This window comes from Frateuria sp., from assembly GCF_035695185.1.
In the GTDB taxonomy this organism is placed as follows: Bacteria; Pseudomonadota; Gammaproteobacteria; order Xanthomonadales; family Rhodanobacteraceae; genus Frateuria_A.
In genome coordinates, this window is record NZ_DASSES010000112.1 from 1 (window position 1) to 57671 (window position 57671).

Sequence of the window (57671 nt, forward strand, 5' to 3'; positions counted from 1 at the left end):
CCGCGATCGTTACTGATGTCCACGGTCACCGTGGTCGACAGGCCCACGCGCAGCGGGTGCTTGTCCAGCTCCCTGTTGTCCAGCGCGATGCGCACGGGCACGCGCTGCACCACCTTGATCCAGTTGCCGGTGGCGTTCTGCGCCGGCAGCAGCGAGAAAGCACTGCCGGTCCCCGCCCCCAGGCCGACCACCTTGCCGTGGTATTCGACGTCACCGCCATAGATGTCCGCCTCGACGGTGGCGGGCTGGCCGATACGGATGTGTTGCAGCTGGCCCTCCTTGAAGTTGGCGTCGATCCAGAGGTCGTGCAGCGGTACCACGGTCATCAGCTGCTGGCCGGGCGCGATGCTGTTGCCGAGCTGCACGCTGCGTTGGGCCACATAGCCGGCCACCGGCGCGAGGATGGCGTTGCGCTGGGCGGCGATCCAGGCAGCGCGGAAGTTGGCTCGTGCCTGCAGCACGGCCGGGTTCCCGGCGACGTCCGTGCCCTCGATGGCGGCATGGGCCGCCGCGGCCTGCGCCTTGGCCGCCTCCAGTCCGGCGCGTGCCTGCGCCACGCCATCGCGCAGGTGCTGCACGATCTCCGGCGACTCGGCATGCGCGGCCAGCAGCGGCAGATGGCGCCTGAGATCGGCCTCGAGCTTGTCCAGTTCCAGCTTGCGCGCGGTGACCTGGGCATCGGCGCCGCTGGCGGAGCTGGTCTGCTGGCGCACGCCACGCACCGCCTGCGCCAGCGCACTGCGCGCCTGCGCCAGGCGCACCTGGGCGTCGGTCGGGTCGAGCTTGACCAGCACCTGGCCGGCCTCCACGCGCTGGGTGTCGTCGGCCATGATCGCGACGACGGTACCCGGCACCTGCGCGGAAATGGTTACCTGATTGCCACCCACGTAGGCGTTGTCGGTCTTCTCGCGATGAGAGAACACGAACAGCCACAGCAGCAGCCAGATGAGCGCGATCAGGATGAACACCGCGGCTACGATCAACAGCGCGCGGCGACGCTTGGCCGGGTTCTTGGCGGCCAGGCCGCTGTCGTTGTCGGCTCGCTTGTCGGCTTCAGTGGGGCTCATGCTGGGCTCCGGGAGCAGGGGAGGTGGATGAGGTTTCGGAACGGGAGTCGTTGCGGTAGCCGCCGCCAAGCGCCTTGATCAGCGCCAGGTCCGTGGCCAGCGCCTGCGCGTGAAGCTGGGTGGCAGCATCGCGCTGTTGCAGAAGCTCGAGCTCGGCGGCAAGGCTTTCGCGGGCGTCGCGCACGCCCCGGCGCAGGCGTGCCTGTGCATGGGCAAGCAGGCGCTGGTCGGCGGCGAGCCGGGCGCGTTGTTGTTCACGTTGTGCGGCCAGCTGCTCGGCGCCAAGCGCCTGGGTCGCGACGTCGCGAGCCGCCGCCAGCACCGTGCTGCGGTATTGCGCCACGGCACTGTCCAGCTGTGCGCGGCTGAGGCCGTAATTGGCTTCCAGGGCGCCGCCTTCGAAGATCGGCAGGTGCAGCGCCGGAGTCACCGCGAAGACCCGGCTGCCAGACGTCAGCAGCTTGCCCATGTCGATGCTGGAAAGCCCTGCCAGGGCGGTGAGGCTCAGGTCCGGAAAGAACTGCGCACGCGCCACGTCGGTCTGCTTGAGCGCTGCCTCGACCTGCCAGCGGCTGGCGGCGATGTCCGGGCGACGGGCGACCAGGTCCAGGCTGGCGTTTTGCGGGAGGCCGGACGCGACAGTGGGTAGCGGGCGCGTCTCGAGTTCGGGCAGCCCGGCGGGCGCCACGCCGAGCAACGAGGCCAGGACGACGCGGCGGATCTTGGCCGAGCCCTCGATGGCGGTGCGCATCTGCTCGAGCTGCGCCAGTTGCGCCTGCGCCTGCTCGGCAGTGTCCGCCAGGTCCACACCCTGGTGCACGCGTAGCTGCGCGATGTGCAGCAATTGCCTGGCGGCGGCCAGCGCGTGGTCGGCCAGCGCCAGTCGGGCCCGATCGGCCTGCCAGCCGAAATAGGTACTGGCGACCGCGTACTGGAGCGCCAGGGCGGCCGCGCTGCGCCGGGCCTCGGCGGCGTGGGCCTGGTCCAGTGCCGCCTCGACCGTCGCCCGCTTCTTCCCCCACCAGTCGAAGTCGTACTTCAGCTGCACGCCGAGATCGGCCTGGCTGTACCAGGTGAAGCCGAGGAACCGGGAAGGTATCAGGCCGTGCTCGCTCATGCGCTGGCGTGAGTACTGGACGTTGCCGTCGACCGTCAGCCCCATCTGCGCGGCGGCCAGGCGGGCGGACTGCTCGGCGCTCTGCACGCGGCTTCGGGCCAACGCCAGGTCCGGCGCCTCGCGCAAAGCGCGGTCCATCAGTGCGTCCAGTTGCGGATCGTCGTAGGCACGCCACCACTCTGTGTCGGGCCAGCCGGCGCGCGTGCCGACTGCCACCCCGGCGAGCGGGACATCGTCGCTAAGTCGCGGGGACGAAAGCTTGGCTGGCGCCGAGGCGCAAGCGACCAGCGCAAGCGCGGTTGCCGCGGCCAGCGTGGTGCGGAGGCGGAGCAGGGCAGGTTTCATGGAGCATCCTTCGGGGAGGCCTCGTCCAGATGGTCGAGATTGTCGGCGAGCTTGCGCAGCAGACGGCTGAAACTGCGCTTCTCGGCGTCGCTGAAGCCGGTGAATGCCGCACTCACGCGGGGAAACAGCGGTGGCAACAGCTTCTGTACGAAGCGCCGGCCGGACGGGGTGATGCGGATGACCACGCGGCGGCGGTCCTCTTCGCTGGCTCCCCGGGTAATCAGTCCGCGCTTGACCAGTGCATTGGCGATGCGGGTCATGTTGGTGGCGCCCTGCGAGGTGTACTCGCACAGCTCGCCCGGGGTGGAGCTCCCGTCCGGCCGGCTGTACAGGATCATCAGCGTGAGGAAGTCGCTGTGGTTGATGCTGTTCGGCTTGAGCGCCTGCTCGATGGTCTCGTCGAAGCTGCGCCCGACCATCAGCAGCAGCCGGGTGAGGCGGGCTTCGGCCTCGGGCATGTCGGGGAGGATCTGGCCGACACGCCCGATCCCCTCGTCCATCATCGTGATGCAATCGCCCAGGCGTGCCATTTCACCGGCTCATATTTCACCAGTGAACTAAAATAGCGCGGCCGCATCGAGCGGACAAGTGCCAAGGGCCGGGTGAGGGGCGCACCTGGGTGACACCCGCTCGATCACGGATGGCGGGTGCCGCAGATTCCGTCTTTATGTCCGCTCAGAGACCCGGAGGCCGAACAGGCGGCAGGCATTTGCCGTGGTGGCCCTGGCGATGAGGTCGGGGGACTCGTCGCGAAGTTCGGCGATGGCCTGCAGCGTCTCGAGCATGCGTACCGGCTCGTTGCGTGTCCCCTGGTGACCGGCATTGGGCTGGTCGGGCGCATCGGTTTCCAGCAGCAGGAAGTCGATCGGCATGTCGGCGACCAGCCGGCGCAGCCGCCTGGCACGGGGGTAGGTGACCGGCCCGCCGATGCCGAGCATGAAACCCATCTCATAGAGCTGGGCGGCCTGCTGCGCGCTCCCGGCGAAACTGTGCACGACGCCACGCAAGCCGGGGAAGCGGCGCAGAGCCAGCACGACTTCCTCGACTGCGCGGCGGGCGTGCACGATTACCGGCAATTCGAAGTCCTGCGCCATGGCCAGTTGTGCTTCGAAATAGTATTGCTGCAGGTCACGGTCGAGTGCTTCGACGTAGAAGTCCAGTCCGATCTCGCCCAGGGCTACCGCGCTCCCGTCGCCGAGGCGGGTGCGCAGGAGTTGCAGGTGATCGGGCCGGTGCTGCGCGAGGAACAGCGGGTGCAGGCCGTAAGCCGGATAGAGCCCGGCATGGCGTTGGCACAGCGCATGGATGCGCGGCCAACTTGCCGCGTCGATGCCGGGCACGACCATCAGCCGCACGCCGGCCTCGGCGGCGCATGCGAGCACGCTCGCGCGGTCGCCATCGAAGCTCGCATCATCGATGTGTACGTGGCTGTCGACCAGCCAGGGGGGCGGCAGGGAGGCAGGCGGATGTGAGTGCTTCGTCACGCGTTAGTCATCTGGATTGCGCATACGGAGGAATGTCTAGGCCGGATTCAGTATGGCGAAGGTTCAATGGTTGTGCAGGTGAATGGTGGCCGCATGGCGCGCCCGCCGCGCCGCATGAAACGAAGGAGAGGCAAGTCATGAAAAGGTTGATGGTCAACGCGCTTCAGGTGGGAATCGCGGCAGCGCTCGCGATGGGCATTTCGGCTTGCAACCGCAACGCCAGCGCCGACGCCGGCGTGGCCAACGCCACGTCCACCGCCACGGCCGCGGACAATGGCGCCAAGTACGCGCGTGTGGTCAGCGTCGATCCGGTACGCAAGACGGTGAACAACCCGCGTCAGGTATGCCACGACGAGGTGGTTTCCCACAGTGAGGCACCGAAGGACCAGCACCAGATCGCCGGCACGGCGATCGGCGCGGTCGCGGGTGGTCTGCTCGGCCATCAGGTCGGCGGCGGCAAGGGCAAGACCCTGGCTACCGTGGCCGGTGCCGTTGCAGGTGGCTACGCCGGCAAGAAGATCCAGCAGAACCGGCAGCATCCCAACGTCACCACCACGACCGAGCGCAAGTGCGAAACGGTCAATGACACCAGCACCAAGGTGGTCGGTTACAACGTCCGCTACGAATACAACGGGGTCACCCGTACCGTGCGGATGGACCACGACCCGGGTGACCGGGTCCAGGTGCAGGAAGGCGTTGTCGCTGTTTCGGACGCGCACTGACAAGCTGACACAACCTATGCGGTCCATGGACGGACCGGGCGCGATGATTGAATCCCCCCACACCGAGGAGTCGCGCCATGATGTTCGATCGCAATCGCAACTTCGTGCTGGCCGCCGCACTGGCAGGCAGTCTCGTCCTCGGTGGCTGCGCCACGGGCCCGTACGACAACGGTGGCTACAACAACCGCGGCTCCCAGACCTCCGGCTACGGAAGCTCGCGCTGTGAAAACTGTGGCGTGGTGCAGGACGTGCAACAGGTCCCCATCGAGGGTGACAATCACGCCACCCTCGGTGCCGTGATCGGCGCCGTCGCCGGAGGCGTGCTGGGCCATCAGGTCGGCGGAGGCAAGGGGAAGCAGGCTGCCACGGTGGCCGGTGCGGTTGCCGGCGGCGTCGTTGGCCATGAAGTCGGCAAGCGCTCGGGTAGCGGACAGCAGCTGGCCTGGCGGGTGACGCTGCGGCTGGACAATGGTCAGTACGCCACCGTGACCCAGAAGGAGGATCCCGGCCTGCGGGTCGGCGACTACGCACAGATCCGCGGTGACCACGTTTACGCGATGTAGCCGTCCAGGCGTATAGATGTCCAAAAAAAAGGCCCTCTTCGGAGGGCCTTCTGCTGCCGGAAAGGACGTGTTCAGTTGACTGCGTAGAACCGGTGCTCGCCGATGGTGGTGCTGGTGTGGTTGAGCGACCAGGCGGGGGCGATCGCGACGGTGGCGAAATGGTCCGCGTGTGGCACGAGCAGCTGGCGCTGAGCAAGCGGCAGGGCCCAGTTGTCCATCGAGTAGCCGGCGATCTTCCAGGCCTTGGTGAAGGCCTTGAAGTTCGCGATGTCATAGGAGCCGGGCGTCGCCGTGATGGCGAACTGGTGTGGCGCGGCCACCACCTTGCAGACGGTATCGCCCCAGCGGCCGCGTTCGCGGCGGCGCAACGCGACTTCCGCGACAGCGAGCTGCCCGATCGTCGATTCGCTGCGCGCCTCCAGATACACGGTCGTCGCCAGGCAGGCCTGGTCGGCGATCGGCTGGGGCAGTACGGACGTCAGCCACAACAGCATGGAAAGTTTCATTGTCTGCCTCCAGCGTGCTGTACGCGCGGGATGAAACCTCCATCTCGTGCGCCGTTGCGGTGGACGGGCGGGCAGGCCGTTACCACCTGGATTGATCGTCGCGACCGAAACGAGAGTCGTGACGCTTTGCCACGGGAGTGTGGCGTTCTACCGGCTGGTCGAGCCGGCGTCATCAGTTGCGCGCGCACTGCGAATCGCGACCGGTACGGTCTGCTGGATTGCGGCTGCAGCTTGAATTGTTCCGCGTGGGAAGCGGTCGTTCCATCCGGCGGTGGCCTGCCGGGTCGCGCCGATCCGGACCCCTCCGGTTCGTCGCGTGCAGATGCCCGTGGGAGTGGGCACCACTCGAAGTTCGGCGGGAGGGTAGTGGCGGTCACGCCCGCTGGCAAGTGCCGGACCGGCGAGGTCTGGTTTCAGTTCACCTTGGACCGCCTCCGCCCTGCTGAGCTGGCAGCCGTGGATCGTGGCGCTTTGTGTCGGTCTGTCGCGACGGGATTCCCTGCTCGATCGCGGATCGACACGCCATGTGAAACCCGGACGCGTGAATGATCGGTGCATGGGCCTGCCGCTCCCGCATTCCGAGCGCCAGGTCGTGGGAAGTCCCCGCGGCTGCCCGCCTGGCGCCGGGCAGCCATCGTTCACTGCGATTGAACTGCTCACGTGATGCGCTACCGACCCGTCACGCAGGGCACTTCCGATGGCCGCACGATTGAAACCCCTGGACCAGCAGGTCATGGTCATCACCGGCGCCTCCAGCGGGATCGGGCTTTGCACGGCGCTTCTTGCCGCAGAGAAGGGCGCCAGGCTGGTGTTGGCTGCACGAAGCGGCGAAACGCTCGAGGCAATCGCGGCACAGATCGGCGAAGCGGGCGGCGAGGCCCTTGCCGTCCCCACCGACGTGGGCGAGCGCGGCCAGCTGCAGGCGCTTGCCGCTGCAGCGGTCAAGCGCTTCGGGCGGATCGACACATGGGTGAACGATGCGGGCGTGGCGATCTATGGCAGGCTCGACGAAGTCAGCGAGTCGGACAGCCGCCGGCTGTTCGACACCAACTTCTGGGGCGTGGTCAACGGCTCGCTGGTCGCCTTGCCGCACCTGCGTGAGAGCGGCGGTGCCCTGATCAACATCGGTAGCGAGGTGTCCGACGCGGTGATCCCGTTCCAGGGCATGTACTCGGCATCCAAACATGCGGTGAAAGGCTTCACCGACGCCTTGCGTGTCGAGGTGGAGGAGTTGGACGGGGCCCCGGTCTCGATCACGCTGATCCAGCCGACGGCGGTCGATACGCCCTACCCGCAGCATGCACGCAATTACATGTCGGAGGAACCGAAGCTTCCATCGCCGATGATCGATCCTCACCGAGTGGCTGAAGCGATTCTCGAGGCGGCGACCGAAGGTGGTCGCGACGTTACGGTGGGCGCGATGGCCAAACTGGACACCGCGGTGTCCAAATTGCTGCCCTCGCTGGGTGACAAAATGGCGGCCATGCAGGCGCATCGGCAGCAACGCGACGTGCCGGCAAGAGCACCGGAAGGAGCCTTGTTCCGAGCCGGCGGTGGCGGCCAGGTGTACGGTCGCGAAGCGCACTAGCCGATCTGCGACGGACGGCCCGGCCTCGCGCGGGCACGCTCAGCCGGTGGCGTCGTGGAAGATGACCCCGAGCGTGAAGCGGTATCCGCTACGCAGCCGGCTGACGCCGTGACGCAGGTTCACGCGATAGCTCCCGCGCACGCCCTGTACGGGGCGCTGGTGCACGGCGAAGATCACGGCATCGCCCTGCGACAGCGATACCACCTCGGCCCGAGACTGCATGCGCGGCCGCTGTTCGGTCAACACGAATTCGCCCCCGGTGAAGTCACTGCCGGGCGCAGACAGGAGTACCGCGACCTGTAGTGGGAAGACGTGCTCGCCATACAGGTCCTGGTGCAGGCAGTTGTAGTCGCCGGCCTGATAGCGCAGCAGCAAGGGGGTCGGCCGGTCCTGGCCGGCCGCATGGCAGCGCGCGAGAAAGTGCGCGTGTTCCGGCGGGTAGCGCACGTCGATTCCCATTGCCTCGTTCCATCGGTTGGCCAGCGGCACCAGTCGAGGGTAGATGGCGGTACGCAACGCCGCGACGGCTGCCGGCAAGGGATCGCGGAAATACTGGTATTCGCCCTTTCCAAAGCCGTGCCGAGCCATCACCACCCGGCTGCGGAAGAGTTCGCGCCGCGGATAGAGCGCAGCCAACCCGCGGCATGTCTCAGGCGGCAGCAGGGCAGGCAATTCGGCGTGGCCCGCCGTATCGAGTGTGGCATGGATGGAGGGCCAGTCGACCCGCCGCAGCGCGGTGGTCAGGGGGTCGGATACACGGGTCATGCGATCAGGATCGCTCGCGGCGGATGGGTGCGCCCTCCGGATCTTGCGCTTCGTCTTCCTCGGCCTGGTCGCCGCGCACCTGGGCATGGCTGATGAGGGCGAAGATGCAGCTGCCGCCGACGATGTTGCCGGCCAGGGTCGGCAGCGCGAAGCGTGTGACGAAACCACCGAAGCCCAGGCCGTCGTCGAAGACCAGATAGAGCGTTTCCACCGACCCGACGATGATGTGCGTAAAGCCGCCCAGCGCGATCAGGTAGGTGGTCAGTACGATCACCGTGATCCTGGCATGCTCAGCGGCCGGCACCAGCCACACCATGGTGGCGATCAGCCAGCCCGCCACGATGCCCTTGGTGAACATCTGCAGGGGCGAGTTGCCCATCACCTCGGTGCCGACGCTCAGCAGAGCGGTCTGCGTGGCCTCGTCGAACAACCGCATGTGCAGGATGCCGTAGGCGAACAGCGCGGTACCGATCAGGTTGCCTGCAAGCACCACCGACCACAATCGCAGCAGCGAGCCGAGCTTGCGCAGGGTCGGATGGGTCATCAGGGGCAACACCGCGGTCATGGTGTTTTCGGTGAACAGCTGCTGGCGCGCCAGGATCACCACCAGGAAGCCGAACGGGTAGCCCAGGCTCTCGATCAGGAAGGCGCCGGGCACGCCTTCCAGGTGACGATGGAGCAAACCCCGGGCGAGCATCGAGAAACCCATCGACAGCCCGGCGGCGAGGGCCGAAAGGCTCAGCGCGACCAGCCCGCGGCTGAGCTCTTCCTCGCCCTCCAGGCGGATGGTCTCGTGCAGCACGGCCACCCGGGGCGGGCGCTTCTGCTCGACGTCACCCTGTTCCTTGCGCGAGAGCGAGAAGCCGTCCCTGGCATCGACCTCGTTGGGATCCGCACCGGCGGCACGCTGGGGTCCGGTTGGTTGGGGCATGCAGGGATCCTCCGACGGATCAGGCACGCTACGACGGCCACCGTATGCGCCGTGTCGCCTCAGGCGGGCACGTCGACGAGCACCAGTTCGGTGTCTTCCAGCGCGGTCACCCGCACTTCTGGCTCGTCCCGGATCGCCGCGCCATCGCGGGCCTGGAGGCGCACCCCGTTGACCTCGACGATGCCCTTGGCAGGTACCAGGTAAGCGTAGCGGCCGGCGGCCAGTGGATACTCCGCCTGTTCGCCTGCGCGCAGGGTGGCTCCCAGCACGCGGGCATGCGCCCGCAGCGGCAGGGCGTCGGCGTCCCCGGGCATGCCACTGGCCAGCGCCACGAAGCGGCCGGCCCGCTCGCCGGTGGGGAACGGCCGGGCCCCCCAGTCCGGCGCGCCACCGGGCCGGTCCGGAATGATCCAGATCTGGAAGATCCGGGTCGTTTCCGCCTCGAGGTTGTACTCGGCATGGGTTATCCCCGTGCCGGCGCTCATCACCTGCACATCGCCGGCGACGGTGCGGCCCTCGTTGCCGAGGCTGTCGCGGTGGCTGATCGCGCCTTCGCGCACGTAGGTGATGATTTCCATGTCCGCATGCGGATGCGGCGGGAAGCCGCTGCGCGGGGCGATGGTGTCGTCGTTCCAGACGCGCAACGCACCCCAGCCCATGCGGCCGGGGTCGTGATAGCCGGCGAAGGAAAAGTGGTGCCTGGCGTCGAGCCAGCCATGGTTGGCTCCGCCCAGAGTCTCAAAAGCCCTGCGTTCGATCATCTTGCCCTCCTGCCGCGCGTGGGTGCCGGCCAGGCACGAAAGGTAAGGCTGCCCCTCCCGCCGCAAAACCGGCGTGGATGGAACGGATCGTTCGCCGTGGCCACCCATTGACCGGGGCGCGGATGCATGGGTTAGGCTAGCGCCGGGGACATCCGGGAGAGCGCGAATGCGCTGGCGAATCATGCTCGCTTGGCTGCTGGCCGGCTGCGCCGGTCCGTCCTGCGCGGGACAGTTGGTGGTACGGGTGAACGATGCCGGCGGGCGGGCCGTGGGCGATGCTGTCGTCACCCTCGCGCCGGCAATGGCGCAAGCTGCGGCGGCCCCCACGCCGGTGACCCGTTACGTCGACCAGCGCGACGAAACCTTCATCCCCTACGTCCAGGTCGTCCGCCCCGGTGACCGTGTGGTCTTCCGCAACAGTGACGGCACCCGCCACCATGTCTACTCCTTCTCCGAGGCCGGGGCGTTCGAGTTCCTGCTGCGCCCGGGCGAGAGCTCGCCGCCGGTGACGCTGCGCAAGCCGGGACTGGTCGCGGTGGGCTGCAACATCCACGACCACATGATTGCCTACCTGCTGGTCACGCCGGGGCAGGCGCAGGTGACCCCCGCACAGGGCCGGGTCGTGTTCGATGACCTGCCGCCTGGCAACTACACGGTAAGCGTATGGCACCCCCAGCTGCGGCCGGGGCTGGCGCAGCCGAGCGAGGTGACGACGGTCGGCGCCGGAGCCGACGTGCAGCATGCCGGTTTTACCCTGTCGCTGATTCCCGACCCACGCGGGTTTGCCGACCGCGAGCACCTGGATTACTGACCCGATGCGCGCCGTCGTCGGCTTCCGGCTCCGTCTCGCGTTGTTTTTCGTCGCCACGCTGGTGACCGTGCAGCTGCTCACGGCCGCGCTGGTCTACGGCGTCACCCGTCACGCGCTGGTCAGCGAGGGCGAGCGACAGCTGGCGGTCAACGCACAGGCCTTCGTGGCGCAGATGGGCGACCTGTCGGCGCGCGTGGCCGGCAACGTCGAGGTGATGGCGCTGGATTACGCCCTGCGTTCGGCCATCGCCGAGCGCGATCACGGCACCGTGCTTTCCGTCCTGCGCAACCACGGTCGCCGCGTCGGGGCCTCGCGCATGCAACTGGTCGGCCTCGACGGGGTGGTGGAAGTCGACACCGCCGACGTCCATGCCAGCGGCCGGCGCTTCGCCTTCCCGGAGCTCGCCGAACGCGCGTTCGACCGGCGCGCGGCGGCCGTCGTGGCGCTGCAGAAAAAGGCGTATTGGGTCGTCGTGGTGCCGATCTACGCGCCGCAACCGGTCGGGCTGGTGGTCGTCTACGTCCCGCTCGACGATGCCTTGCTCGCCCACCTGCGCGAGCTGTCGGCATTGCCCGGCGACATCGAGCTGGCGGTGCGTCCGCCCGCCTCGGATTGGATCGCCGCCGCGCAGGGACTCCGGCACACCGGGCTGGTCGCCAGCCTGGCCGGCCGGCAGCTGCCGACCCATCCGGCCTTGCGCCGCATCCACGGCCGCGAGTTCCTGGTGCTGGCGCAACCGCTCAGCCTGGCGCGCAGCAGCTCGCCGGTCATGGCGGTACTGGGCTACTCGCTGGGCGATGCCTTGCGGCCGTTCCGCGCGGTGGTGATCGCCTGGGCGATCCTGCTCGGGCTGGGCCTGGTGGTGGGGCTGGTCGGTGCGTGGCTCACCGCGCGGAGCGTCTCGCGCCCGGTGGAGTCGCTGGCCGGCGCGGCCCGCCGCATCGAGGCGGGGGACTACCGCGCGTTGCCCAGCCTGCAACGCCGTGACGAACTGGGCCAGCTGGCGGCCGCGTTCGGCACCATGGCCGAAGCGGTGCGCCAGCGCGAGGAGCGCATACGCCAGCAGGCCCTGCACGACCAGGTGACCGACCTGCCCAATCGCGTGGCCGCGGAGGCCGCGATCGACCGCGCGCGGGATGCCGGCACGACCCACGGTGCGCTGCTGATGGTGGGCCTCACGCGCGTGCCGGACATCATCAAGACGATGGGGCACGGCCTGTATGACCGGCTGATGCGCGAGGTCGGTGCCCGGCTCGGGCGGGTTGCCGCCAAGGCCTACCTGGCGCGCGCCACCGACACCCAGTTCGTCGCCTGGCTGCCCGGCGCGGACCGCACGGAGGCCGTCGCCGCCGGCTTGCGCATCCTCGATGCGCTGGGCGCCCCGTACGTGGAGGCGGACGTCAGCATCGATACGCTCCCGGCGGTCGGCGTCGCCATGTATCCCGAGGACGGCGCGCTGGCCTCGGTGCTGTTGCGCCACGGTGAGGTGGCGCAGTTCGCGGCGAGCGGCTCGACCCGCCCGCTGGCGTTCTACGATGCGGCGACCGACCCGCACCGCACCGAACGGCTCTCGCTGATGGGCGAGTTGCGCGAGGCACTCGACCACGACCGGCTGCAGCTGTACTACCAGCCCAAGCTGGCGCTGGACAACCTGCGCGTCGATGGCGTCGAGGCGCTGGTGCGCTGGCATCACCCTCGCCGCGGGACGGTGCCGCCCCAGGACTTCATCGGCATGGCCGAGGACACCGGCAACATCCAGCGCCTGACCCGCTGGGCGCTGGCCGCCGGCATCGCCCAGGCCAGTCGCTGGCATGCGCGCGGGCTGGCCCTGAGCGTGGCGGTCAACCTGTCGGCGCGCGACCTGGAGGAACCCGAGCTGCCGTTGCGCATCGGCCGGTTGCTGTCCATCCATGGCCTGCCGCCCGAAAACCTCACGGTGGAGATCACCGAGCGTGCCGTGATCGGCCAGCCGGAAATGGCCATCCGGGTGTTGCGTGGCATTGCCGACCTGGGCGTGGGCATCGCGGTCGACGACTTCGGCGTGGGCCAGTCCGCCTTCGCCTACCTGCGCCATCTGCCGGTGAGCGAGCTGAAGATCGACCAGACCTTCATCCGCCATCTCGCGCGCGACGCCAACGACCAGACGATCGTGCGCTCGATCGTCGAACTGGGCCATCGACTCGGCTACCAGGTCACCGCCGAAGGCGTGGAAGACCCGGGCGCGCTGGAGCAGCTGACCGCCATCGGTTGCGACCACGCCCAGGGCTTCTTCATCGCCAGGCCGTTGCCGGCGGGGGAACTGGCCGATTTCTCGTTCGAACGCGCCGGCGTCGCATGAGCCGCTACCCGCGACGTCGCCGCCTGGTGTGGGCCTGCCTGGCCGTGTTGCCGTGGGCCAGCCACGGGCAGGATCTCGGCCTGCACGGCTATGTCGATGGCCGCCTGGTCGCGGCACCGGGCGAACGCGCCTGGGTCCAGGGCGGGCTCGGCAAGACCCGCTACGGGGATGGGGGAACGAAACTGCGGTTCGGAGGCGCGGCCCTGGTCGGCACCGCGCAGCTCACGCCCTCGCTGTTCGCCCTGGCGGAACTGCAACTGCAGCACAGCGACCGCGCCGGCATCGACGTATTGGAGGCCTACCTGCGCTGGCGCCCGGTATCGACCACGCACTGGCGCGGCTCGGTGCAGGCCGGCGCGTTCTTTCCGCCGGTCTCGCTGGAGAACGACGCCATCGGCTGGACCAGCCCGTGGACGCTCACGCCCTCGGCGATCAACAGCTGGGTGGGTGAGGAACTTCGCGCCACTGGCGCGGAGGCGCGCATCGAGCGCCGCGGCGAGGTGAACCACTGGGAGCTGCGCGGCGCCGTGTTCCAGCGCAACGACCCGGCCGGCAATCTGCTGGCGATCCGCGGCTGGTCGCTCAGCGACCTGACCTACGGCATCGGCAGCCGTCTGCGTGAACCGGACGCCTACGTGCGTGACGACGGCGAAGAACCGCCGAGGCGATACGACCCGTTCCGCCGCATCGGCCATCAATGGGGCAACTATGGCCAGCTCACGTGGCGTGCGCGGGGGTGGGGCCGGCTCAGCCTGATGCATTACGACAACCACGCCGATCCCCAGGCCTGGCAGCCCTACGAGGGCGGCGAGCGCCTGTACGCCTGGCGCACCCGCTTCTGGAGCCTGGGCGCCACCGCCGATACCGGGCCGGTGACCTGGCTGGCGCAGGCGATGGACGGCGACACGGTGATCGAACCGGTACCGAACCTGGTTTTCACCACCCGTTACCGGGCCGCGTACCTGCTGGCCGGCTGGAATCGCGGCGCGTGGCGGCCGGCCCTGCGAGTGGATCACTTCAGCACGCGCGAACTGCCCGCGACCCCAGGGCTGCACGAGGGCGAACACGGCAACGCCGTCACCGCAGCCCTCGACTGGCGTCCCCGCGACTGGCTGCGCCTGACCCTCGAGATGCTGCACATCGACAGCACGCGCACCGTCCGCGCCGATTACGGACTGCCGCCGCACACCCGCGGCACCCAGGTGCAGTTGAGCGCGCGCCTGTTCTACTGAACGGCCGATCGATCGCCACCGCGGCACCCGCCGCGTATCCGACCGCCGCGGCGCTTTGCTATCCTTCGCCGTTCCCGCCAGCGCCCGTCCGGGCGCCACAACCACGGCCATACGTTTCATGATCGAGACCAATCCGATCCTTGCGCAGATCGCGGACCTCACGGACCGCGTCGAGTCGCTTAGGGGGTATCTTTGACTACGCCACCAAGCGCGAGCGCCTGGAGGAAGTAAGCCGCGAACTGGAAAGTCCCACCGTCTGGGACGATCCGCCCCGCGCACAGGAACTGGGCCGCGAACGCGCCCGCCTGGACACCATCGTGACGGGCATCGACGAGCTCACCGCAGGCCTTTCGGACGCGAAGGAGCTGCTGGACATGGCCGCTGCCGATGGCGACGAGGACACCGTCCGTTCGGTCGCCACCGATGTGGAGAAGCTCGAGGCCCGCGTGGGCAAGCTCGAGTTCCAGCGCATGTTCTCCGGCAAGATGGATGCGAACAATGCCTTCGTCGACATCCAGGCCGGCGCCGGCGGCACCGAGGCGCAGGACTGGGCCGAAATGCTGCTGCGCATGTACCTGCGCTGGGTCGAATCGCGCGGCTGGAAGGTGGAGCTGATGGAAGTCTCCGGCGGTGAAGTGGCGGGCATCAAGTCCGCCACCTTCCGCGTCGAGGGCGACTATGCCTACGGCTGGCTGAAGACCGAGATCGGCGTGCACCGCCTGGTGCGCAAGAGCCCGTTCGACTCGGACAACCGCCGCCACACCAGCTTCACCTCGGTGTTCGTGTCGCCGGAAGTCGACGACGACATCGACATCGAGATCAATCCCGCGGACCTCAAGACCGACGTCTACCGCTCCTCCGGCGCCGGCGGCCAGCACGTCAACAAGACCGAATCGGCGGTGCGTATCACCCACGTACCGACCGGCGTGGTGGTGGCCTGCCAGACCGAACGCTCGCAGCACGCCAACCGCGACCGTGCCATGAAGATGCTGGCCGCGAAGCTCTACGAGCTGGAGGTGCAGAAACGCAACGCCGAGAAGGATGCGCTGGAAGCGACCAAGTCCGACATCGGCTGGGGCAGCCAGATTCGCAACTACGTGCTTGACCAGAGCCGCATCAAGGACCTGCGCACGGGCGTGGAGCGCTCCGACACGCAAAAGGTGCTCGACGGCGATCTGGACGAATTCATCGAGGCGAGCCTGAAGTCCGGCCTGGACGCCGGCGCCAAGCGCATCGACGCGTAATTCCCCACCCCGGTCCCTTCGCAGGATGGGCCGGGGTGGGCACGCCTCGCCGTCACTGTCCGGTCGAAGGCGTGGAGAGGTCCGGCCGGTACAGGTAGATGGTGTACGTGCTCTTCTCGATCCCGCGATCGAACTTGTCCATGGTCTCTTTCGCGCTCTCCTTGGAGCCCAGCGAGCGGGCAAGCACGCTCATCAGGCTGGGGTTGGGCTCGGCCATGTCCGCGTAGCTTTTCATCGGTTCCACGATGAGCAGTCCGCCGCGCCCCCCGATCGGCGTGTCGATCTCGTAAGGGTAGGGCCACCTGGCAGCCTCGACCGCCGCATGGACCTTGGCGATCGCGTCCTCCACGCCCTCGCGGCCTTCCGGTTTGGTCTGGAAATCGTAAACGCCGAAGTATTTGTAGTCCCTGCTCTGGATCCAGTGGCTGTGTTCGGCATCGGCCTTGTTGAAGTAGTGTTCGACCCGCTTCACGTAGCGGCCGGCCTCGCGGTCGAACTCGGCCGCGCCGTGTTCCCGCTCCCACGTCTCGTCGGCGTCGATCTGCTGCCAGGTGTGTTGTTCCGAACGGATGACGTAGAAGCCCAGGTCCTCGCCGACCACCGGCTGGTAGATCGACCAGGCGAAACCTTCGCCGTTCTGCTTGCGCCACGCGGCGTGCGTCTTGAGTGCGGTTTCGAAGGGCCGGGCCTGACCGTCCTTCGGCCAGATGATCCAGACCGATGCAATGTTTCCAGCGGAGGCGGCGGTCGCCGGGGCAGCGGCGCGGGCTCCGCCGGCGGACAGTATCGAACCGAACGCCAGCATGGCTGCCAGCGCCCATTTTGGATGGGTGGGAAACATGAGGTGCTCCTTGCTCGTCGTTCCCCTGCAGCCGCGCCGATAGCACGACTGGCGTGAAGGCGGGGCATGCCAGAATTGAACGCGTACCGGCGAGGCGCGGACGCTGCCGCCCCTTTTGTGCCGCGGCGGCCGTCGCATACACTGCATGGCCGGCATCGGAAGGCTCGGCCTGCGGGCAAGGCGTCCGGCAGCCGAGGCGTGGGACACCGTGGCAAGGGCACTGGCCGGACGCCGGTGCGCGGAGCGGCCATGTCCCTCCCGTCCGACCCCGGGCGTCACGTGCCTGGCGGCCCGGAGTGCCCGGGCGAGCCAGTCTTGCGCTGTCCGCATCCAGAAATCGTCAAACATTCCGGTCGAAGTCACCGGTTGCAGCTCACGGAAACCCAAGCATGACCGACAACCCTGCGCCCGCTACTGCCAACGACACCACGGCGCCTGACGAGAACAAGCTCATCGCCGAACGCCGCGAGAAGCTCAAGGAGCTGCGCGGGCAGGGCATCGCCTTTCCGAACGACTTCAAGGTCGACGCCTTCGCGGGCGACCTGCGCAGCGCGTTTGCCGACCAGGATGCCGAGACCGTCGACGCGGCTGCGCGCCGCGTGAAGGTCGCCGGCCGCATCGTGCTCAAGCGCGTGCAGGGCAAGGTCAGCTTCGTGCAGATGCAGGACTTCACCGGCCGCATCCAGTTGTTCATCCACCAGGGCACGGTGGGCGAGGCGACCTACGAGGCGTTCAAGGGCTGGGACGTGGGCGACATCGTCGGTGCCGAAGGCCAGCTCATGCGCACCAAGACCGGCGAGCTGTCGGTGAAGGTGGACAGCCTGCGCCTGCTGACCAAGAGCCTGCGGCCGCTGCCGGACAAGTTCCACGGCCTGGCCGACGTCGAACAGCGCTACCGTCAGCGCTACGTCGACCTGATCGTGACCGAGGAAGCGCGCCGCACTTTCGCGCTGCGCTCGAAGATCATCGGCTTCATGCGCAAGTGGCTGGAGGCCGAGCCGCGCCGCTTCATGGAAGTGGAAACGCCGATGATGCACATCATCCCCGGCGGCGCCACGGCCAAGCCCTTCGTCACCCACCACAACGCGCTGGGACTGGACCTGTACCTGCGCGTGGCGCCGGAGCTGTACCTCAAGCGCCTGGTCGTGGGTGGCTTCGACCGCGTCTACGAGATCAACCGCAACTTCCGCAACGAGGGCGTGTCGACCCGGCACAACCCCGAATTCACCATGCTGGAGCTGTACCAGGCCTACGCCACCTACCACGAGATCATGGACCTCACCGAGGCCGTGATCCGCGAGACGGCGCAGAACGTGCTGGGCACCACCGAGCTCACCTGGGAAGGTGCGCAGGTCGATGTGGGGCCCGCGTTCCGCCGCTGGCGGATGGAAGATGCCGTGCTGGAGCACAACCCCGGAATCCGTCGCGACGAGCTGCGCGACCGCGCGGCCATGGCGGCCCATGCCGGGCGCCTGGGTATCCAGGTCAAGCCGGGCTACGGCTGGGGCAAGCTGTTGCTGGAGATCTTCGAAAAGACCGTCGAGCACACGCTGATCCAGCCGACCTTCATCACCGACCATCCGGTGGAGGTTTCACCGCTGGCGCGCGAGAGTGATACGGACCCGGGCATCACCGACCGCTTCGAGCTCTTCATCAACGGCAAGGAGATCGCCAACGGCTTCTCCGAGCTCAACGATCCGGAAGACCAGGCGGCGCGCTTCAAAGCGCAGGTCGAAGCCAAGGAGTCGGGCGACGACGAAGCCATGCACTTCGACGCGGACTACATCCGCGCGCTGGAAGTGGGGCTTCCGCCGACCGGTGGCCTGGGCATCGGCATCGACCGCCTGGTCATGCTGATGACCGGTTCCGCTTCGATCCGCGACGTATTGCTGTTCCCGTACATGCGCCCGGAAGCCTGAGAGCGGGATCCCGGGCAGGGTGGGCTTCACCCCATCCTGCCCGGACGACCCGGCGGGATCATCGGCGGCGGCTGCGCACGCGCCGCCGCAGCAGAGCCATCTGCAGCAGGTTCACCCCGCTCGAGCCGGCCCAGTACAGGCCCAGCCCGGCGGCCAGGTGCCAGACCAGCAGGAACGAGATCACCACCGGCAGCCAGTGCAGCAAGGTACGTGTCTGCTCCGACATCGCCGGGTTCAGCAGCAGCGCCGCGAAGCTCAGCAGTCCGACGACCAGCGCGAGCCACGCGTCCGGCCGGCCCAGCTTCGGTATCCACAGGAACGAACCGGCGCCCGCGATGCCCTGGCGGATCGCGGCATAAATCCCAGCCGCCAGAGGCGCCTGTACCAGCGCCAGCAGCATGCCGCTGCCCAGTCCACCGGCCAAGCCATGCTCGCGGTACAGCACCTGGGTCGCGCGCGCCCGCGCAGCTGGATCGGCGGCGTGGAGCTGCTTCAACTGCGCCAGCTTCGGTTTGAGTGCGAGCAACTGCTGTTGTCGCCACCAGCCCTGCTCGGCGGTCCTGAGCGTCACCGGCAACATCGCCAGGCGCACCAGCAGCGCCAGCACGATCACGGCCAGGCCATAGCTCCCATCCAGCCACGTGGCCAGCTGGGCCAACAGCGCGGCAAGGCCATCCACGAACGTCGTCCACATACCCGCAAGCTCCCTGCTTCATGGTGAGCACATGAAGTGGGCGCTGCCGCGGGGTTTCCAAGCGCCGGCCGGCATGACCGGAGACATGGTCGGGTGCTCGTGCTCACCCGTCATGGGGCGCGGGCAGCCGGGTGTTCCATGACTTGGCCACCGCCCAGGCCACGCCGGTGAACGGTACCGCCAGCAACGCGCCGACGATGCCGCCCAGGATCGCGCCCGAGGCGAGTGCCAGCAGCACCGCCAGCGGATGCAAGTGCAGCGAGCGACCCAGTACCACCGGCGACAGCAGATGTCCTTCGAGCTGGTTGACCACGATCACCACCACCGTCACCCAGATGGCCGCGCTCAGGCCCACCGTGACCAGCGCCACCAGCGCCGCGACGATACCGGTCAGCGTGGCGCCGACGATCGGAACGAACGCGCCGAGGAACACCAGTATCGACAACGGGACCGCCAGGGGGACATCCAGGATCCACACCGCCCCGCCGATGAATACCGTATCGACCAGGGCCACCAGGGCGGTGCCTTGCAGATACCCCCCGAGCACGTGGATCGCACGCTCGCCGGCGTGCGACACCCGCGCATGCCACGCCGGGCGCAACGGCTGGATCAGGAACCGCCAGATCGCCGGCCCCTCCTTGAGGAAATAGAACAGGATGAACAACGTCAGCACGAAGCCGGTCATCAGTTCGACCGTAGTGAACACCCCGGCCACCGCGTGTTGCCCGAACGTGCTGCTGGTCACGAAGTCGACGACCGCCTGGCGGGTGTGGTCGATCTGCGTTTCGCTCAGCGACAGCGGCCCGCGACGCAGGTAATGCAGCGCCTCGCCGAAGCCGTCCATCGCGGAGGACTGCAGCGACGCCCACTGTGCGCCGACCCTCGCCACGGCGAGCGTCAGCACGCCACCAAGCCCCAGGCCGCCGAGCAGCAGGGTGAGCAGCGCCGCGACCGCATGGGGCAGACGCAGCCGGCGCAGGATCGTCACCAGCGGGAACAACGCCGCGCCCAGGATCAGCGCCAGCGTCAACGGGATGACCACGAATTCCAGCCGGGTCGCCGCCTTCACCACGCCCATCAGCACCACCGCCACCAGGATGACCTGGGCACAGCGGATGGCCAGCCGCCCCAGCCTGTCGCGCCACAGCGCGCCCACCGTGGCTGTGGAAGGTTCGGGTGATTCGCCCATGCGTCGGTCTCCTGTGGGTGGCCGGCCGCTCTCCGGGATCGCGCAGTCACGCCCGCCGGCTCGATACCGAGCGGGGGACGCCACCGTACAAGGGCCGGGGCCACCGCAATGTGTAGACCGGGAACACGCCCGGCTGTGGTGCCGAGGCGGGTCGGCTAAACTGGCATGCTTCCCGATTGGAGCATCGCCCCATGTGGTTCGCCATCGTCGGCACTGACGTTCCCGACTCGCTGGACAAGCGCAGGCATGCGCGGCCAGCGCACCTTGCCCGCCTCGAGCAGTTGCAGGCCGAAGGCCGGCTGCTGCTTGCCGGCCCGTTTCCCGCGATCGAATGCGACGACCCGGGCCCGGCGGGTTTTACCGGCAGCCTGATCATCGCCGAGTTCCCGAGCCAGGCCGATGCAAGGCGCTGGGCGGATGCGGACCCCTACGTCGCCGCAGGGGTCTACGCAGCCGTCGAGGTCAAGCCGTTCCGCAAGACCTTGCCGTGAGCGAGGCGATGGTCGAACAGATCCGCCAGCGGCTGGCCGATGCACTGGCGCCGGTGGAGTTGGAGGTGCTCGACGAGGGCCACAAGCACGCCGGTCACGCCAACGCCGGCAAGGGCCATTTCCACGTGCGCATCGTCAGCGCCGCCTTTGCCGGCGTGCTGCCGATCAAGCGGCACCGCATGGTGTATGCGGCGCTGGAGGGGCTGATGGACCGGGGCATCCATGCGCTGTCCATCGACGCCAGTGCGCCTTAGTTAGGCGTTTCAATAAGTTATAGTTTTATTCTCAGGTCAATTGTCACGCCGTGTTCGCATTGCGACCACGCCCGGCGTTTGGCACAGTGACCCGTCGCCCGAACCACCGCGGGCCTGCCCCTATTGTTGAGCCCGCATGCGCCTTACCACGATCAAACTCGCCGGTTTCAAGTCCTTCGTCGACCCCACCACGCTGCACCTGCCGACCAACATGACCGGTGTGGTGGGACCCAACGGTTGCGGCAAGTCCAACATCATCGACGCGATCCGCTGGGTGATGGGCGAGAGCGCGGCCAGCCGCCTGCGCGGCGACTCGCTGACCGACGTGATCTTTTCCGGCTCGAACGCGCGCAAGCCGGTGGGGCAGGCCACGGTCGAGCTGATCTTCGACAACGGCGACGGCACGATCCAGGGCGAGTACGCGCAGTACGCGGAAATCTCGGTCAAGCGCCAGGTCACCCGTGACGGGCAGTCGTCGTACTTCCTCAACGGCGCGCGTTGCCGCCGGCGCGACATCACCGACCTGTTCCTGGGCACCGGCCTGGGTCCGCGCAGCTATTCGATCATCGAACAGGGCATGATCAGCCAGATCATCGAGGCGCACCCGGAAGAGCTGCGCACGCACCTGGAGGAGGCCGCCGGCATCTCCAAGTACAAGGAGCGGCGCAAGGAGACCGAGAGCCGCATCAAGTCCACCCGCGAGAACCTCGACCGCGTCAAGGACGTCCGCGACGAGGTCGACAAGCAGCTCGAGCACCTCAACCGCCAGGCCCGTGCCGCCGAGCGCTGGAAGGCGCTGAAGGAAGAACAGACCCGCAAGGAAGCCGAACTGCGCGCGCTGGAGTACCGCGCGCTGAAGGGCCAGCACGAGGGCGAGGGGCAGGGCCTGTCCGCCGCCGAGATCGAGATCGAGAAGCAGCTCGCCGGCCAACGCCAGATCGAGGCGCAGCTCGAGTCCGTGCGCGAGCGCCACGTCGGCGCCACCGAGCACCTCAACGAAGTGCAGGGCGAGGTCTACAAGGTCGGCGCCGAGATCGCCCGTGTCGAGCAGCAGGTGCGATTCAACAAGGAGACCGCCGAGCGCCTGCAGCGCGCCCAGGGTGAGGCCGAGCGCGAGCATGCCGAGCTTTCCGTGCACATCGCCAACGACCGCGAGCAGGTCGAGGCGCTGCGCCTGGCACTCGCCGAAGGCGAGCCGAAACTCGAAGCCCTGCAGCAGATGCAGGACGACACCGCCGAGGCCGCCCGCAGCACCGAAGCGAAGCTGGCCGACTGGCAGCAGCGCTGGGACGCCTACACGCGCACGGCCGGCGAATCCAGCCGCGCCGCGGAAGTGGAGCGCACCAAGCTCAACTACCTGGACCGCCAGGCCATCGACCTGGCCAAGCGGCGCGAGGCGCTGGAAGCCGAGCAGAAGGCCACCGACGTGGCCGCGCTCGATGCCGCCGCCGAGCAGTTGCACCTCGAGCACGACACCCAGCGCGAGCGCGTCGAGTCGCTCGGCAGCCTGCTGGACCAGCACAAGCTTGCCCACGAGAAGGTGCTCGACGAGGAGCGCCAGGTACAGTCGGCACTCAACGAGGCGCGCCAGCAGTTGCAGAGCGCGCGCGGCCGCCTGTCCTCGCTGGAGGCCCTGCAGCATGCCGCGCTGGGCCAGGAAGAGAGCGCCGCCAGCGGCTGGCTGGCCGGCCTGGGCCTGGACAAGGCACGTCGCCTGGGCGAGTCGCTGCAGGTCGACGGCGGCTGGGAATCGGCCGTGGAAACCGTGCTGGCCGGCCTGCTCGACGGCGTACTGGTCGACAGTCCGCTGGCCCTCGCCGGCGACTTCGGCGCGCTGGGCGAAGCCGACCTGGCGCTGCTGGCGTCGGCCGCGGGCGGGCTGGGCGCCGAGGGCACGCTGGCGGCCAGGGTGCGTGGCCCGGCCGCGGCGATGCAGTTGCTTGCCAGCGTCCGCACCGCGGAGACCCTGGACGAGGCGCGCAACCGCGTCGGCTCCCTCGCCGAAGGCCAGTCGATCATCACCCGCAGCGGCGAATGGCTGGCGCCGCAGTGGGCGCGCATTCGCCGCGCCCAGGGCAACCAGGTCGGTGTGCTGGCACGCGAACGCGACATCCGCGTGCTGACCGAACAGATCGAAGCGCTCGAAGCGCAGCTGGAAGAATCCACCGCCCGCCTGGACGAACTGCGCACCGCCAAGTTCGAAGCCGAGCGCGCCCGCGACGACGCGCAGCGCGAGCTGTACAACGCGCACCGCCGCCAGTCCGAGCTGGCCGGCCAGCTGCAGAGCCACCGCGGCAAGGTGGAAACCGCCCGGGCGCGCGCCGAGAAGGTAGCCGGCGAACTGTCCACGCTGATCGAACAGCTCGACGAGCTGCAGGTGCAGACCCGCGAGGCCCGCGCGCGCCTGGACGAATCGGTCAACCACATGGGCGACCTGGAGGACCAGCGCCGCGAGCTGGAAAACGAGCGCCGCGCGCTGCTCGAAGCCCGCGAGGAAGCGCGCATGAACGCCCGCGAGGCGGCCGACCAGGCGCATGCGCTGGCGTTGTCGATGGAATCCAAGCGCTCCTCGCTGGCCTCGCTGGAGCAGGCGCTGGCGCGCCTGGACACGCAGTTGCGCCAGGTCGAGGCGCGACGGACCGAGATCGCCGGGCAGCTGGCGGCCGGCTCCGATCCCATCGCCGAACTCGAAGCCGAGCGACAGACCTATCTGGACCAGCGCCTGCTGGCCGACAGGCAGCTGGTCGAGGCGCGCCGTGCGCTGGAAGACTGCGACATCGAGTTCCGCAAGCTGGAACAGCAGCGCCACCTGGCCGAGCAGAATCTGGCCAAGCTTCGCGAAAGCGTGTCGGAGAAGCGCCTGGCCGCGCAGGCCCTGCAGATGCGCGCCGATCAGCTCGCCGAGGCCATCGCCGCGTCGGGCCTCGAACTGGAGCCGCTGCTCGCCGAACTCCCGGAAGACGCCGACAGCAACCAGTGGCGCACGCAGCTCGGCGATCTCGCGCAGAAGATCGCGCGCCTGGAGCCGGTCAACCTGGCCGCGATCCAGGAACACGCCGAGCAGAGCGAGCGCAAGACGTATCTCGACAACCAGCTGGCCGACCTGGCCAGCGCCATGGAAACGCTCGAAGGCGCGATCAAGAAGATCGACCGCGAGACCCGCCAGCGCTTCAAGGAAACCTTCGACAAGGTCAATGCCGGCGTGCAGGAACTTTTCCCGCGCCTGTTCGGCGGCGGCCACGCGTACCTGGAACTGACCGGCGACGACCTGCTCGATACCGGCGTGTCGATCATGGCGCGTCCGCCGGGCAAGCGACCCTCCAACATCTCCCTGCTGTCCGGCGGGGAGAAGGCGCTTACCGCCGTATCGCTGGTGTTCGCGATCTTCAACCTCAATCCCGCGCCGTTCTGCCTGCTCGACGAGGTCGATGCGCCGCTGGACGAGGCCAACGTGGGCCGCTTCTCGAGCATGGTCAGGGAGATGAGCGAGAAGGTGCAGTTCATCTTCGTCAGCCATAACAAGGCGACGATGGAGGCGGCCAGCCAGCTGTGCGGCGTGACCATGCGCGAGCCTGGTGTTTCGCGCCTGGTGCAGGTGGACCTGGCCGAAGCGGCTAAACTGGCCGGAGCTGCGTGAGGATCCATCCATGACCGTGCTCGCCTTTGCCTGGAACCCTGCCGTCGGCGTGCCGCTGGCCATCGCCGGCGTTATCGTGCTGGCGTTGTTGTGGCTGTTCGGCCAGCCGAAGAAGGAGCAGGGGCGGCGCCGCATGCCGGCCGGGCAGGGCGGGAGCGGCGAACGCCGCGAGCCGACGCTGGGCGAGGGCGAGGCAGACAACATGCTGCTGGAGGACGACCTGCACGCACGCACGGGGGCCGAAGACCCGCTGCCGCAGCAGGGCGAACTGGAAATCGGCTTGCGCGAGGAGCTGGAAAAGCTCGGCGCCACGCTGGCCGGCGAACGCGGTGCAGCACCCAAGCCCTCGGGTCGCGCAGCCTCCATCATCGACGCCCTGCGCGCGCCCTCGGGCGACTCCGATGCCGCCGCCCCGGTGGCTGCGCGGGCGCCCGCGACCGCCGCACCGAAGGCGCCGCCACCGTCCGACCTGGGGCGCCGGCCCTCGCAACTGCCGATGGAACGCATCGTCACGCTGTTCGTGATGGCCCGCGACGGCGGCGTGTTCAACGGCGCCGACCTGATCGTCGCGGCCGAGAAGGCCGGCCTGGAATACGGCCACCTGGGGATCTACCACCGCCTGGTCGACGGCAAGCGCGAGCAGGGGCCGATCTTCAGCGTGGCCAACATGCTCAAGCCCGGCAACTTCGACCTCACCCGCCTCGATGCGCTGCGCACGCCCGGCCTGAGCTTCTTCATGACCCTGCCGGGCCCGCTGCCCGCGCTGGACGCCTGGGACGCCATGCTGCCCACCGCCCAGCGCCTGGCCGAGCTGCTCGACGGCCAGGTCCTGGACGAAGAGCGCAACGCGCTCGGTCGCCAGCGCATCGCCCACATCCGGGACGAACTGCGCGGCTGGGACCGCGACCACGAAGGCCAGGAAATCATCTTCGGACGCTGAACCCGTCGAGGGACGCTCCTTGCAGGAGCGCACCCGCGCGCGACCGCCCCCGGTCACGCCCGGATTCATCCCGAACAGCCCGCCGCCACCGGAGCAACGGCATGTACACGCCCACCGCCTTTCGCGAGGCGCGCCTGCCCGAACTGCACGCCGCGATCGACCGGATCGCCTTCGCCAGCCTGGTGAGCACGACCGCCGCCGGCCTCCGGGTCAGCCACATTCCGCTGCTGCTGGCGCCGCACGAGGGGCCCCACGGCACGCTCTACGGCCACGTCGCCCGCGCCAACGCGCACGCCACGTGCAGCGGCGCGCCATCGCTGGCGATTTTCCTGGGCCCGCACGCCTACATCTCCGCCGGCTGGTACCCCGGCAAGCAGACCCACGGCAGGGAAGTGCCCACCTGGAACTACATCGCCGTCCACGCCCACGGCACCCTGGAGACCTTTGACGATCCGGTCGCCCTGCGCGAGCTCCTGCGCAGGCTCACCGATCGCCACGAACGTTCCATGCCCAGTCCCTGGCATCTGGACGATGCCCCGGCGGACTACATCGACCGCAACCTCGCGGCCATCACCGGCCTGCGCCTGCCGATCGAGCGCCTGGAGGGCAAGTGGAAACTCAGCCAGAACCGGACCGGGGCCGATCGCGCAGGGGTGCTCGCCGGATTGGATGGACTCGACAGCGAGGACAGCCGCGGCATGGCGGAGGCCATCCGCGCGGCCAACGCGGTCCCGAAACGTCCGGGCTGACCCCGCCGTGCCCGCGGTCGGCGTTATCGCTCTTCCAGGGACGCCTGCAATGCGGTCGCCAGGGCAGCATCACCGCTGACCAGATCCTTCCAGCGAAGCTCCACCCCTCGCCGATGACCTTTCTCCGCGAGCCTCAGTCCCTGCGGATCGAGTGCGAGCGTATAGGCGACGCCGTCGATCTCGATTTCGCGCTTGAGTGGTTTGTCCAGCGGGGTCACGGTTGATACCTTGAGGCAAGGGCGCCGCGATTGACGCCTGTACGTGTTACATCCCGAGGCGGTGAAGCGAGCGTGCAGACGGATGCGAGCAGGGCCGCGCCCGCGCAACCTCGTCCGGGCCGGCCGCGCTACGCGGTGATATCTTCGCGAGGTTTGCAGAGCTTCAGGCTGGCAGCGGAGGGCGGCGGAAGTGGAAGCCATGACAGGGGCGAGCCAGGAGGCAGGTTTCGCCAGCGGTCTGAGGTTGGAACTGGGCCTGCCCGGCACGCTGGCCATGCATGGCCTGGAACTGCAAGACGAGACCACGCATGCGACGGACGCGTGCTTGCCCGAGCGCTTGCGGGGAGCCTCACCGAAACGGCGCCGTGAATTCATCGCCGGCCGCCTATGCGCATCGATCGCCCTTTCGGGGGCAGGCTATGGCGGTCCGGCCTGGCTCGCCCAGGACAGCGATGGGTTGCCGGTATGGCCGAAGGGATGGACCGGCTGCATCAGTCACAGCACAAGCATGGTATTGGCAGCGGCGTGCCCGACCTCGACGCACAGGTCGCTCGGCCTGGACATCGAGGAACTGGGCACGCCCCGCCACGCGGCCGAGATCGCCTCGTCGGTGGGCCAGCCGCGGGAGCTGGCCTTGCTCGGTGACTGGCCATCGGCGGTCGCCGTGATCCTGCTCTTCTCCGCCAAGGAAAGCCTCTACAAGGCGTTGTTCCCACGGCTGCGTGTGTTCCGTGAATTCTCTGCAGCGCGGCTGGTGGCCGTCTCGGCGGGGCGCCTCCGGCTGCGACTCGAAGAGGACTGGGGGACGGGCTGGCCGGCGGGACGGGTGGTGGAAGTGCGCCACGCATGCCGCCACAACCATGTCATTACCGCCTGCTGCCCCGCCTGGGCGGATACCGGGGCGTAGGCCGCATCCCCTGTACGCGTCAGCTGGACGGGGCCGCGTAGGTGCCGAAGCGATTGATCCCGGGTGAGCACAGGCCCATCAGCGCACAGCACACGATCGCACAACCCGATGCGTTCAGCAGTGCGGTCAACGAGTAGTGGGCCACCAGCAGCCCGCCCAGCGACATCGAGACGGGGGTCAGACCCAGCACCGCAAACGTCACGATACCGAGTACGCGGCCTGCCAGCTGTGGCGGAATCCGCTCCTGGATCCAGCTGAGCCCGAGCACGCCACCGTAGCTGGCGCTGATGCCGACGATGGCCAACGCGGTGGCGGCCGCGGCGAAGCCGGTGCTCTGGCTGAGCAGCAGCATGCCCAGCCCGGCCGTCAGGTCGGTGGTGAACATGACCAGCCCCAGCCGGCGCTTGCCGGGCTTGGGCAACAGACCGCCACAGGCAAAGCCCAGCAGCGAGCCGAGGCCGTTGACCGCGTAGAGCATGCCGTAGGAGAGCGCGCCATCGGCCAGGCGCTGGGCCGCGAACAGGGGGATCACCGTCAGCAACGGGCCGATCGCGAAGAAGCCGATGCACGCCATGTAGGGGGTGGCGATGCGCAAGCCGCGATCGCGCCACAGATACCGGAATCCATCGGCCAGCCCGGCCTTCGGCCTGCCGCCGGTCGCTGCCCGGGGTGCCAGCTGGATCCTGGTCAACAGGAACAGGGCCACGGCAATGGCGCCGGCGTTGAAGGCGAAGGCATCGGCGATGCGACTCAGGTCGCCGCCGGCCGCCTGCACGCCGATCGAAGGCATGTCCCAGATCAGCAATCCGGCCAGCACCGGCGCGAACAGCTGGATCAGCTGCTGGGAGCCCATGAGCGCGCTGTTGGCCTGCTGGATCTGCATCCGGTCGACCACCTGCGGCAGCAAGGCCCGGTTGGCCGGCAACGCAAAGGCCGTGCACAGGCCGAAGACCACCGCGAAGCCGTACAAGTGCGGCAGCTGCAGGTGCCCATGGCGCAGGTCCAGCACCAGCACGAGCAGGGTCAGCATGAAGCAGGCACGGCTTGCCAGCAGCACGGTACGTGCCGTGAAGCGGTCGGTGGCACCCCCGCTCACGAGCATGAAGGCGGCCCGGGGCAGACTCTCCAGCGCCATCACCGTACCCAGTGCGGCAGGGTCGCGGGTCAGCGTCAGGACCAGCCAGGGCATGGCGATCAGCGTGAAGTAGTCACCCAGGCAGGAAATGCCTGCGCTGGCCCACAGCCAGAGGTAATTCCTGTTGCGGAACAGCGACGTCTGCGCAGGAGCGGATGCGGGTGCGGTGGTATCGGGCAGGGTCATGCGATGGCTTCCGGTGAGAGACCCTCGAGAGGTCGTGCGGGAACAGGGCGGCTGGTGGCTTCGCGGCAGCGACGGAGGGTCGCGTGCATGGCCCGGCCAAGTGCGGCGACGCTGGGTTCCTCCAGGATCGAGAAGTGCGTCGCCTCGAACGACTCCAGGGCGATCGGTGCCTGTACCAGTGCCTGGATCTGGGCCGCCCGCTCCTCCGGCGTCAGGGTGCGCCGGTTGAGGTTGCAGCCGAAGTAATGCACCGGCGCCTTCAACCGGAACGCCGGCCGGTGGAAGTCGATGCCGATCTGATTGGCCGCGACCAGGTAATTGAAGTAGTCCGTCGCGGGTACGGGAAGGAGGCCGTCCATGGCGGTCACTTCCGGCAGGGTCGGGTCGAACTCCCGCATCAGCTCGCAGGCCGCCTGCGGTGGCAGCCCCGCCAGTTCGGCCAGACCCCGCTGGTGGAAACGTGCCGGCAGGTCCGCTCCGGTGGCCAGCATGGTATCGATCAGCATGATCGAGCCGACCTCGTGCCCGCGCGCTTCCAGTCGCGCCGCCACTTCCAGCGCGAGGAGTCCGCCGCTCGACCAGCCGGCAAGGAAATACGGCCCCTCGGTTTGTTCCTGCAGCAGGCGCGGCAGGTACTCGTCGGCCAGCTGCTCCAGCGAGCGGAGCGCGGGCACGCGTTGGTTCGGCAACTCGCTGCGATGGAAACCGTAGACCGGCATGCCCGGGTCCAGGTACTGCAGCAGCGGCTGGTAGCAAAGCACGTCGCCTCCGGCGGCGTGGAGGAAGAACAGCGGCGGCTGGCTGCCGCCGCCACGCAACTGCACGAACGACTCGTCCGCTTGCGGGCCGTGGCTTTCGACCTGCCGGGCCAAGGCGCGGATGGTGGGCGCCTTGAACAGGATCGAGATGGGCAGGGCGACGCCCGTGGCTTCGCGCAGGCGGGACATCAGCAGCACGGCCTTGAGCGAGTGGCCACCCAGGTCGAAGAAGTTGGCGGTTACGCTCACCTGGTCCAGTTGCAGCAACTCCGCCCAGATATCGGCCAGTTGCCGCTCCAGCGCCGAGGCCGGTGGCGCATGGGTGGCGGCGGCGTAGGCGCCCGGGTCCGGCGCGGGCAGCGCGCGACCGTTGAGCTTGCCGCTGACCGTCAGCGGCAACGCCTCCATCGCGACATAGGCAACCGGGACCATGTAGGGCGGCAGGCGCTGGGCCATGTACTCGCGCAGGCTGTCCGCCGCCAGGGTGCGATCCGCCCGCGCGACCACATAGGCCACGAGCTTGCGGCTTTCCGGTCCCTGGTCCGCGCGCACCGTGACCGCCGCATCGATGACGTCCGGATGCGACACCAGGGTCTTCTGCACCTCGCCCAGCTCGATGCGTATGCCGTTGACCTTGACCTGGAAGTCGCGACGACCGCGGAATTCGAGCTGGCCCTCGGGCGTCCACCGCGCGAGGTCGCCGGTCCTGTACATGCGCGCGCCCGAGGTGTCCCGCAGGAAACGTTCGGCCGTCCGTTCCGGCTGGTTGAGGTAGCCGCGACCCACGCAGATACCCGAGACATACACCTCGCCGACCACGCCGGCAGGGACCGGCTGCATGGCTTCGTCCAGCACCTGGATGCGCGTGTTGGCGGCGGGGCGGCCGATCGGCGCGTTGCGTCGCACATCGCCGATCGCGTCGTAGTAGGTGCAATAGAACGCGGTTTCGGTCGGCCCGTAGCTGTTGAGGAACAACAGCTCAGGTAGCAGCCGCTTGATCCGGTACAGCTCGTTCTCGAGCAGGGGCTCCACGCCGACCATAAGCCGGCGAAGGCTCAGGCTGGCGATCTGCGCGTCCGGAAATTCACGCAGGCGGCGGACGATGAAGGGCGCCATGAAGGCAAGGGTGATCCGGTGGCGGCCTAGCCACTCGACGTAGGCCTGGACGTCCGCGCGCACCTCGTCCGGCACCACGTGCAGCGTGCCGCCCACCACCAGCGTGATGAGGATCTCGAAGACCGAGACGTCGAAGCCGAAGCTCGCCCACCACGCCGTCGCGGTCGGCCGGGGATCGTGCAGCAGCACCCGGCAGGACTCGACCATGTTGAGCAGCGCGGCGTGCTCGATCATCGCGCCCTTGGGCGCGCCAGTGGAACCGGACGTGTACATCACATAGGCCAGGTGGCCGGGTTCGAGTCCCTCGACGACCGGGTCGGCGCCATCGAAGGCCGCGAACGTCGCCTCGTCGTCGAGCGCCAGTCGCGGTACCCCGCAGTCGGCGAGCGCATCCCTGAGATGGGACTGCGTCAGCACCGCCGTGGCGCCGCTGTCCGCGAGCATGCCCATGAGGCGCTCGGCAGGGTGCGCGGGATCCAGGGGCACGTAGGCGCCGCCGGCCTTGAGCACGGCCAGGATGCCGAGGATGGTCTCGATGCTCCGCTCGGTATGGATGGCGACCCGCGCGTCCGGTCCCACGCCGAGCTCGCGCAATGCGTGAGCGACGCGGTTCGCACTCCGGTTCAGCGTGGCGTAGTCGATGCTGCGGTCGCCTTGCCGGACCGCGACGGCATCCGGAGTCGCGCTTGCCTGGGCTTCGATCAAGGCATGCACACCCACGACGGGCGGGAGCTCGAGATCCGGGCCCGACACGACCTGCTGCGGCCGCTCGTCGTCCGCGAGGAGGGACAGCTGCTGGATCGGCTTGTCCGGCCTCGCCACGATGTCGCGCAGCAGTGCTTCGAACGACGCCGCGAAACGGGCGATCGTGTCCGGGCGGAACAGGTCGCGGTTGTAGTCCCAGGCCGTTTCCAGACCGTCGTCCGTCTCGCGCAGGTTGAGGGTGAGGTCGAACTTCGCGTACCGCGAGTCGCCCGCCATGTCGCTGACTTCCAGGCCGCCGAACGGCACGATCGCGCTGGCGTTGTTCTCCAGCGCCAGCATGACCTGGAAGAGCGGGCTGTGGCCGAGCGAACGCTGGGGGCGCAGGCGATCGACCAGCATTTCGAAGGGCAGGTCCTGGTGCTGGTAGGCATCCAGGGCCATCGTTCGTGCGGCGCCCAGGACGTCGGTGAACCGGGGGTTGTCCGACAGGTCGTTGCGCAGGACCAGCGAGTTGACGAAGAAGCCGACCAGCGGCGTCAGCTCCTCGTGTCGGCGGTTGGCGATGGGCGTGCCCATCACGATGTCGGTGTCGCCGCTCCAGCGGGCCAGCAGCACGGCGAAGGCCGCCTGCAGGGCCATGAACAGGGTGGCGTCGTGGGCGCGGGCCAGTTGCCGGATGCCGGCCAGCAGCGGCGCGGGCATGCGCTGCCGGTGCACGGCGCCCCGGTAGCGCTGCTCCTCCGGGCGTGGAAAGTCGAGCGGAAGGTTGTGCACCGTGGGCAAGGCGGCCAGCTGGCTTTCCCAGTAGGCCAGCTGCGCGTCCAGGCGCTCCCCTTGCAGCCACTGCTGCTGCCAGTGGGCGTAGTCGGCGTATTGCAGCGCCAGCGGCGGCAGGGTACTGGCACGGCCGGCCACGGCGGCTTCGTAGAGCTCGGCCATTTCCTGCAGCAGCACGGCCATCGACCAGCCGTCGGCCGCGATGTGGTGCAGCGTCAGCAGCAGCACATGCTCTTCCTGGCCCAGCCGCAGGAGCTGGGCGCGAAGAAGCAGATCGCGGCTGAGGTCGAAGGGCGCCTGTGCCTCGGCCTCGATGCGCTGGCGCGCGGCCAGCCCACGAGCGGCCGGATCCATGTCGCCGAGATCGTGGGCGGGAAGCGTCAGTTCGACGTCCTCGAGCAGCCGCGGGCGTGCCTCGCCGGCGACGGGCACGAGCGTGGTACGCAGCACCTCGTGCCGGTGCACGATGGTTTGCAGGGCCTGTCGCAGCGCCTCGGGCCGCAATGGCCCGACCAGGCGCAAGGCGCAGGGAATGTTGTAGAGCGCGCCGGCGCCACCCATCTGGTCGATGAACCACAGGCGCCGCTGCGCGAACGACAGGACTTCCGGCGCGTCCGGCGGCCGGGGGCACGGCGCAGGTGGCGTCCTGCCAGCGTCCCGGTGCAGCAGCGGTGCGATCGTCGCCGCCTGGTCGCGCACGGTCTGCGCCGCGAACAGGTCCCTGAGCGGCAATTCGATACCGTATTCGGCGCCGATCCGGTTGTGCAGGCGGGTGAGCAGCAGCGAGTGCCCGCCGAGATCGAAGAAGTTCGCGGTGGCACCCACCGGACCATGCCCGAGCAGGTCCTCCCAGAGGACCGCCAGCCGCTGCTCCAGGGAGGTCGCGGGGGCCTCGTAGGCGGTGGCCGGGAAGGCCTCGTCATCCGGCGCGGGCAGGGCATGGGCGTCGAGCTTGCCGTTGGCCGTGACCGGTAGGCGGGGCAGCAGCACGTAGGCGGCCGGCACCATGTGCGAGGGCAACTGCGCCTGCAACTGGCGGCGCACGCTCTCGACCAGCGCTTCGCGCGGGGGCGCTTCGTCGCCGGGCACGACGTAGGCGACCAGGCGCGCTTCGCCGCGGCTGTCCGGGCGCACCTGCACGGAGGCCTGGCCCACGCCGGCGCACTGGAGAAGCTGCGCTTCGATTTCCCCCAACTCGACGCGCTGGCCGCGGATCTTCACCTGGAAATCGTTCCGGCCCAGGTACTCGATGCTGCCATCCGCCAGCTGCCGGCCGAGGTCACCGCTGCGGTACATGCGCGCGCCCGGGAGGGGATCGAACGGGTCGGGCACGAAGCGTTCCGCGGTAAGGGCCGGCCGGTCGAGGTAGCCGCGCGCGACCTGCGCGCCCCCGATGTGGATCTCGCCACGCATGCCGCGCGGAACAGGCCGCCCCGAGCCATCCAGGATGTAGATGCGCGTATTGGCGCCCTGCCGGCCGATCGGTATCACCTCGGGCAGCGCACCGTCCGGGCAATCCCATGCGGTCACGTTGATTGCGGTCTCGGTCGGTCCGTAGAAGTTGTGCAGGCGGGCTTCCGGGAGGGTTTCCCGGCACCGCTGCGCCAGTGCGCCCGAGAGTGCTTCCCCACCGCTGAAGATGTGGCGGATGCTGTGGCACCCGGCGGCACGCGGGTGCTCCAGGAACGCCTGCAGCATGGATGGCACGAAGTTCACCACCGTGATGCGCTCGCGTTCGATCAGCTCGACCAGGTAGCCCGGGTCCCGGTGCCCGTCGGGGCGCGCCTGCACCAGGCAGGCACCGGCCATCAAGCCGACGAAGATCTCGCGAACGGACACGTCGAAACCGATCGGGGTCTTCTGAAGTACCCGGTCGTTCTCGCCCTGGGGGTAGCTTTCCTGCAGCCAGCGCAGGCGGTTGAGCACGCCGCGGTGCGTGTTCATCACGCCCTTGGGGCGGCCGGTGGAGCCGGAGGTGTAGATGACGTAGGCCAGCTGGCCGGCGTCCAGGCTTTCCGCGGGCGGGTTGGTGTCGCTTTCTCCTGCCCAGTGCGCAGCGTCGGCGTCCAGATCGAGCAGCGTCGGCGCCGGATCGCTCGCCGGCGCGCCGGCAAGGGCTTCGCGCACCGCGGTACCGGCCGCGCCCCGGACGAGCACCAGCCGGGGTGCGCTGTCGCTCAACAGGTAATGCAACCTCTGCGGCGGCAGGTCCGGTTCCATCGGTACGTAGGCGCCGCCGGCCTTGAGCACGGCCAGCAGAGCGACCAGCAGGGCAGGGCATCGCTCCATCACGATCGCCACGCGTGCCTCCGGGCCGACGCCGAGCCGGCGCAGGTGGTGCGCGAGACGGTTGGCCTGCCGGTTGAGCCGGTCGTAGCTCCAGCTTTCGCCTTCGTGGATGATCGCCGGCGCATCCGGGCGGCGGGCGACCTGGCGTTCGACCAGCGTATGCAGGCATTCGCCGTCCACGTAGGCGCAGGCGGTGTCGTTGCCAAGGGCGAGCATCCGCGCCTCGCCCGCGGCATCGAGCAGTGGCAGCTGGCCGATGCGCTGCGTCGGGTCGGCCACGATGCCTTGCAACAGCGCTTCGAAGGAGGCGCCCAGGCTCGCAATCGTCTGCGGATCGAACAGCTCGCGGCAGTAGTCCCAGCACGCGCTCATGCCGTGCGGCGTCTCCACCAGCGACAGGTTCAGGTCGAACTTGGCGCCGACGGCGTCCGGGACCAGCGCCTGCGCACGCACGCCGGGCAGGTCCAGCGCCGCGGTCTCGTCAATGTCCTGCAGCGAGAACATGATCTGGAAGACGGGCGCGAGGTTGAGGCTGCGCGGAGGGTTGAGTTCCTCCACCAGCATGTCGAACGGCAGGTGCTGGCGGTCGTAGGCGTCCAGTGCCGTCGCCTTGGCTTGCTGCAGCACCTCGACGAAGCTGGGGTCGCCGTCCATGACCAGGCGCAGGACCAGCGTGTTGGCGAAGAAACCGATCAGTGGGGCCAGTTCCGGACGCGGGCGGTTGGCGACCGGTGTACCGACGACCACGTCGGGGTTGCCACTCCAGCGGGCGACCAACACCGCGAACGCGGCGTGCAGGGTCATGAAGAGGGTCGTGCCCTGCGTCCGGCCCAGCTCGAGCAGCGCCTGGTGGAGGGATGCCGGAAAGGTCTGTCGCCACGAGCCGCCCGCGCGGAGGGCATGCGGCGGACGCGGGCGGTCCAGCGGCAGCCCATGCGTCGGCGGGGCGTCGGCCAGGTGCTGGCGCCACCAGTCGAGCGCGCCTTGCAGCCGCGGGCCCTGCAGCCATTGCCGTTGCCAGGCGGCGTAGTCGGCGTACTGCAGCGCCAGCGGCGGAAGCGGGTCCGGACGTCCCTCGCGATAAGCCGCATAGAGGGCTGACAGCTCGCGCAGCAGGTTCTCGACCGACCAGCCGTCACTGGCGATGTGATGGAGCACCAGCAGGATGACGTGGGCCTCGGGGCCGAGCCGGAACAGGAGGGCGCGCAGCGGCAGTTCCCCGGCCAGGTCGAACGGCTGCGCCAGGACGTCCTGCAACCGCTCGCGGACGAACCGCTCCTGTTCGGCGGGCCCGAGTGCGTCCAGGTCGTGTGGCCGGAGGTCGAGGTCGACCTGGTCGCGCACGAGCGCGACCGGCTCGTCCGCGCGCATGCCGATGACGGTGCGCAGGCTGTCGTGCCGGGCGACGACCTGCTGCAGGGCACGCTCCAGGGCGGCCACGTCCAGCACGCCGTCCAGGCGATAAGTGACCGGGATGGCGTAATTGGCGGCCGACCCGGTCAGCCGATCGAGAAACCACAGGCGCTGCTGGGTGGGCGAAAGGGGCGCCGGGCCCGCCGGGCGGCGCACGAGCGGGGGTTCGCCCGCACCCGTGTCGAGTTCCCCGAGGTAGGCGATGAGCTCGTCCCTGCGGTCGCCGATGAGCTGGCGCCGCTCCGGCGTGAGCGCGTCCTTGGCCGCCTTGCACAGCAACTTGCCGTCCTTCGCCGCCAGGTAGATGCCGGCGGCGGCGAGTTCTTCGATGAGCTGGTCGATTTGCATGGGACAGGGAAGATCCAGTCGAGGTCAGGCCAGGGCCATCGTTTGCGCGCCGCACAGCGCCTGCAGGTCGGCGGGGGCGATTTCGATCTCCACCCGCGGCACGCCACTACCGGTCAGGACCGTCTCGCAGGCCAACAGGCTCTCGTCCATGAGCACCGGTATGCCGCCGACCGCGATCGGGGTCACCGAGGTCGGCGGATAGCCGACGTGGCGCTGCAGGTCGGGAAGGGAGGCAAGCTCCAGCCGGGTCGCTCCCAGGCGCCCCGCCAGGCCTTGCAGGTCGATGCGCTTGTCCATGCCGCAAACCAGCAGGTAGTAGCGCTCGGCGTCCCGGCATTTGACGAACAGGGTCTTGGTGATGCGGCGAAGCTCGTAGCCGAGCGCCTGTGCGAAGTCCTGCGGCGAGCGGATGCTGCGGGTGAAGTCGTCATGGCAGTGCACGCGATAGCCGAGCGCGGCTGCATCGAGCGCCTCCATGATCCGCGGCGCGCCGCGCGCCTGCGTCGAGCCGTCACCGGTCGCCAGGCCGAAACGCCGCGCCGCCTCGTCGAACTGCGCGCGGAAACGCTCCGGCACGGCGTTGCCGTAGATCTTCACGTACTCGCGGAACAGGTCCGGGCTGTCTTTGAGGAACAGCACATCGGTGGGCACCATGTGGCGTATCACCAGCATCGGCACCGGGCTGTACAGCGGTCGGAAATCGGGGTTCCACAGCCCGCGCTTGTCCGGCGGCCCCGCGTGGAATTCACCCACCATCAGGCCGTTGGGGACGAAGTGCCTCTGCAGTTCGGCCTGGGCCGTTTCCACCAGGCCCACCTGGTCCGCCGGCAGGTTGGGGAACAGCGCCATCAGCGACTTGAACTGGGCCTCGTTGCCCGACACCGGCTCCAGTGCGATGAACCGCTCCATTTCCTCCAGCAGGATTGCCTTGATCGCAGCGACGTCGAGGTCGTCCTGCTCGTAGACCGTGCCGAACAACAGCTTCTTCTGGAGTGCCCCCGGGACAAAGGGGCACATGGGCCCGTTGCGCCCCAGGTCGGCGTGCGGGCAGCACAGATAGTTCTTCGCCCATGCGGCAATTTCATCCAGCGCCGGATGGTTCGCCTCGGCGAGCGCCGTGGGTTCGAGCGGCCACAGGGCCGGCATGTGGCAGTCGAGCATCCTGCTGGAAGGTTCGTGGCCCATGGAAAATCCTTGTCGTGAAGTTGGTTTCGACGGCGCGGGGCGTGCCGGGGGTGGCCCCACCCTTGCCGGTGAGCCCGCGATGCATCTGGTCGACAGTCGGCCCGGGCCAGGCGCTTGCTTTCAGCCGCGCTCGACGGCGCAGCGGCGCCCGTTGGCCACCGCCGCGCCATCGGCCCATGGCCGCCAGGCGGACCTACGCAACGCTGGAATTCATCTCCCTGGCGGCAAGGCGGTCGGCCTCCACCGCATCGAAAAGCGCACGGATGTTGCCGCTGCCGAAGCCCCGGGCGTTCTTGCGCTGGATCACTTCGAAGAAGAGCGTCTGCCGCTCGTGCAAGGAGCGGGTGAACACCTGCAGCAGGTATCCCCACTCGTCGCGGTCCACCAGCACGTTCAGATCGCGCAGGTCGTCCAGGCGCTCCTCGAGCGGGCCGACCCGGTTGGTCAGCATGTCGTAGTACCGACCTGGCGTGGGGAGCGCGTCCACGTTGTTCTGGTGAAGCTCGCGCAGCGTATGGACGATGTCGTTGGTGAGGAAGGCGAGGTGATAGACGCCGGCGCCGCGGTAGAGGTCGAGGAACTCCGCGATCGGGCCGCTCGGGTTCGACGCGAGCGGCTCCTGCAGAGGGAACTTGATCGGGCCGCACTGCACGACGCGCGCATTCATGCCGCTGCGTTCGCTGTAGACCAGCTCGCGGTGCCCGTCCTCGAAGTCGAGCACCCGCTTGTAGTACTCGGCCACCTCGTCCAGCGTTCCGGTACGAAGGCACATGGCGACATGGTCGATCGCATCGAAAAGGACCGGCTTGGTCCTCGCGGGCGAGCCGACCGGTCGGTAACACGCCGGCAGCGCATCGAGAAAGGCTCCTTCCCGCTGCACCAGCGTGTGGACGACATCATCGAAGCCGCTGATGGTCGCCCTGACGACGGGTGCGCCGTCGCCGGCATGCTCGGAGGGAGCATGGATCGGTTGCGCGCCCCGGGCCACCGCCTGGTCGAAGACCCGCCGGGCATCGTCGGCGCGGAACGCGATGTCGCGCACCCCGTCGCCATGGAGCTTGACGAAATCGGCCACGGTTCCTTCGCAGTCGTCCGGGGAGGTGATGACGATATGGGCCTCGCCCTGGGCGAGGACGACCGAGTGGTGCCCCTGCAGCCCGGTCTCGGGGGCGGCCTCGGCGATGCGCTCGAACCCGAAAGTCGCCTGGTACATGGCGGCCACCGCACCGGCGTCCTCCACCCACATTTCCACGTAGTCGATGTCACGCAATCCGGCCATTCCCTTTCTCCTTCGATTTGTTGGCAAACATCGGCCCGGAAAGGGCTGCGCTCATTCCGGGCAATACGCATTCCCCTGCGGGGCTGACTCGTTCACGGCTCCGGTAGCGCCCCACCGCCGGCAGCATCGCTGCCTGGGGCCAGCCGGCCGGCCCGGGTGCCGGCGCCTCATCGGCCATCCGGCAGGGCCTGGTTCCTCGGGTTCCTAGAATTCGACGATGTCGGAGAGGTCGCTTTCCCTGAAACGCTGTGCCGCAAGCTGCGCCTGGCGGTGACGCTGGATCGCCTCGGCGAGCGCACGGACGGTGGGCGCCGAGAAGAACGACTTGAGCTCGAGCTCGTAGCCGAACACCTCCCGCAGCCGGTTGGCCAGGCGCAACGCCAGCAGCGAGTGCCCCCCGGAGGCGAAGAAATCGCAGCCGATCCCGAGGCGCGGTTGCTTCAGCAGCTCCTGCCAGATCCCCAGAAGCTGCCCCTGCAACTCGGTCTCGGCCGGCTGCACCGCTCCCTCGGCGTGGCCTTCGTCGGGTACGGGCAGGGCGGCGCGATCGAGCTTGCCGTTGGCGTTGAGCGGCAATTCCGGCAGGACCACATAGGCCGCCGGCAGCATGTGCGATGGCAGCAGCGATGCCAGATGCGTGCGCAGCGCCTGCAGCAGGCGCTCGGCCGGCACGGCGGCATCGCTCGGCACGAGATAGGCGACGAGCCTCAGCTCGGCACCGTCCTCGCGGACGAGGACCACCGCCTGGCGGATGCCCTCGAAGCCAAGCAACTGGGCCTCGATGTCGCCCAGTTCCACGCGCTGTCCGCGGATCTTGATCTGGAAGTCGTTGCGTCCCAGGTGTTCGACACTGCCGTCCGGCAATTGCCTGCCCAGGTCGCCGCTGCGGCACATCCGCGCCCCCGCATCGGGATGGAACGGATCCGGCAGGAAGCGTTCGGCGTCCAGGTCCGGCCGGCGCCAGTAGCCCCGGGCCACCTGGCAGCCACCGACATGGATTTCGCCGCGCACGCCACGCGGAACCGGCCTTCCCAGCTCGTCCAGGATGTAGATGCGCGTGTTGGCGCCCGGCGTGCCGATCGGCACCCGGTCCGGCACGGCGCCGGCCGCGCAGTCCCAACTGGTCGAGAGCACTGCCGTTTCGCTGGAGCCGTACAGGTGGGTCAGGCCGGCTTGCGGGAGCTGCCCGCGGCAACGGCGGGCGAGGGCGCCGGGGAGCGGTTCGCCGCCGCACAGGATGTGCCGGAGGACGACGCACTCGCGCGCGCGTGGATGGTCGAGGAAGGCCTGCAGCATCGATGGCACGAAGAACAGCACGCTGACGCGCTCGCGCAGGATCAGCCCGATCAGGTAGCCGGGGTCCTTGTGACCCTGGCCTTCGCTCAACACCACCTGGGCGCCTGCCAGCAGCGGCCAGAAGATCTCGAACACCGAAGCGCCGAACCCGATCGCCGCCGTCTGCAGGAATTTGTCCTGCGGCTCGAGCGGATGTGCCTCCTGCAGCCACCTCAGCCGATTGACGATCGCGCGGTGTTCGTTCATCACCCCCTTGGGGCGACCGGTGGAGCCGGAGGTGTAGATGATGTAGGCGATATGGGAAGAGTCGAGGCCCACCTCACCAGGCGAAGGATTGGCCACGCTGCTGCCGAGCCACTGCCCGGCATCCGTCTGGACATCGATGACGCGCGAGCGGCGCGTGGCATCCCCTTGCGACAGCGCCGCCTCGATGCGCCCCCGGGTCGCGTCGTCCACCAGCACCACCGCCGGATCGCTGTCGGCCAGCATGATCGCCAGACGCGCCTCGGGATACCCGGCGTCGAGCGGCACGTAGGCGCCACCGGCCTTGAGGATGGCCAGCAGGCCGACCACCAGCGCCGGGCTGCGCTCCATGGCGACCGCGACCGGCACGTCCGGCGCCACGCCCAGGCCGCGCAGGTGATGGGCCAGGCGGTTGGCCTGCCGGTTGAGTTCGGCGTAGCTGAGCGAGGTCTCGCCGTGGATCACGGCCACCGCGTCGGGCGTCCGCTCGGCATGGCGCTCGATGAGCGTGTGCAGGCAATCTTCCGCCGGGTAAGGGCGGTCGGTGTCGTTGCCCAGCGCGAGCACGCGCTGCTGTGAGGGCAGGTCGAGCAGCGGCAGCTGCTTCGCCCGCGCGGCGGGCCGATCGAGGATGGCTTCCAGCAACACGCGATAGGACGAGGCCATCTGCGCGATGCTGGCCTCGTCGAACAGGTCGGCGTTGTACTCCCACTCCGCCAGGATGGCGCCACCCTGGGGTTGCAGGTTGAGGGCGAGGTCGAACTTGGCGAAGCGCTCGGCGAACGGGATCGGCCGGGTGGCCAGCCCCTCGAGCGCCATCCCGGCTGCATCGGTGTTCTGCAGCGCGAACATCACCTGGAACAGCGGGCTGTAGGAGGCGTTTCGCGCGGGGTTGATCCGCTCCACCAGCATCTCGAAGGGAAGGTCCTGGTGTTCGTACGCGTCCAGTGCGTAGGCCCGGGAGCGGGCCAGCAGTTCCACGAACGCCGGGTCGTCCGACAGGTCGCTGCGCAGCACCAGGGTGTTGACGAACAAACCGACCATCGGCGCCAGTGCTTCGTCGCGACGGTTCGCCACGGGCGTTCCCACCACGATGTCGCTCTCGCCGCTGTAACGGGAGAGCAACAGCGCAAAGGCGCTGTACAGGCCCATGAACAGGGTGGCGTCGTGGCGCTGCACCAGGTCCTGCATCCGCGCCACCAGGTCATCCGGCAGCAGCTGGCGATGGACCGCGCCCCGATCGGTCTGCACGGCCGGGCGGGGCCGGTCGAGCGGCAGCCCGTGCAGCAACGGCAAGCCGCGCAGGCGCTCTTGCCAGAACGCGAGCTGCGTCTCGAGGGCGGCCTCGTCGAGCCATCGGCGCTGCCACTGCGCGTAGTCGGTGTACTGCAGCGGCATCGGCGGCAATGGCGAAGGCCGCTGGTGGCGGTGGGCCGCATACAGCGCCGCCAGGTCTGCCTGCAGGATGCCCATGGCCCAGCCGTCGGCCGCAATGTGGTGCACCGTCATGGCAAGCCAGTGCCGGTCCGGCGCCATGCGCAGCAGCTGTGCGCGCAGCGGCCGCTCGCGCGTCAGATCGAAAGGCCGCAGCGCTTCGTCATGCAGGCAACGCTCCGCTTCACGCTGCCGTTCGGACGCACTCAGGGGCGAGAGGTCACGGGTGGGCAGCTCGACATCGGACGGCGGCAGGACCACCTGCCTCGGCTCGCCGCCGGTCTCGCGGTACACCGTGCGCAGGATCGCGTGGCGCGCCACCAGGTCGACCAGGGCCTTGCGCAGCACCTCCGCATCGAGCGCGCCCTCCAGGCTCAGGCGAAAGGGGATGTGGTAGTGCGCACTGGTGCTGTCGAGCCGATGGATGAACCACAACCGCTGCTGCGCATGCGACAGGGGAGCGCTGTCGCCGACTTCCATCGGCTCGATCGGTGGCAACGGACGCCCGGACCCACCTCGAGCGTCGCCGTTCGCCGCCGGCAAGGCATCCAGGCGTGCGGCCAGTTGGCGGATGGTCGGGGCTTCGAACACCGCCCGCACCGGCAGCTCGCTTCCGAGCCGGGCACGGATACGGGTCTGCAGGCGCGTCGCCAGCAGCGAGTGGCCGCCGATCTCGAAGAAGTTGTCGTCGATGCTGATGCGCTCGAGCTTGAGCAATTGCTGCCAGATTTCCAGCAAGGTGGCTTCCAACACGGTTTGCGGCGCCGCGAAGGCATTCGCCGTGTAGGCCTCGCGGTCCGGCGCGGGCAGCGCCTTGAGGTCGAGCTTGCCGTTCTGCGTCAACGGCCAGGCCGGCATCAGGACGAAAGCCGCCGGCACCATGTAGGCCGGCAGTGTCTGCTGCAGCCGGTCGCGCCACTGCTTGCGCGCCTCCGTCGCCGCGATGACGTAGGCGACGATCTGCTTGTCCCCGCTCCTGGCGCGATGCACCACCACGCGGGCGTCCTGCACCCCGGGACAGGTGCGAAGCCGGGCCTCGATCTCGCTCAGTTCGATGCGGAAGCCGCGGATCTTCACCTGCTGGTCGCGCCGACCCATGAACTGCAGGACCGCCCGGCCGTGCTCGCCGGGCATCCAGCGCACCAGGTCGCCGGTGCGGTACCACGAAGGAGAGATCGCGATCGCCGGGTCGGCTGCGAGGAACTTTTCCGCCGTGAGGTCGGGGCGCCCCAGGTAACCCCTGGCAAGTCCCTGGCCCGCCGCGTACAGCTCGCCGATCACGCCGGCAGGTTGCGCCTGGCCGGCCTCGTTGAGCACGAGCAGCTGGGTTCCCGGCGCCGGCAGGCCGATCGGCACGGGGGCGCCGACGGTGCGGGGAATCGGGTAGTAGCTGCTCAATACGCCGTTTTCGGTCGGCCCGTAGTGGTTGATGACGACGACCTCGTCGTCGAGCGCATAGAGGCGTGCCACCGTATCGGCGGACAAGGCCTCGCCACCGACCACGATGCGCCGGAGGCCTGTCTTGCCCCGCCACTGTTCGCTCCACAGGTCGAGCAGGGAGGCGGGGAGGGTCAGCGTGTTGATGCCGTACTCGGCGATGAGGCCGTGCAACGCCGACACGTCGAGGCCCTGGCCGGGGTAGAGCACCAGCTGACCGCCGCGGCACAGCGGGGCCCAGGTCTCCAGCACCGAGGCGTCGAAGGCCAGGTTGATGCTCTGGAGCATCACCGTCTCGCCGTCGTAGCCCAGTGCCTCGGGCGAGCCGAGCAGGCGGCTCACCGCCCGGTGCTCGACCAGCACACCTTTGGGTTCTCCGGTCGAACCGGAGGTGTAGATCGCGTAAGCAAGGTCGTGCGGCTCCGAGCCTGCCGCCGGTGGCGCCGCCGAGGCGGCGATGCGCTGCTGCGTGCCCTGGTCATCCAGGCAGAGCACGGAGGCGTCGCTGTCCGCGAAATGCCCGGCAAGCGACGACTCGGTGACTACCCGGCGCATGCCGGCGTCATTGACGATATAGGCGTGGCGCGCCGTTGGCTGCTCGGGGTCGAGCGGCACGTAGGCGGCGCCCGCCTTCCAGACGGCCAGCACGGCGACAACGAACGCCGGGGTTCGCGGCAGGCAGAGGCCGACCAGTTCGCCAGGACCCACGCCTTCCGCGCACAGAAACCCGGCAAGGCGGTTCGCCCGCTCGTCCAGTTCCGCGTAGGAGAGGCACTGTTCGCGGCAACGCAAGGCCGTCGCGTCAGGCCGGGACGCAGCGGCCTGCTCGAACAGGTGATGCAGGCAGGCATCGGGGACGCTCGCCACCGGCAGCGTCGACCACTCCAGCCACTGGGCCAGCTCGGTCGCGTCCATCAGGGGCAGGCGATCGGCTTCGAGGTCGGGCTGTTCGAGGGCGCTCGCCAGCATCACCAGGAAGTGGTCGAGCATCCGGTTGGCCGTGGCCGGGTCGAACAGGTCGCGGCTGTATTCCAGCGACAGGATGGTTTCGTGCTGGAGGAAGTCCAGCACCATCGACACATCGAAGCGCGCCTTGTCGATCGCCAGCTCGCCGAGGTAGCTCATGTCCAATCCGGGCGACAGCTCGACCGGCGGACGACGATTCTGTACCGCGAGCATGGCCTGGAACACCGGAGCGTGCGCCAGGCTCTGCCCGCCGTCGAGCTCCGCGGCCAACTGACCGAACGGGAACTCGGCGTACGGATAGGCTTCCAGGCAGAGTTGCCGTGCCTGCCGCAACAGCTGCCGGAACGAAGTGTGGCCATCCACTTTCACGCGCAGCGCGAGGGTGTTGACGAAGAACCCGATCAACCCGCGAGTGTCCCTGTCGCCACGCAGTGCGAACGGGCTGCCGACCACCACCTCGGACTGACTCGCGTAGCGGCACAGCCAGACGGAATAGGCCGCCAGCATCAGCATGAACGGGGTGATCCGCTCGCGTCGGCAGGTCTCCTCGATCGCCGCAACCAGCTCGCTGCCGAGCGTGCGTTGCAGCGTCTCGCCGCGGAAACTCTGGGCCGATGGGCGCGGTCGGTCGGCGGGAAGGGCAAGCACGGGCAGTTCCTCGCCCAGCTTCGCCTGCCAGAAGGCGAGCATCCGCTCCCTGGTCGTGTCACCCAGTCGCCCGCGCTCGGCGACTGCCGCATCCGTGCACTGCAGGGGCAGGTCGGGCAGGGGGGAGGGTCGGCCCTCGCGGAACGCCGGATAGAGCTGCTTGAGCTCCTGCAGAAGAATGTCGATCGAGGCGCCGTCGAAGATGATGTGGTGGACCGTCAGCAACAGCTCGTGGCGCTCGTCGCCGAGCCGGTAAAGCGTCGCCCGGAGCAGGGGCGGCTGGCCCAGATCGAAGGGACGCGAAGCGATCGCATCCTGATCGCGCCGCATGCTCTGGCCGGGGGCCGGATCGTCCCGCATGTCCCTGAAGGCCAGCTCGAAAGAAGACTCCGGCACGACCATGGGCGCACCATCCTCCGCGGCGAAGCCCGTGCGCAACACTTCATGCCGCCGCACGACTTCGCGCAAGGCGCGCTCCAGCGCTTCCCGGTCGAGCCCGCCTTCGAGCGCAAATCGCATGGAGGCGTTGTAGAGCGCCTTGTCGTCGGCAAGCTTGTCGATGAACCACAGACGTTCCTGCGCGAAGGAGAGCTGGCTCGTTGGAGCCCCTGCGCCTGCGCCGGCCACACCCTGGGCTCCGGTTTCAATCATCGACGTCATCTTCGAATCGTTCCCTTTCGTACTGCGGTGGCTTCGCACCGCAGGCAAACCGTTTGCGAAAAAGTCAGGCGGTGGCCACGGACGCGTGCGAGGAGCCGTGGGCGAACGCCCGGTACAGGTCGTGCGCGAGCTGCGTGACCGGCCCGTGTGGATAGTGGCGGTCGTCGATCCGGTGCACCGGAAGGACTTTGCCGAAATTGCCCGTGCTGAAGACTTCGTCGGCCTCCAGCACGTCCTGCCAGGGCATGCGGCATTCGACGACCTCGATGCCGGCATCGCGAAGCAGCTCCATTACGCGCGCGCGCGTGATGCCCGCCAGGAAGGTCCCATCCGGTGCCGGCGTATAGACCGTCGAATCGCGCACGACCATGATGTTGCAGGTGGCGAACTCGGCAACCTCGCCGGCGGCGTTGCAAAGCAGGGCATTGTCGAAGCCACGCTGCCTGGCGTAATGCAGCGCCTGCTGGGTCAAGGGGTAGAGGCAGCTGGCCTTGGCGAGCGTAGGCGCCATGTCGGGGCTTGGCCGGCGGAAAGGTGCCGAGCAGGCGCTGAAGCTGTCGCGGGGCATCGGCGCGCGATGGATCACGACGGCGCACTCGGTCGTGTCCGGGTCGGGCACGATGAAGCCACCGCGCGCGAAGAACATCGGCCGGATGTACAGCTCGGCGCCGGGCTCGAACAGCGCGACGCCCTCGCGGCAGATGGCGACCAGGCGGTCCTTGTCCAGCGTGGGCCGCATCAACATGTGCGTTGCCGAGTGCAACAGGCGTTCGCAGTGCTTCTCGAGGTCGGGCGTAACGCCTTCATACGCCCGCGCGCCGTCGAACACGCTGTTGCCCATCCAGAAGCTGTTGTCGCTCAACCCCAGGAGCGCGCGATGCTCACTGGACCACTCGCCGTCGTGCCAATACACCGAATCCATACCGGTTCTCCCAGATCCCTTGATGCTCGGGCCGCGGTGGCCGTCGCCGCCGCGGCGTGCCGACCCGTCGAAGACGCGCGGTCAGATGGCTGCGCGGAAGAAGAACGTCGTGCGCTTGCGGATCAGGCCGTCCTCCAGCTCGTAGGCGTCGGCAAAGCGTTCCGCCAGCGTGGCGCCGTCCTTCGAGCGGCCGCTGAAGTGGCCCCAGCAGATCGCCTTCCCCTCGTCGCGCAGGCCGCCTTCGAGCGAATGCTTGCCCTCGGCGATGATGCGGACCTTGCTGTAGAACTCGAGCAGGGCGGCCAGCCCCTGGATGGGCGGGTAGCCGGGCCGCTCGTAGACCACCTCCGGATGGAAGAACCGCGGGAGGTCATTCCACGACCTCGAATCGATCGCCTCGAACCAGGGGAACTTCGCAGTCGTGGCGCTCATCGGCAGGCCTCCATGTGACGACGGACACTGAGCGGCCGCATGTCGGTCCATACCTCGGCGATGTGGGCCAGGCACGCCTCGCGCGCGCCCTCGAAGCCCGCACCTTGCCAGCCGCGCGGGACCTCCCGGCCCGCCGGCCAGATCGAGTACTGCAGTTCGCCGTTGATGACGACGAGATAGCGCTCTTCGTGTACTGCCTGCATGGATAGCTCCTTCAACCATGAATCAGCGTCGTGACACGAAGGTCCGGCAGGGCGCCGAACCTCCGTCTTCCCGACGTGCAAGCGAAAACACCACGCCTACCGCGGCGTGGTTCCTCAAAGTGCGTCGGCTTGCTCCTCGGCGACCGGCCGGGCGGCCTTCAGGCCGCGGATGTGTTCGACGAGCTGGCCGAGTGAATCCGCTTCGAACAGCGCCACCAGGGGCAGGTGGATGTCGTGTTCCTCGCTGACCTGCGCGCAGAAACGCATCGCCGTGAGCGAGTCGCCGCCCGCATCGAAGAAGTTGTCGGTGGGCGCCAGCGACCGACCCAGCAGGTCGCCAAGCGCGAGCATCAGCGAGCGCGTCAACGGGTCGCCCGGCTCTTCACCCGATGGCAGCGCCGGGCCGGCCTGGCCCAGCAGCGCTGCCGCCCGGGCGGTGAGCTCGCGGCGATCGACCTTGCCGTTGATGGTCAACGGAAGCGCCTCGATGAAGAGGACCCGCCGGGGAAGCATGTAGTCCGGGAGCAGGTCGCGCATTTGCTCCAGCAACGGCCCTTCGGACGGCACGGGGGCACCCGGGCGCGGCACACCATAGGCGAAGAGCACCGACGAGCCGGCGGCGGACTTCAGGTGGATCACGCAAGCATCGTCGAGCCCGCCGGCTCGGCGCAGACAGGTCTCGATCTCGCCCAGCTCGACCCGGAAACCACGGATCTTCACCTGCGTATCGATGCGCCCGATGTAGTCCAGCGCGCCGTCCGGGGCCTGGCGGACCAGGTCGCCGGTGCGGTACATGCGCGAGCCGTCCGTGGCGAACGGGTCCGGCACGAAACGCTCGGCGGTGAGCGCCGGATTGCCCAGGTAACCTTGCGCCAGGCCCGTGCCGGCGACGAAGAGTTCACCCTCCGCGCCGACTGGCAGGGCCGCGCCGTGTTCGTCGAGCACGTAGGCCGCCGTGCCGTTGATCGGCGTGCCGATGGGAACGGCGGCAGCAGGTTCCGGCCGCGCCGTCATGACATGGCAATGCGAAAACGTGGTGACTTCGGTCGGTCCATAGCCGTTCACCAGCATGCGCCCCCCGCCTGCCAGGAACTGGCTGGCCGAATGCGGCGACATCACGTCGCCGCCTGCCAGCAAGACACGGACCCGGGCCAGCCGCTGCAGCGCCTCGCGCCCGAGCGCATTGAACAGCCCGGTGCTCAACAGCAGCACGCTGATGGCCTGCGCCTCGACCAATTCCACGATGCCCTGGATCGAAACCGCGGGCGGTGCGACCACCAGGCAGGCACCGCTTAGCAGCGCGCCCCAGATCTCGAAGGTCGAGCCGTCGAAGGCGATCGACATGCCGTGGTAGACCACGTCCTCGGGAACGAAACTGCAATAGGCCGCGCCGGCGACGAGATCCAGGATCGCCCGGTGCGTCACGCACACGCCCTTGGCCTCGTTGGTGGAGCCGGAGGTGTGGATGACGTAGGCCAGCTCCAGCGGGTGGATGTCGGGCTGGGGCAGGACGCCGGACGCTTCCCCGGCTTGCACGCCGATCTCGGCCACCGCGTCCTTGAACCACGAGGGCGACGCGCTACCGCTTGCGATCGCCAGGACACGGACCATCGCGCCGCGGGCCTGGCTGGCCAGCCGCTCGTCGGGCGCCGCGGGATCGAACGGGACGTACATGGCCCCCAGCTTCAGGATCGCCAGCATGGCAACGACCGCTTCCGCCGAACGGTCCATGTAGATGCCCACGCCCTGTCCGCGGACCACGCCCTTCGCGCACAAAGTCGAAGCGGCAAGATCCGACAGGCGATCGAGCTGGGCATACGTCCAGCTGCGCTCCCCGTCGACCAGGGCGCGGCGGTCCGGAAAGGCACGCACGGCGTGGGCGAAGGCCTGCGGCACGGACGCCGCGGCAGGGAAGGGGGGAAAGCCGTTGCGGACCACGCTGGCGAAACCGGCGGCGTTGGCTGAGAGCTGCATCGAAAGGGTCATCCTTGGCTCCTTTTCCTGCTCATCCGGCCAGGGCGTGTGGCGCGGCGGGGCAGGTCAGGTCGGTCATGAGCGCCTCGGCAAGTGCATCCGTGGCGCTATCGAGAAACATGTGCGCGCCGTCGAAACCACGGGCATGGAAAGTCCCGTCCGTCTCGTCGCGCCAGCTCAGGTAGGTGTCATCCACGCTCGTGTCGCCGCGGCCGTGGTACGCGTGCACAGGCACGCGGTGCAGCGGCTGCCTGCGTGGTACGTAGGTCTCGTACAGCGTCAGGTCGGCGCGCAGCGACGGTGCCGACAGTGCGATCAGCTCGGGCGACTCGAGCACCTGGTCGGGGATACCGCCAAGCCTGCGCACGGCCTCGAACATGGCCATGTCGTCCATGCGGTGCATCAGGGGTCCGTGCGTGATCGCCCTCGGGCCGCGGGAGGCACAAGCAAAGAGCGCGACCGGTGCGGCGAGCGCGGGCCCGGAACGCGCGGCCAGCTCATGAGCCGCCTCCAGCGCCACCAAGGCGCCAAGGCTGTAGCCGAGGAACGCGTACGGCCCGGACAGTCGCGGCACGAGCTCGCCCAGCAGGTCCTCGACCAGCGCCGGCCACTGATCGATGCAAGGCTCGGCGCGCCGGCGTCCGCGCCCGGGCGGCTCGATCGGGCACACCTCGATGCGCCCCTCGAGCCGCCGGGCCAACTGCCGGAACGCCCAGACGTTTCCGCCCGCGAACGGAAAGCAAAAAAGCTTGAGCGGTACTCCCAAACCGACTCCCCCCGAAAGCACAGGCCGTCCATCCACTGCAGGGCTCCGCCACCCCCAAGTGGCGAGGCACGCAATGTATGCCCGAGAATCTTTTCACGATAGCGGCATCGGTTCGACGAGCGCAAGACAGCCCGCCCGCAGTTCCTCGTGCGCGGTTACGGGGCTCACACAATCCATGGCTCAAGCGTGCTGTCAGACACGGGAGCAGGCCTGGTGCCAGCATTCGGAGAATGTCGTTCCCGCCGGGTGGTGCACCTGTGATATTGCGCATAATGTCTATTATGTAAAATAGCCCGTGGCCGGGCTGAAATTACAGAGGGTTCAGCGACTTACCACCCTTGCGCGGGCCCAGAATTGGACCCGACTCGTGATACCGCGCCGTTATAGACAAGAACGGACCCCTGCACTCGACAGCACGGCCCTGAGCGTTGATGACCGGGATGCGCTGGCGCGGTTTGCGCGCATCCTGGCTGGTAGCCGGTCGCCGACGACGGCTCGCCTGTATGTGGGCGTGGCGCGTCGTTGGCTGGCGTACGGCGGCACAGTCGATCGGCTGCACACCGACCGCCTGCACCAGTGGTTGGCTGATCGCCGCCGGCAAGAGGCCTCGCCCGCGACGATCAACGTGGATATCAAGGCGCTTCGCGCCTTCTACGACACCATGGCGCTTCTTGGCCTCGCGCCGCAAGGAGAATCGAATAATTTGCCGTCCAATCGTCGCGTGCCGCACCGCCTCGTGCGCTGGTTCACCGATGACCAGGTGCTGGCCATCCTGTCGGCGCCTGACGTGTCCACCTTCGTGGGCTTCCGCGACGCGGTGATGCTGCGCACCTTGTGGGAAACGGGCCTGCGCGCCAGCGAGCTGGTGAACCTCGGCCTGGGCGACGTGCGGCCCGACGCCATCTACGTGGCAGCGGGCAAGGGCGGCCGTAGCCGCTGGGTACCGATCAGTGCGGAGCTCTACAACCTGATCATCGGCTACATCTCGATGCGCACCGGTAGCCGGCCCGGCAAGCAGGCCGCGTTGTGGGTCAGTCACCGCGGCCGGGCCTTGCGCAGCCGCCGCAGCGTATGGCTCATCGTCAGCCAGCACGCCCGGGCTGCCCTCGGCACGGCCGTGGGGTACGACCGTGTACGCAGGGCCGCCAGGCAGCGACCGTGGACCGGGCACTACCCCCACCTGCTGCGCGCCAGCATGGCCACCACCCTGCTCCACCATCGCTGCCCCCTGCCCGCCATCATGCAGATACTCGGGCATACCTCGCTCGACAGCACGGCGCGCTACCTCGGTGCCGACATCGAGCACCTGCGTGCGGCGATCGCGAAGCATCCGCGCCATGGTTCAGCCGGCCCTCGCGATGCGTCCGCGCCGCCGGGCGTGCCGGGCACCACGGATCCACGTGGGCGCATCCGGAAGCGCCCGAAGCCCGCGCAGTAGCTGGTGGAACTGGTCGCGAGACAGCTGCAGGCAAGACGTAACCCCCCACCGCGCCCAGGCGCAGCCGGTATTCCTCATCGGTGAGGCCTTTGCGCGATCGCGCCAGCACGTGAACCATGCGCACGCGGTCGTGCGTCATCCGCCAGCGCTTGCGGGCGGTGAGTTCCAGGCCGCAGCACCAGGTGCTGGCGGTCGGCTGCTGGCAGCGTGGGCAGGTGCGCATGGTCACCGGCACGCAGGACAGTCAGGCGAACCGCAGGGAAACTCGGCGTCCGGGAACTCCTCCTCAGGGTGGTGGCTGTCCCCTTCGCCAAAGCCCTTGGCACAAGCCACGCGGCCGGCGTCAACCCAGCCGCCGGCCTCCGGCAGCAGGCGGAAGGCCACGCCCGATGGACTGCCGGCATCCAGGCGCCTCGCCACGATGGCATAGACGGCTTGGCCACCGTCCAGCGTCACGTGCGCACCGGGCTCAAGATCAACGCTATCCTCAACCATCACCGGATACTCCGAAGCAGATCGAGGGACGCATGAATAGGACACGGAGCAAGGCGCCGATTCACCTGCGCGATGGCGTCCACAAGGGGCAGGCCTACATCCTGACGATCTACGAGGGCACCGGCTGCTACTGGATCGATTCCATCGAAATTGATGGGTTGCCGAGGATCCGCGACAAAGAGGGCGACCGCTTCACCACCCTTGAGGGCGCCGTGGCAGCGGGGCACACGATGGCGCGCGACTTCATTGAGGCGTAGCGGTTCGCGTTTCATGCCGCAAGAGCCCTCGGCTCGGTGACCTGGTCGAGGTTGGCGCGGGCGATTGCGGCGAGCGGCGGCGGGCTTACGCTGTTGCCAACCATGCGGACGCTGGCGCTGATGCTCAGCGGCGTACCGTCGGCGGTGCGGTCGATGATGTAGCCAAGCGGGAAGCCCTGAGCGCGGTAGAGCTCGTGGGGGCGCAGCATGCGCAGGCCGATGTCCACGATGACGTAGGGCGTGCCGTGCAGGGAGACGGTGACCAGCGCCAGGCGGTCCTTGGTGGTGACGGTGGTGATCGGTTCGCCCAGCTCGGCATGCTGGCCGCCGGTGCTGTGGTAGCGCATCAGGAATGCCGCCACGCGCAGGGCGCCAGCTTCGTGTTCGGGGCTCAGGGTGCACTCGACCACGGCGTGGTGCTCGCCACCGGCGCTGATGGTGGCCAGCGGGTCGCCTACGGCGGCGGCGCTGCTGGTGCCGCGCAGCTTCGCCATGTGGGCAGTCACCAGGCGCTGCTGGCTGCCAGTGGTTGAGATGGTGCTGACAGGCTCATGGGCGCCGCGCGCGCGGGCTGGATTGCCGTTCTCGCCGCCGCCGTGGGCCTGCTCGAGGAAGGCGGTGAGGATGCCCATGGCGTGGGCGGCGCCAGCCGGGCGAGCCGCGCCAGCGCCGCTGGTGATCGTCGGCAGCGGCGCCTGCACGTCGGCGCCGTCGCTCTGCCCGCGGAACTTGACCAGGTGCGCGGCGGCCAGCGCGTGTTTCACGCCGCCACCGACCGCGGTGCCGAGGGGCTGCTGCAGGTCCAGCGCCCGCGGCGCCTGCCCGGCACGCTCGCCGTAGCCGGTCTGCACCAGCGTCGGCGCCACCACCGCATGCGCGCCGCCCTTGGGCCAGGCCGTGACCACGCCCAGCGGCTCGCTGGACGCCGCCACGCCGTTGGCCGAGGCGTTCGCGCACTGGACGATGAACGGCGCGGCCGCGTTCAGCACGTACCGGTGAATCCCCTTGGCAATGCGCCGGCAGGTGGCATCGGCGAGCGGCTTCTTACGCTCGAAGATCGACGGGCACGGGACCGACCAGTCGATGCAGTCGGCGGCAGTGACATAGGGGTGCGCGCGGCCGGGGCCGTGCGTGGGCTCCGGCCAGCGGATCGGCTGGCCATCCCGGCGCGCAACCATGAACAGGCGCTCGCGGCTGGTGCCGGCGCCGAAGTCGCAGGCGCGCAGGATGCGCCACTCGACTACGTAGCCAAGCGCGCGCAGCGCGGCTTCGAACTGCCGCCAGGTGCTTCCGTGGCGGCGCTTGTCCGGCACCAGGAACTGCTCGCGCAGCGGCACGCGCTCGCCGCGGGCGGCGATGGTACCGTCGATTTTCACCACGCGACCCGTGTCCTTGTCGCGCTTGGCGACCAGCGGGCACCAGCCGAGGATCTGGCGCACGTTCTCCAGGCTGATGATGCGCGGGGCGAGGCCGTGGCGTGCGAGCGTGCCGGCGACCTTGACCACCACCCAGCTCAGCGAGCGCGTCGCACGGCTGCGCGGCTGGCCACCCTTGGCCTGGCTGAAGTGCGTGCAGTCAGGCGAGGCGTGGAACCAGCCGACCGGGCGGCCATCGACCTCGCGCAGGATGTCGACGGTCCACACGTCGGCTTCCATGTGGTGGGCGAACGGATGGTTCGCCGCGTGCATGCCGATCGCTTGGTGGTCGTGGTTCACCGCCACGTCCGGATCGCGGCCCAGCGCCTGGCGCAGCGCCTCGCTGGCACCGCCACCGCCGGCGAAGAAGTCGAGGACGATCTCGCCAGCCCGCAGCGCGCTGGCGAGCGGGCGGGTGAAGTTGAAACCGTGCTGTGTGCCGTCAGCCATGGGCGGCGGTCTCCTTGCGCTGGTAGGTTCCGGGCCGGCCGCGCCGGCCCCAGGTGGCGCCGCGCCAGATGGCGCGGATGGCGGCGGGCTGCACGTCGAACTGGGTGGCCAGCTGCGTGGCGGTTTGCAGGCCCCTGCCCCGTTTGGCGCGCTTGATCACGGCCACGTCCTGCGCCGTAAGCGTGGCGCCCACGCCGGAACGGTTGGCCTCTGCCTGCGGTCGCGCGACCAGGTGGTGCGGGTTGCAGCAGGTGCGGTTGCCGTGCAGGCAGGCGACGGTGAATGCCTCCGGTACCGCACCCCAGAGCACTTCCCACATCCAGCGCGCCGCGGTCATCGCCCGGTCGCGGTGCTGCTTGCGCGCGTAGCCGGCCGCATCGATCGCGCCCTGCCATTCCCAGCAGGCGGACGGGTCACGCGGTAGCTTTACGAGCGGCTTGAGCGTGATGCCTGGTGCATGGGCCATGGCGCTTTACCAGTCGCTCCCGGCCAGCCAGCCCGGCTCATTGCCGTGTTCGGCCAGCATCTGGCGCACGCTCGTCGTGCCTCCCGTGCGGTTCTCGTTCTCGTCGAACTCGGGTTGCGGCGCGTCAAGTTCGGCATCGGTGAGTTCGCGCGGGTAGCCGTACTCCGGGTCGTCACCGGTCATATCCCGGTAGAGCGTGGCTGCCTGCTCCGCGCTTTCGGCTGCGAACAGGTCGGAGTCGTCGCACTGGTACACCTTTAATACGTTGTCATGCATTGGAAACCCTCACAGTGAGGCGCCGCCCGCTCAGGCGGTGATGAAACCGGCGCCGGTTATGGGTAAGCGCGGCGAGCCAGGGCCGCCGGCGCAGGAAGTGCTGTTGCAGTCGCCAGCTGTTCGCGTGCGCCAGGTGGCCCTGGTAGCTGGCCCAAACGGCATCGAGCCGCTGGAAGTCCTCAGGGGTACCTCGGAACCCGGCGGCGGTTTGGTGCGCCTGCTGCCAGCGCTGCAGGCTGTCCGCGGCGTGCCGCAGCACGCGAGAGCGCACACGGGTGTGCGTGGGGTAGACCACGTAGCCGAGGAAGTCGATGCCGGCGGAGAGCGGCCGTAGGCGCTGGTCCGCCTTCAGTCCAAGGCGCAGCTCCTGCCCGAGGAAGCGCTCGATCGCCACGCGCCACTCCTCGAGCTGCGCCCGATCGCGGTGCACCAGCACGAAGTCGTCCACGTAACGCAGGTAGCGCTTGGCCTTGAGCGTGTGCTTCACGAACTGGTCCAGCGCGTCCAGGTACACATTGGCGAAGAACTGCGACGACAGGTTGCCAATCGGCAGGCCGCACCCGGGCGGTGCGTTCTCCAGCCGCTTGTGCGGTGGCACCAGGGCCCGTTCCGTCGCCGTGGCGCGGTAGATGACACCCTGCTGCTGCACGGGGTGGCGCAGCAACGCATGCACGGCCCGCATGGGCACCTCGCCCAGGCCGGCTCGGGTAAGCCGCGCCTTGAGCATGCGATACAGCGTGGCACGGTGGATCGAGTTGAAGCAGTTGTGCACGTCCAACTGCAGGTACCAGCCCCCGCCCTGCCCGCTATGCACTTGTCGGGCGAACTGCTGCAGCCGGCGCACCGCGGCATGCGTGCCCTTGCCCTTGCGGTTGGCGTAGCTGTCGTGGATGAACGTGGGTTCGTAGATATCTTCGAGTTGGGGCACCAGCCAGTGGTGCACCACGCGGTCGCCGAAGTCGGGCGCGTGGATCTCCCGTGCCTTCGGGCGGGTGGCCACGAAGCAGGTGGTGGGCGCTGGCGACCAAGTGCCGGCGTTCAATCGGTCCTGCAGGTCAAGCATGCGATCGATGGAGCGCAGCTCGAACGCCAGTTGGTTGCGGCTCGGCTGCTTCTTGCGGCGTGCAGCGCGCCACGCCTGGTACAGAGCCCGAAGGCTCGCCTCACCCTGACACTCACCGGCCGGCGACACGCGACGCACAGCCCGGACGAAGGCCCTGTTGTTCCGGTTGTTGTTGTTCACGTTGCCGTTGTTGAAGTTGACGATCCACGCGCAGCCCGAAGACCACGCATCCCCGCGCACTTGCGATCCGGCCGCGCATCCCGTCGGGTAGCAAGGCGTCGTCATCGATTGGCCTCACACGGCGAGGCGGCACGGGTACTCAGTGTCTTGGCACGCTGCCCCTGCGCTCGCGCCGGGGCACTCTGGCCTTGAGGGTGATGCTGCTTGCGCCATCCGCCGACCTGGCGGCCCAGGTCGGCGGCGGCACGTGCCAGCTTCTCGAACTGCCCGAAGCTGGTGAACACGCGAAGCTGTTTGCCCAACTGAAGGGCCAGCTTGAGTTCGTCCACCTCCCACACCAACTGCTCAAGCCACTTCGCCTGCCGCGCGCGGTCGCGGGCGGCACGGTTGGTGGTGGAAAGCACGGCCCACATCCGCGCGCGCAGCTTTTCGCCGAACGTGTAGCGATAGCGGCGCGGGAACAGGGCCGATGCCTGCTCGATGTCTCGGGCAAGGCCTTCGGCCAGGCGCACGGCGGGTGGAAGGTTGAAGCTCATGGTTCGATCAGAGCGCCAAGGGGCCAATCACTGACCGGCCGGCGACACGCGACGCACAGCCCGGACGAAGGCCCTGCCGTACCGGTCGTGGTTGCCCACGTAGCCGTAGCTGAAGTAGACGAGCCACGCGCAGCCCGAAGACCACGCCACGGGCGTGCGGGTCCAGTACCAGTCGCTCTTGGCGTCGCGGAAGAACACCGGATCGATGGCCGGGTTGTAACGCGTGAGGTCGAGGATCGCCTCCAGTTCCTGCCGCTCCGGCATCTGCCAGTCGTTGAAGCTGGCGAGCGTGAGGTTTGCGCATGCGGCTTCCGCCTGCTTGAACGTCAGTTCACCGGCGCCAGTGTCGGTGGCGCTGAACATCAGCCCGAGCCGAGGCAAAAGCACAGCATCCCACTGGGGCGCATCGGGCTGCAGCTGCTCGCCATTCGCGCCGATCTTGATCATCGTTTCCATGGATGGTTTCCTTAGGAGTGGAGAGTGGCCAAGAGGCCGATCACTGACCGGCCGGCGACACGCGACGCACAGCCCGGACGAAGGCCCTGTCGTGCCGGCTGCAGTCGTGCACGTGGCCGCTGTTGAAGAGGACGAACCACGCGCAGCCCGAAGACCACGCCGTGGGCGTGCGGGACCACACCCAGTTCGCGTTGCTCTTGAAGAACGCGGTGTCGATGCAGGGGTTGTGGCGGCTGAGATCGCGGATCGACTCCAGCTCCTCCAGGTCGGGCAGGCGCCAGTCGTCGAAGCCGCCCAGGCGCAGGCTGGCGCAGTGCTGTTCGGCCGCCTCGAAGTCCAGTTGCTTGGGGCTTTCCTCGGCCGCCCACTGCAGGCCGGTCTTGTGGTCAGTGACCGTGGCGCCGTCTGCCGAGAGCTCGAAGCGCGGCGACTCGTCGGAGGCGGTCACAGCATCGATGCCGGCAGAGATCTTGCTGATCAGCGGCGCCACCAGGAGCCCGCAGGTCTCCTGCGCCGGCGCATGCACATGGATCGTGACGCGATCGATACGAATGTTGGGCTGGCTCATCGTCATTCCTTGGGTGGGTAGCCGCGCGGTGCGCGGCAAAAGGGGTGTGTGGTCAGGCGTCTTTCGGGCGCGGCAGTGCGAACCACTCGGCCATGCGGCCGAGCAGGCGCTCCACCTCCAGCGAGAACAGCGCGAACCGAGCGTCCAGTTCGGCGGCGGCGTCCGGCGCGCTGTCGGCCAGCTCGTCGAGCACCACGTCCAGCAACTTCAGGTGGCGCACCACCAGGTCTTCGCCCAGCACGAAGCTTAGGCGGCCGTCGAACACCAGGCCGAGCTGGAAAACCTGCTTGCCGTTACGCAGGTGTTCCTTGATTTCCTCGCTTTCGAGGTCCTGCCGCCTGCAGCGGGCGATGGCGCCGGCGTTGCTGCCGGGGTCGCGCAGTTCCACCACGTCGCCGAGCGCCAGGCCGGCCGGCAGCGTGCCGTTGGCTAGCCAGTCGGTGAGCAGCACGCGCGGCCCCTCCTCCGGCGCCAGCGGCACGGCCGGGAAGCTTCCCAGCGCCTCGCGCAGCTGCGTCAGCACCGTCTCGGCGGCCTTGCGGCCGGCGGTGTCGAGCACCAGCCAGCCGGCGGCGGTATCGACGTA

At 68.7% G+C, this 57671-nt stretch carries 47 protein-coding genes (1 of these 47 running past the window's edge); 16 read left to right on the plus strand and 31 right to left on the minus strand.

All coding sequences use genetic code 11. The features are described 5' to 3' along the window. The 4 genes from VFH59_RS09220 to VFH59_RS09235 form a co-directional block, all read right to left on the minus strand. Nucleotides 1–1067 (minus strand): HlyD family efflux transporter periplasmic adaptor subunit (locus VFH59_RS09220; protein WP_325164594.1); only part of this gene is annotated, 1067 nt, incomplete at its 3' end. After that, the gene (locus VFH59_RS09225) at nt 1054–2529 is read right to left on the minus strand and encodes an efflux transporter outer membrane subunit (RefSeq protein WP_325164595.1); all 1476 of its coding nucleotides are present in this window, start codon (nt 2527–2529) and stop codon (nt 1054–1056) included. The genes VFH59_RS09220 and VFH59_RS09225, both read right to left, overlap by 14 nt. Beyond that, nucleotides 2526–3059, minus strand: a complete 534-nt coding sequence (locus tag VFH59_RS09230) for a MarR family winged helix-turn-helix transcriptional regulator (protein WP_325164596.1) — start codon at nt 3057–3059, stop codon at nt 2526–2528. Before VFH59_RS09230 ends, VFH59_RS09225 begins: the two co-directional genes overlap by 4 nt. Before the next feature lie 135 nt (nt 3060–3194). Continuing rightward, nucleotides 3195–4013 (minus strand): TatD family hydrolase, encoded by an 819-nt coding sequence (locus VFH59_RS09235; RefSeq protein ID WP_325164597.1) that lies wholly within the window; start codon nt 4011–4013, stop codon nt 3195–3197. A 137-nt stretch (nt 4014–4150) separates the two neighbouring features. Between VFH59_RS09235 and VFH59_RS09240 the strand changes: the two genes are divergently transcribed. Next, nucleotides 4151–4735, plus strand: a complete 585-nt coding sequence (locus VFH59_RS09240) for a glycine zipper 2TM domain-containing protein (RefSeq protein ID WP_325164598.1) — start codon at nt 4151–4153, stop codon at nt 4733–4735. 77 nt (nt 4736–4812) lie between these two features. Then, on the plus strand, nt 4813–5298 hold the full coding sequence (locus tag VFH59_RS09245) for a glycine zipper 2TM domain-containing protein (RefSeq protein ID WP_325164599.1): 486 nt from the start codon (nt 4813–4815) through the stop codon (nt 5296–5298). A gap of 71 nt (nt 5299–5369) precedes the next feature. Here VFH59_RS09245 and VFH59_RS09250 read toward each other — a convergent pair whose 3' ends face one another. After that, nucleotides 5370–5804, minus strand: a complete 435-nt coding sequence (locus tag VFH59_RS09250) for a cell wall hydrolase (protein ID WP_325164600.1) — start codon at nt 5802–5804, stop codon at nt 5370–5372. Between the two features lie 697 nt (nt 5805–6501). On the opposite strand from VFH59_RS09250, the gene VFH59_RS09255 reads away from it, so the two are divergent. Further along, complete coding sequence (locus tag VFH59_RS09255) at nt 6502–7392, plus strand: SDR family oxidoreductase (RefSeq protein ID WP_325164601.1); 891 nt, start codon at nt 6502–6504, stop codon at nt 7390–7392. Nucleotides 7393–7431: 39 nt separating this feature from the next. Here the strand turns inward: VFH59_RS09255 and VFH59_RS09260 are convergent, their stop codons facing one another. From VFH59_RS09260 to VFH59_RS09270, 3 genes are read right to left on the minus strand one after another with little or no spacing between them, the layout of a single operon-like run. Further along, nucleotides 7432–8157: a 2OG-Fe(II) oxygenase gene (locus tag VFH59_RS09260; protein ID WP_325164602.1), complete on the minus strand. Its 726-nt coding sequence runs from the start codon at nt 8155–8157 to the stop codon at nt 7432–7434. 4 nt (nt 8158–8161) lie between these two features. Next, the gene (locus VFH59_RS09265) at nt 8162–9088 is read right to left on the minus strand and encodes a formate/nitrite transporter family protein (protein ID WP_325164603.1); all 927 of its coding nucleotides are present in this window, start codon (nt 9086–9088) and stop codon (nt 8162–8164) included. Nucleotides 9089–9147: 59 nt separating this feature from the next. Next, nucleotides 9148–9849, minus strand: a complete 702-nt coding sequence (locus VFH59_RS09270; protein ID WP_325164604.1) for a pirin family protein — start codon at nt 9847–9849, stop codon at nt 9148–9150. Between the two features lie 166 nt (nt 9850–10015). On the opposite strand from VFH59_RS09270, the gene VFH59_RS09275 reads away from it, so the two are divergent. The 4 genes from VFH59_RS09275 to prfB all read left to right on the plus strand — a co-directional run bounded on the left by VFH59_RS09275 (nt 10016) and on the right by prfB (nt 15474). Further along, nucleotides 10016–10660: a methylamine utilization protein gene (locus tag VFH59_RS09275; protein ID WP_325164605.1), complete on the plus strand. Its 645-nt coding sequence runs from the start codon at nt 10016–10018 to the stop codon at nt 10658–10660. Between the two features lie 4 nt (nt 10661–10664). After that, nucleotides 10665–12998 carry a putative bifunctional diguanylate cyclase/phosphodiesterase gene (locus VFH59_RS09280; RefSeq protein ID WP_325164606.1) on the plus strand — a complete coding sequence of 778 codons (2334 nt, stop codon included), beginning with the start codon at nt 10665–10667 and terminating at the stop codon, nt 12996–12998. Further along, on the plus strand, nt 12995–14230 hold the full coding sequence (locus VFH59_RS09285; protein WP_325164607.1) for a hypothetical protein: 1236 nt from the start codon (nt 12995–12997) through the stop codon (nt 14228–14230). The genes VFH59_RS09280 and VFH59_RS09285 overlap by 4 nt, the downstream gene beginning before the upstream one ends. Before the next feature lie 118 nt (nt 14231–14348). Further along, nucleotides 14349–15474 (plus strand): peptide chain release factor 2 gene (gene prfB / locus VFH59_RS09290; protein WP_325164608.1). Its coding sequence is split into 2 segments (ribosomal slippage): nt 14349–14423 and nt 14425–15474, totalling 1125 coding nucleotides; the frame shifts between segments, so codons are not numbered across the junction. A 52-nt stretch (nt 15475–15526) separates the two neighbouring features. Here prfB and VFH59_RS09295 read toward each other — a convergent pair. Further along, nucleotides 15527–16315, minus strand: a complete 789-nt coding sequence (locus VFH59_RS09295) for a hypothetical protein (protein WP_325164609.1) — start codon at nt 16313–16315, stop codon at nt 15527–15529. Nucleotides 16316–16704: 389 nt separating this feature from the next. Here VFH59_RS09295 and lysS point away from each other — a divergent pair, with 389 nt between their 5' ends. Continuing rightward, nucleotides 16705–18234, plus strand: coding sequence for a lysine--tRNA ligase (gene lysS, locus VFH59_RS09300; RefSeq protein WP_325164610.1), 1530 nt, complete (start codon nt 16705–16707; stop codon nt 18232–18234). A gap of 58 nt (nt 18235–18292) precedes the next feature. On the opposite strand, the gene yidC is transcribed toward lysS, so the two are convergent. Both yidC and VFH59_RS09310 read right to left on the minus strand, forming a co-directional pair. Continuing rightward, nucleotides 18293–18928 (minus strand): membrane protein insertase YidC, encoded by a 636-nt coding sequence (gene yidC, locus VFH59_RS09305; RefSeq protein ID WP_325164611.1) that lies wholly within the window; start codon nt 18926–18928, stop codon nt 18293–18295. Between the two features lie 103 nt (nt 18929–19031). Further along, nucleotides 19032–20117: an AI-2E family transporter gene (locus VFH59_RS09310; RefSeq protein WP_325164612.1), complete on the minus strand. Its 1086-nt coding sequence runs from the start codon at nt 20115–20117 to the stop codon at nt 19032–19034. A 191-nt stretch (nt 20118–20308) separates the two neighbouring features. On the opposite strand from VFH59_RS09310, the gene VFH59_RS09315 reads away from it, so the two are divergent. From VFH59_RS09315 to VFH59_RS09335, 5 genes are all read left to right on the plus strand, one after another. Further along, nucleotides 20309–20608: a YciI family protein gene (locus tag VFH59_RS09315; protein WP_325164613.1), complete on the plus strand. Its 300-nt coding sequence runs from the start codon at nt 20309–20311 to the stop codon at nt 20606–20608. 8 nt (nt 20609–20616) lie between these two features. Beyond that, a complete protein-coding gene (locus tag VFH59_RS09320) occupies nt 20617–20862 on the plus strand; it encodes a BolA family protein (protein WP_325164653.1) in 246 nt (81 codons plus the stop codon). A 136-nt stretch (nt 20863–20998) separates the two neighbouring features. After that, complete coding sequence (gene smc / locus VFH59_RS09325; protein ID WP_325164614.1) at nt 20999–24499, plus strand: chromosome segregation protein SMC; 3501 nt, start codon at nt 20999–21001, stop codon at nt 24497–24499. Between the two features lie 10 nt (nt 24500–24509). Continuing rightward, nucleotides 24510–25439 (plus strand): cell division protein ZipA, encoded by a 930-nt coding sequence (gene zipA, locus VFH59_RS09330; protein ID WP_325164615.1) that lies wholly within the window; start codon nt 24510–24512, stop codon nt 25437–25439. A 101-nt stretch (nt 25440–25540) separates the two neighbouring features. After that, nucleotides 25541–26188: an FMN-binding negative transcriptional regulator gene (locus VFH59_RS09335; protein ID WP_325164616.1), complete on the plus strand. Its 648-nt coding sequence runs from the start codon at nt 25541–25543 to the stop codon at nt 26186–26188. 23 nt (nt 26189–26211) lie between these two features. Here VFH59_RS09335 and VFH59_RS09340 read toward each other — a convergent pair whose 3' ends face one another. Beyond that, nucleotides 26212–26406 (minus strand): hypothetical protein, encoded by a 195-nt coding sequence (locus tag VFH59_RS09340; RefSeq protein ID WP_325164617.1) that lies wholly within the window; start codon nt 26404–26406, stop codon nt 26212–26214. A 199-nt stretch (nt 26407–26605) separates the two neighbouring features. Between VFH59_RS09340 and VFH59_RS09345 the strand changes: the two genes are divergently transcribed. Continuing rightward, the gene (locus tag VFH59_RS09345; RefSeq protein ID WP_325164618.1) at nt 26606–27313 is read left to right on the plus strand and encodes a 4'-phosphopantetheinyl transferase family protein; all 708 of its coding nucleotides are present in this window, start codon (nt 26606–26608) and stop codon (nt 27311–27313) included. Between the two features lie 19 nt (nt 27314–27332). Here the strand turns inward: VFH59_RS09345 and VFH59_RS09350 are convergent, their stop codons facing one another. From VFH59_RS09350 to VFH59_RS09395, 10 genes are all read right to left on the minus strand, one after another. Beyond that, on the minus strand, nt 27333–28634 hold the full coding sequence (locus VFH59_RS09350) for an MFS transporter (protein WP_325164619.1): 1302 nt from the start codon (nt 28632–28634) through the stop codon (nt 27333–27335). Continuing rightward, entirely contained in the window at nt 28631–36040 is a 7410-nt protein-coding gene (locus tag VFH59_RS09355; protein ID WP_325164620.1) for a non-ribosomal peptide synthetase, read from the minus strand. The genes VFH59_RS09350 and VFH59_RS09355 overlap by 4 nt, the downstream gene beginning before the upstream one ends. Before the next feature lie 24 nt (nt 36041–36064). Further along, complete coding sequence (locus VFH59_RS09360; RefSeq protein ID WP_325164621.1) at nt 36065–37225, minus strand: YbaK/EbsC family protein; 1161 nt, start codon at nt 37223–37225, stop codon at nt 36065–36067. Between the two features lie 193 nt (nt 37226–37418). Then, the gene (hppD, locus tag VFH59_RS09365; RefSeq protein WP_325164622.1) at nt 37419–38504 is read right to left on the minus strand and encodes a 4-hydroxyphenylpyruvate dioxygenase; all 1086 of its coding nucleotides are present in this window, start codon (nt 38502–38504) and stop codon (nt 37419–37421) included. 204 nt (nt 38505–38708) lie between these two features. Further along, nucleotides 38709–45188 (minus strand): non-ribosomal peptide synthetase, encoded by a 6480-nt coding sequence (locus VFH59_RS09370; protein WP_325164623.1) that lies wholly within the window; start codon nt 45186–45188, stop codon nt 38709–38711. A gap of 64 nt (nt 45189–45252) precedes the next feature. Further along, entirely contained in the window at nt 45253–46110 is an 858-nt protein-coding gene (locus tag VFH59_RS09375; RefSeq protein ID WP_325164624.1) for a branched-chain amino acid aminotransferase, read from the minus strand. An 81-nt stretch (nt 46111–46191) separates the two neighbouring features. Next, nucleotides 46192–46542: a nuclear transport factor 2 family protein gene (locus VFH59_RS09380; protein WP_325164625.1), complete on the minus strand. Its 351-nt coding sequence runs from the start codon at nt 46540–46542 to the stop codon at nt 46192–46194. Beyond that, complete coding sequence (locus VFH59_RS09385; protein ID WP_325164626.1) at nt 46539–46745, minus strand: MbtH family protein; 207 nt, start codon at nt 46743–46745, stop codon at nt 46539–46541. The genes VFH59_RS09380 and VFH59_RS09385 overlap by 4 nt, the downstream gene beginning before the upstream one ends. Before the next feature lie 114 nt (nt 46746–46859). Further along, complete coding sequence (locus VFH59_RS09390; protein WP_325164627.1) at nt 46860–48731, minus strand: non-ribosomal peptide synthetase; 1872 nt, start codon at nt 48729–48731, stop codon at nt 46860–46862. Between the two features lie 19 nt (nt 48732–48750). Continuing rightward, entirely contained in the window at nt 48751–49521 is a 771-nt protein-coding gene (locus VFH59_RS09395; protein ID WP_325164628.1) for a thioesterase II family protein, read from the minus strand. 259 nt (nt 49522–49780) lie between these two features. Here VFH59_RS09395 and VFH59_RS09400 point away from each other — a divergent pair, with 259 nt between their 5' ends. Next, complete coding sequence (locus tag VFH59_RS09400) at nt 49781–50923, plus strand: tyrosine-type recombinase/integrase (RefSeq protein WP_325164629.1); 1143 nt, start codon at nt 49781–49783, stop codon at nt 50921–50923. 225 nt (nt 50924–51148) lie between these two features. Here the strand turns inward: VFH59_RS09400 and VFH59_RS09405 are convergent, their stop codons facing one another. Further along, nucleotides 51149–51418 (minus strand): hypothetical protein, encoded by a 270-nt coding sequence (locus VFH59_RS09405; RefSeq protein WP_325164630.1) that lies wholly within the window; start codon nt 51416–51418, stop codon nt 51149–51151. A gap of 32 nt (nt 51419–51450) precedes the next feature. Between VFH59_RS09405 and VFH59_RS09410 the strand changes: the two genes are divergently transcribed. Continuing rightward, the gene (locus VFH59_RS09410; protein WP_325164631.1) at nt 51451–51675 is read left to right on the plus strand and encodes a hypothetical protein; all 225 of its coding nucleotides are present in this window, start codon (nt 51451–51453) and stop codon (nt 51673–51675) included. An 11-nt stretch (nt 51676–51686) separates the two neighbouring features. On the opposite strand, the gene VFH59_RS09415 is transcribed toward VFH59_RS09410, so the two are convergent. The 8 genes in view from VFH59_RS09415 to VFH59_RS09450 are tightly spaced (at most 52 nt apart) and all read right to left on the minus strand, a layout consistent with a single transcriptional unit that may run on beyond the window. Next, nucleotides 51687–53540 (minus strand): DNA cytosine methyltransferase, encoded by a 1854-nt coding sequence (locus VFH59_RS09415; protein ID WP_325164632.1) that lies wholly within the window; start codon nt 53538–53540, stop codon nt 51687–51689. Then, nucleotides 53533–54006, minus strand: coding sequence for an HNH endonuclease (locus tag VFH59_RS09420; RefSeq protein ID WP_325164633.1), 474 nt, complete (start codon nt 54004–54006; stop codon nt 53533–53535). The genes VFH59_RS09415 and VFH59_RS09420 overlap by 8 nt, the downstream gene beginning before the upstream one ends. A gap of 6 nt (nt 54007–54012) precedes the next feature. Then, a complete protein-coding gene (locus tag VFH59_RS09425) occupies nt 54013–54282 on the minus strand; it encodes a hypothetical protein (protein ID WP_325164634.1) in 270 nt (89 codons plus the stop codon). Then, nucleotides 54275–55585, minus strand: coding sequence for an RNA-directed DNA polymerase (locus tag VFH59_RS09430; protein ID WP_325164635.1), 1311 nt, complete (start codon nt 55583–55585; stop codon nt 54275–54277). The genes VFH59_RS09425 and VFH59_RS09430 overlap by 8 nt, the downstream gene beginning before the upstream one ends. Before the next feature lie 41 nt (nt 55586–55626). After that, complete coding sequence (locus VFH59_RS09435; RefSeq protein WP_325164636.1) at nt 55627–56061, minus strand: four helix bundle protein; 435 nt, start codon at nt 56059–56061, stop codon at nt 55627–55629. A gap of 27 nt (nt 56062–56088) precedes the next feature. After that, on the minus strand, nt 56089–56517 hold the full coding sequence (locus tag VFH59_RS09440) for a DUF1566 domain-containing protein (RefSeq protein WP_325164637.1): 429 nt from the start codon (nt 56515–56517) through the stop codon (nt 56089–56091). 40 nt (nt 56518–56557) lie between these two features. Next, nucleotides 56558–57085, minus strand: coding sequence for a DUF1566 domain-containing protein (locus tag VFH59_RS09445; RefSeq protein WP_325164638.1), 528 nt, complete (start codon nt 57083–57085; stop codon nt 56558–56560). A gap of 52 nt (nt 57086–57137) precedes the next feature. Next, nucleotides 57138–57671: the 3' portion of a recombination-associated protein RdgC gene (locus VFH59_RS09450; RefSeq protein WP_325164639.1), read on the minus strand. 384 nt of this gene lie beyond the right edge of the window; 534 of the gene's 918 nt are visible here — the last part of the coding sequence; its start codon lies off the right edge, out of view; the stop codon is at nt 57138–57140.

Excerpts from the sequence above, each read along its gene's own strand:
- VFH59_RS09225 (WP_325164595.1), bottom strand. The coding sequence starts at position 2,529 with ATGAAACCTGCCCTGCTCCGCCTCCGCACCACGCTGGCCGCGGCAACC.
- VFH59_RS09230 (WP_325164596.1), bottom strand. The coding sequence starts at position 3,059 with ATGGCACGCCTGGGCGATTGCATCACGATGATGGACGAGGGGATCGGG.
- VFH59_RS09240 (WP_325164598.1), top strand. The coding sequence starts at position 4,151 with ATGAAAAGGTTGATGGTCAACGCGCTTCAGGTGGGAATCGCGGCAGCG.
- VFH59_RS09245 (WP_325164599.1), top strand. The coding sequence starts at position 4,813 with ATGATGTTCGATCGCAATCGCAACTTCGTGCTGGCCGCCGCACTGGCA.
- VFH59_RS09250 (WP_325164600.1), bottom strand. The coding sequence starts at position 5,804 with ATGAAACTTTCCATGCTGTTGTGGCTGACGTCCGTACTGCCCCAGCCG.
- VFH59_RS09255 (WP_325164601.1), top strand. The coding sequence starts at position 6,502 with ATGGCCGCACGATTGAAACCCCTGGACCAGCAGGTCATGGTCATCACC.
- VFH59_RS09260 (WP_325164602.1), bottom strand. The coding sequence starts at position 8,157 with ATGACCCGTGTATCCGACCCCCTGACCACCGCGCTGCGGCGGGTCGAC.
- VFH59_RS09265 (WP_325164603.1), bottom strand. The coding sequence starts at position 9,088 with ATGCCCCAACCAACCGGACCCCAGCGTGCCGCCGGTGCGGATCCCAAC.
- VFH59_RS09270 (WP_325164604.1), bottom strand. The coding sequence starts at position 9,849 with ATGATCGAACGCAGGGCTTTTGAGACTCTGGGCGGAGCCAACCATGGC.
- VFH59_RS09275 (WP_325164605.1), top strand. The coding sequence starts at position 10,016 with ATGCGCTGGCGAATCATGCTCGCTTGGCTGCTGGCCGGCTGCGCCGGT.
- VFH59_RS09280 (WP_325164606.1), top strand. The coding sequence starts at position 10,665 with ATGCGCGCCGTCGTCGGCTTCCGGCTCCGTCTCGCGTTGTTTTTCGTC.
- VFH59_RS09285 (WP_325164607.1), top strand. The coding sequence starts at position 12,995 with ATGAGCCGCTACCCGCGACGTCGCCGCCTGGTGTGGGCCTGCCTGGCC.
- VFH59_RS09295 (WP_325164609.1), bottom strand. The coding sequence starts at position 16,315 with ATGTTTCCCACCCATCCAAAATGGGCGCTGGCAGCCATGCTGGCGTTC.
- lysS (WP_325164610.1), top strand. The coding sequence starts at position 16,705 with ATGACCGACAACCCTGCGCCCGCTACTGCCAACGACACCACGGCGCCT.
- yidC (WP_325164611.1), bottom strand. The coding sequence starts at position 18,928 with ATGTGGACGACGTTCGTGGATGGCCTTGCCGCGCTGTTGGCCCAGCTG.
- VFH59_RS09310 (WP_325164612.1), bottom strand. The coding sequence starts at position 20,117 with ATGGGCGAATCACCCGAACCTTCCACAGCCACGGTGGGCGCGCTGTGG.
- VFH59_RS09315 (WP_325164613.1), top strand. The coding sequence starts at position 20,309 with ATGTGGTTCGCCATCGTCGGCACTGACGTTCCCGACTCGCTGGACAAG.
- VFH59_RS09320 (WP_325164653.1), top strand. The coding sequence starts at position 20,617 with ATGGTCGAACAGATCCGCCAGCGGCTGGCCGATGCACTGGCGCCGGTG.
- smc (WP_325164614.1), top strand. The coding sequence starts at position 20,999 with ATGCGCCTTACCACGATCAAACTCGCCGGTTTCAAGTCCTTCGTCGAC.
- zipA (WP_325164615.1), top strand. The coding sequence starts at position 24,510 with ATGACCGTGCTCGCCTTTGCCTGGAACCCTGCCGTCGGCGTGCCGCTG.
- VFH59_RS09335 (WP_325164616.1), top strand. The coding sequence starts at position 25,541 with ATGTACACGCCCACCGCCTTTCGCGAGGCGCGCCTGCCCGAACTGCAC.
- VFH59_RS09345 (WP_325164618.1), top strand. The coding sequence starts at position 26,606 with ATGACAGGGGCGAGCCAGGAGGCAGGTTTCGCCAGCGGTCTGAGGTTG.
- VFH59_RS09350 (WP_325164619.1), bottom strand. The coding sequence starts at position 28,634 with ATGACCCTGCCCGATACCACCGCACCCGCATCCGCTCCTGCGCAGACG.
- VFH59_RS09355 (WP_325164620.1), bottom strand. The coding sequence starts at position 36,040 with ATGCAAATCGACCAGCTCATCGAAGAACTCGCCGCCGCCGGCATCTAC.
- VFH59_RS09360 (WP_325164621.1), bottom strand. The coding sequence starts at position 37,225 with ATGGGCCACGAACCTTCCAGCAGGATGCTCGACTGCCACATGCCGGCC.
- hppD (WP_325164622.1), bottom strand. The coding sequence starts at position 38,504 with ATGGCCGGATTGCGTGACATCGACTACGTGGAAATGTGGGTGGAGGAC.
- VFH59_RS09370 (WP_325164623.1), bottom strand. The coding sequence starts at position 45,188 with ATGACGTCGATGATTGAAACCGGAGCCCAGGGTGTGGCCGGCGCAGGC.
- VFH59_RS09375 (WP_325164624.1), bottom strand. The coding sequence starts at position 46,110 with ATGGATTCGGTGTATTGGCACGACGGCGAGTGGTCCAGTGAGCATCGC.
- VFH59_RS09380 (WP_325164625.1), bottom strand. The coding sequence starts at position 46,542 with ATGAGCGCCACGACTGCGAAGTTCCCCTGGTTCGAGGCGATCGATTCG.
- VFH59_RS09385 (WP_325164626.1), bottom strand. The coding sequence starts at position 46,745 with ATGCAGGCAGTACACGAAGAGCGCTATCTCGTCGTCATCAACGGCGAA.
- VFH59_RS09390 (WP_325164627.1), bottom strand. The coding sequence starts at position 48,731 with ATGACCCTTTCGATGCAGCTCTCAGCCAACGCCGCCGGTTTCGCCAGC.
- VFH59_RS09405 (WP_325164630.1), bottom strand. The coding sequence starts at position 51,418 with ATGGTTGAGGATAGCGTTGATCTTGAGCCCGGTGCGCACGTGACGCTG.
- VFH59_RS09410 (WP_325164631.1), top strand. The coding sequence starts at position 51,451 with ATGAATAGGACACGGAGCAAGGCGCCGATTCACCTGCGCGATGGCGTC.
- VFH59_RS09415 (WP_325164632.1), bottom strand. The coding sequence starts at position 53,540 with ATGGCTGACGGCACACAGCACGGTTTCAACTTCACCCGCCCGCTCGCC.
- VFH59_RS09420 (WP_325164633.1), bottom strand. The coding sequence starts at position 54,006 with ATGGCCCATGCACCAGGCATCACGCTCAAGCCGCTCGTAAAGCTACCG.
- VFH59_RS09425 (WP_325164634.1), bottom strand. The coding sequence starts at position 54,282 with ATGCATGACAACGTATTAAAGGTGTACCAGTGCGACGACTCCGACCTG.
- VFH59_RS09435 (WP_325164636.1), bottom strand. The coding sequence starts at position 56,061 with ATGAGCTTCAACCTTCCACCCGCCGTGCGCCTGGCCGAAGGCCTTGCC.
- VFH59_RS09440 (WP_325164637.1), bottom strand. The coding sequence starts at position 56,517 with ATGGAAACGATGATCAAGATCGGCGCGAATGGCGAGCAGCTGCAGCCC.
- VFH59_RS09445 (WP_325164638.1), bottom strand. The coding sequence starts at position 57,085 with ATGAGCCAGCCCAACATTCGTATCGATCGCGTCACGATCCATGTGCAT.